Origin of the sequence: Sphingomonas sp. Leaf30, assembly GCF_001422525.1 — a bacterium.
Classification (GTDB): domain Bacteria; phylum Pseudomonadota; class Alphaproteobacteria; order Sphingomonadales; family Sphingomonadaceae; genus Sphingomonas; species Sphingomonas aerolata.
The window spans coordinates 564,624-621,584 of record NZ_LMKZ01000018.1 but is presented as its reverse complement, the minus strand read 5'-3'; the positions used below and the strand labels follow the sequence as shown (position 1 = coordinate 621,584).

54 protein-coding genes, 1 tRNA gene and 1 pseudogene (1 of these 56 cut by a window edge) are annotated in these 56,961 nt (G+C 65.6%); 27 read left to right on the top strand and 29 right to left on the bottom strand.

Features of this window, described 5'->3' with window-relative positions; translation table 11 throughout:
* The 3 genes in view from ileS to ASE89_RS16570 are tightly spaced (each overlapping or abutting the next) and all read left to right on the top strand, a layout consistent with a single transcriptional unit that may run on beyond the window.
* Positions 1-81 carry the end of an isoleucine--tRNA ligase gene (gene ileS / locus ASE89_RS16580; protein WP_056679931.1) on the top strand. It extends 2,808 nt beyond the left edge of the window, so 81 of the gene's 2,889 nt are visible here — the last part of the coding sequence; the start codon falls outside the window, past its left edge; it ends in the stop codon at positions 79-81.
* Positions 74-577 (top strand): signal peptidase II, encoded by a 504-nt coding sequence (gene lspA, locus ASE89_RS16575; protein ID WP_031395901.1) that lies wholly within the window; start codon positions 74-76, stop codon positions 575-577. Before ileS ends, lspA begins: the two co-directional genes overlap by 8 nt.
* The gene (locus ASE89_RS16570; protein WP_056679928.1) at positions 570-983 is read left to right on the top strand and encodes a DUF3035 domain-containing protein; all 414 of its coding nucleotides are present in this window, start codon (positions 570-572) and stop codon (positions 981-983) included. Before lspA ends, ASE89_RS16570 begins: the two co-directional genes overlap by 8 nt.
* Positions 984-1,200: 217 nt before the next feature.
* Here ASE89_RS16570 and ASE89_RS16565 read toward each other — a convergent pair whose 3' ends face one another.
* From ASE89_RS16565 to phaR, 6 genes are all read right to left on the bottom strand, one after another.
* A complete protein-coding gene (locus ASE89_RS16565) occupies positions 1,201-2,049 on the bottom strand; it encodes a TorF family putative porin (RefSeq protein WP_056679925.1) in 849 nt (282 codons plus the stop codon).
* Between the two features lie 222 nt (positions 2,050-2,271).
* Positions 2,272-2,925 (bottom strand): 5,6-dimethylbenzimidazole synthase, encoded by a 654-nt coding sequence (gene bluB / locus ASE89_RS16560; protein WP_056679922.1) that lies wholly within the window; start codon positions 2,923-2,925, stop codon positions 2,272-2,274.
* A gap of 42 nt (positions 2,926-2,967) precedes the next feature.
* Entirely contained in the window at positions 2,968-4,179 is a 1,212-nt protein-coding gene (metC, locus tag ASE89_RS16555) for a cystathionine beta-lyase (RefSeq protein ID WP_056679919.1), read from the bottom strand.
* On the bottom strand, positions 4,176-5,036 hold the full coding sequence (locus ASE89_RS16550) for a sulfurtransferase (protein WP_056679916.1): 861 nt from the start codon (positions 5,034-5,036) through the stop codon (positions 4,176-4,178). Before ASE89_RS16550 ends, metC begins: the two co-directional genes overlap by 4 nt.
* Positions 5,037-5,120: 84 nt before the next feature.
* Positions 5,121-5,306 (bottom strand): hypothetical protein, encoded by a 186-nt coding sequence (locus ASE89_RS16545; protein ID WP_056405247.1) that lies wholly within the window; start codon positions 5,304-5,306, stop codon positions 5,121-5,123.
* Between the two features lies 1 nt (position 5,307).
* Complete coding sequence (gene phaR / locus ASE89_RS16540; RefSeq protein ID WP_056679913.1) at positions 5,308-5,877, bottom strand: polyhydroxyalkanoate synthesis repressor PhaR; 570 nt, start codon at positions 5,875-5,877, stop codon at positions 5,308-5,310.
* Between the two features lie 90 nt (positions 5,878-5,967).
* Here phaR and ASE89_RS16535 point away from each other — a divergent pair, with 90 nt between their 5' ends.
* The 3 genes from ASE89_RS16535 to ASE89_RS16525 all read left to right on the top strand — a co-directional run bounded on the left by ASE89_RS16535 (position 5,968) and on the right by ASE89_RS16525 (position 11,632).
* Complete coding sequence (locus tag ASE89_RS16535) at positions 5,968-6,963, top strand: alpha/beta fold hydrolase (RefSeq protein ID WP_056680809.1); 996 nt, start codon at positions 5,968-5,970, stop codon at positions 6,961-6,963.
* A gap of 32 nt (positions 6,964-6,995) precedes the next feature.
* Positions 6,996-8,207 (top strand): acetyl-CoA C-acetyltransferase, encoded by a 1,212-nt coding sequence (locus tag ASE89_RS16530; RefSeq protein ID WP_056679910.1) that lies wholly within the window; start codon positions 6,996-6,998, stop codon positions 8,205-8,207.
* Positions 8,208-8,386: 179 nt separating this feature from the next.
* Positions 8,387-11,632: a TonB-dependent receptor domain-containing protein gene (locus ASE89_RS16525; RefSeq protein ID WP_236701838.1), complete on the top strand. Its 3,246-nt coding sequence runs from the start codon at positions 8,387-8,389 to the stop codon at positions 11,630-11,632.
* A gap of 98 nt (positions 11,633-11,730) precedes the next feature.
* Here ASE89_RS16525 and alr read toward each other — a convergent pair whose 3' ends face one another.
* The 3 genes from alr to ASE89_RS16510 all read right to left on the bottom strand — a co-directional run bounded on the left by alr (position 11,731) and on the right by ASE89_RS16510 (position 16,214).
* Positions 11,731-12,759 (bottom strand): alanine racemase, encoded by a 1,029-nt coding sequence (gene alr, locus ASE89_RS16520; RefSeq protein WP_236701864.1) that lies wholly within the window; start codon positions 12,757-12,759, stop codon positions 11,731-11,733.
* 88 nt (positions 12,760-12,847) lie between these two features.
* On the bottom strand, positions 12,848-14,917 hold the full coding sequence (locus tag ASE89_RS16515; RefSeq protein ID WP_082451647.1) for a TonB-dependent receptor: 2,070 nt from the start codon (positions 14,915-14,917) through the stop codon (positions 12,848-12,850).
* A 112-nt stretch (positions 14,918-15,029) separates the two neighbouring features.
* Positions 15,030-16,214: an acetyl-CoA C-acyltransferase gene (locus tag ASE89_RS16510; protein ID WP_056679902.1), complete on the bottom strand. Its 1,185-nt coding sequence runs from the start codon at positions 16,212-16,214 to the stop codon at positions 15,030-15,032.
* A gap of 336 nt (positions 16,215-16,550) precedes the next feature.
* Between ASE89_RS16510 and ASE89_RS16505 the strand changes: the two genes are divergently transcribed.
* Complete coding sequence (locus tag ASE89_RS16505; protein ID WP_234387580.1) at positions 16,551-17,000, top strand: hypothetical protein; 450 nt, start codon at positions 16,551-16,553, stop codon at positions 16,998-17,000.
* Positions 16,997-17,746, top strand: coding sequence for a TorF family putative porin (locus ASE89_RS16500; protein WP_056679899.1), 750 nt, complete (start codon positions 16,997-16,999; stop codon positions 17,744-17,746). Before ASE89_RS16505 ends, ASE89_RS16500 begins: the two co-directional genes overlap by 4 nt.
* A 189-nt stretch (positions 17,747-17,935) precedes the next feature.
* Here the strand turns inward: ASE89_RS16500 and ASE89_RS16495 are convergent.
* Positions 17,936-18,010 (bottom strand) — tRNA-Val (locus ASE89_RS16495).
* A gap of 44 nt (positions 18,011-18,054) precedes the next feature.
* Entirely contained in the window at positions 18,055-18,432 is a 378-nt protein-coding gene (gene cpdR / locus ASE89_RS16490) for a cell cycle two-component system response regulator CpdR (protein WP_056679896.1), read from the bottom strand.
* Between the two features lie 97 nt (positions 18,433-18,529).
* Here cpdR and ASE89_RS16485 point away from each other — a divergent pair, with 97 nt between their 5' ends.
* The gene (locus ASE89_RS16485) at positions 18,530-19,408 is read left to right on the top strand and encodes an N-formylglutamate amidohydrolase (protein WP_082451719.1); all 879 of its coding nucleotides are present in this window, start codon (positions 18,530-18,532) and stop codon (positions 19,406-19,408) included.
* Positions 19,409-19,713: 305 nt separating this feature from the next.
* Here ASE89_RS16485 and ASE89_RS16480 read toward each other — a convergent pair whose 3' ends face one another.
* Both ASE89_RS16480 and ASE89_RS16475 read right to left on the bottom strand, forming a co-directional pair.
* On the bottom strand, positions 19,714-20,481 hold the full coding sequence (locus ASE89_RS16480) for a SapC family protein (RefSeq protein WP_031394972.1): 768 nt from the start codon (positions 20,479-20,481) through the stop codon (positions 19,714-19,716).
* A 64-nt stretch (positions 20,482-20,545) separates the two neighbouring features.
* Entirely contained in the window at positions 20,546-21,994 is a 1,449-nt protein-coding gene (locus ASE89_RS16475; RefSeq protein WP_056679889.1) for an FAD-binding oxidoreductase, read from the bottom strand.
* On the opposite strand from ASE89_RS16475, the gene ASE89_RS21310 reads away from it, so the two are divergent.
* Positions 21,875-22,534 (top strand): hypothetical protein, encoded by a 660-nt coding sequence (locus ASE89_RS21310; RefSeq protein ID WP_236701867.1) that lies wholly within the window; start codon positions 21,875-21,877, stop codon positions 22,532-22,534. The genes ASE89_RS16475 and ASE89_RS21310 overlap by 120 nt on opposite strands.
* 130 nt (positions 22,535-22,664) lie before the next feature.
* Entirely contained in the window at positions 22,665-24,254 is a 1,590-nt protein-coding gene (locus ASE89_RS16465; protein ID WP_056679886.1) for a DEAD/DEAH box helicase, read from the top strand.
* A gap of 210 nt (positions 24,255-24,464) precedes the next feature.
* Here the strand turns inward: ASE89_RS16465 and ASE89_RS16460 are convergent, their stop codons facing one another.
* From ASE89_RS16460 to ASE89_RS16430, 7 genes are all read right to left on the bottom strand, one after another.
* The gene (locus tag ASE89_RS16460; RefSeq protein ID WP_056679883.1) at positions 24,465-25,082 is read right to left on the bottom strand and encodes a glutathione S-transferase family protein; all 618 of its coding nucleotides are present in this window, start codon (positions 25,080-25,082) and stop codon (positions 24,465-24,467) included.
* Positions 25,083-25,199: 117 nt separating this feature from the next.
* Positions 25,200-26,069, bottom strand: coding sequence for a dienelactone hydrolase family protein (locus ASE89_RS16455; RefSeq protein ID WP_056679879.1), 870 nt, complete (start codon positions 26,067-26,069; stop codon positions 25,200-25,202).
* Positions 26,070-26,104: 35 nt separating this feature from the next.
* On the bottom strand, positions 26,105-27,226 hold the full coding sequence (locus tag ASE89_RS16450) for an MBL fold metallo-hydrolase (protein WP_082451645.1): 1,122 nt from the start codon (positions 27,224-27,226) through the stop codon (positions 26,105-26,107).
* Positions 27,227-27,346: 120 nt separating this feature from the next.
* Positions 27,347-28,024, bottom strand: coding sequence for a DUF1013 domain-containing protein (locus tag ASE89_RS16445; RefSeq protein ID WP_081874195.1), 678 nt, complete (start codon positions 28,022-28,024; stop codon positions 27,347-27,349).
* Positions 28,025-28,135: 111 nt separating this feature from the next.
* Positions 28,136-29,170 carry a glycosyltransferase family 4 protein gene (locus tag ASE89_RS16440; RefSeq protein WP_056679873.1) on the bottom strand — a complete coding sequence of 345 codons (1,035 nt, stop codon included), beginning with the start codon at positions 29,168-29,170 and terminating at the stop codon, positions 28,136-28,138.
* Positions 29,171-29,215: 45 nt separating this feature from the next.
* A complete protein-coding gene (locus ASE89_RS16435; protein ID WP_056679870.1) occupies positions 29,216-30,097 on the bottom strand; it encodes a UDP-2,3-diacylglucosamine diphosphatase in 882 nt (293 codons plus the stop codon).
* Between the two features lie 159 nt (positions 30,098-30,256).
* Positions 30,257-31,237, bottom strand: coding sequence for an NAD(P)H-quinone oxidoreductase (locus ASE89_RS16430; protein WP_056680804.1), 981 nt, complete (start codon positions 31,235-31,237; stop codon positions 30,257-30,259).
* Between the two features lie 118 nt (positions 31,238-31,355).
* Here ASE89_RS16430 and ASE89_RS16425 point away from each other — a divergent pair, with 118 nt between their 5' ends.
* From ASE89_RS16425 to ASE89_RS16365, 14 genes are all read left to right on the top strand, one after another.
* Positions 31,356-31,550: a DUF1192 domain-containing protein gene (locus tag ASE89_RS16425; RefSeq protein ID WP_031394982.1), complete on the top strand. Its 195-nt coding sequence runs from the start codon at positions 31,356-31,358 to the stop codon at positions 31,548-31,550.
* 143 nt (positions 31,551-31,693) lie between these two features.
* Positions 31,694-34,012 carry an ATP-dependent Clp protease ATP-binding subunit ClpA gene (gene clpA / locus ASE89_RS16420; protein ID WP_056679866.1) on the top strand — a complete coding sequence of 773 codons (2,319 nt, stop codon included), beginning with the start codon at positions 31,694-31,696 and terminating at the stop codon, positions 34,010-34,012.
* 151 nt (positions 34,013-34,163) lie between these two features.
* Complete coding sequence (locus ASE89_RS16415) at positions 34,164-35,810, top strand: GGDEF domain-containing protein (RefSeq protein ID WP_236701837.1); 1,647 nt, start codon at positions 34,164-34,166, stop codon at positions 35,808-35,810.
* 75 nt (positions 35,811-35,885) lie between these two features.
* A complete protein-coding gene (locus ASE89_RS21475) occupies positions 35,886-36,014 on the top strand; it encodes a hypothetical protein (protein ID WP_269082968.1) in 129 nt (42 codons plus the stop codon).
* Positions 36,015-36,179: 165 nt separating this feature from the next.
* Positions 36,180-36,419 carry an exodeoxyribonuclease VII small subunit gene (locus ASE89_RS16410; RefSeq protein WP_056679860.1) on the top strand — a complete coding sequence of 80 codons (240 nt, stop codon included), beginning with the start codon at positions 36,180-36,182 and terminating at the stop codon, positions 36,417-36,419.
* A gap of 7 nt (positions 36,420-36,426) precedes the next feature.
* Entirely contained in the window at positions 36,427-37,326 is a 900-nt protein-coding gene (locus ASE89_RS16405) for a polyprenyl synthetase family protein (protein ID WP_056679858.1), read from the top strand.
* A gap of 21 nt (positions 37,327-37,347) precedes the next feature.
* The gene (gene coaD, locus ASE89_RS16400) at positions 37,348-37,869 is read left to right on the top strand and encodes a pantetheine-phosphate adenylyltransferase (RefSeq protein ID WP_031394988.1); all 522 of its coding nucleotides are present in this window, start codon (positions 37,348-37,350) and stop codon (positions 37,867-37,869) included.
* A gap of 116 nt (positions 37,870-37,985) precedes the next feature.
* Positions 37,986-38,708 (top strand): peptidylprolyl isomerase, encoded by a 723-nt coding sequence (locus ASE89_RS16395; protein ID WP_056679856.1) that lies wholly within the window; start codon positions 37,986-37,988, stop codon positions 38,706-38,708.
* A gap of 7 nt (positions 38,709-38,715) precedes the next feature.
* Positions 38,716-39,771 carry a tRNA preQ1(34) S-adenosylmethionine ribosyltransferase-isomerase QueA gene (gene queA, locus ASE89_RS16390; protein WP_056679853.1) on the top strand — a complete coding sequence of 352 codons (1,056 nt, stop codon included), beginning with the start codon at positions 38,716-38,718 and terminating at the stop codon, positions 39,769-39,771.
* Between the two features lie 7 nt (positions 39,772-39,778).
* Entirely contained in the window at positions 39,779-40,222 is a 444-nt protein-coding gene (locus tag ASE89_RS16385; RefSeq protein ID WP_056679850.1) for a calcium-binding protein, read from the top strand.
* Positions 40,222-41,367, top strand: coding sequence for a tRNA guanosine(34) transglycosylase Tgt (gene tgt / locus ASE89_RS16380; RefSeq protein WP_056679847.1), 1,146 nt, complete (start codon positions 40,222-40,224; stop codon positions 41,365-41,367). Before ASE89_RS16385 ends, tgt begins: the two co-directional genes overlap by 1 nt.
* A gap of 9 nt (positions 41,368-41,376) precedes the next feature.
* The gene (locus ASE89_RS16375) at positions 41,377-41,592 is read left to right on the top strand and encodes a hypothetical protein (protein ID WP_197979514.1); all 216 of its coding nucleotides are present in this window, start codon (positions 41,377-41,379) and stop codon (positions 41,590-41,592) included.
* An 8-nt stretch (positions 41,593-41,600) separates the two neighbouring features.
* Positions 41,601-44,438 carry a M16 family metallopeptidase gene (locus ASE89_RS16370; protein ID WP_056679844.1) on the top strand — a complete coding sequence of 946 codons (2,838 nt, stop codon included), beginning with the start codon at positions 41,601-41,603 and terminating at the stop codon, positions 44,436-44,438.
* A 101-nt stretch (positions 44,439-44,539) separates the two neighbouring features.
* A complete protein-coding gene (locus ASE89_RS16365) occupies positions 44,540-45,541 on the top strand; it encodes a cell wall hydrolase (RefSeq protein ID WP_236701835.1) in 1,002 nt (333 codons plus the stop codon).
* A gap of 76 nt (positions 45,542-45,617) precedes the next feature.
* Here ASE89_RS16365 and ASE89_RS20025 read toward each other — a convergent pair whose 3' ends face one another.
* The 6 genes from ASE89_RS20025 to ASE89_RS16335 form a co-directional block, all read right to left on the bottom strand.
* Positions 45,618-45,842, bottom strand: coding sequence for a hypothetical protein (locus ASE89_RS20025; protein ID WP_082451641.1), 225 nt, complete (start codon positions 45,840-45,842; stop codon positions 45,618-45,620).
* Positions 45,843-45,945: 103 nt separating this feature from the next.
* Positions 45,946-46,158 carry a cold-shock protein gene (locus ASE89_RS16355; protein ID WP_031394996.1) on the bottom strand — a complete coding sequence of 71 codons (213 nt, stop codon included), beginning with the start codon at positions 46,156-46,158 and terminating at the stop codon, positions 45,946-45,948.
* 249 nt (positions 46,159-46,407) lie between these two features.
* Positions 46,408-46,821 (bottom strand): glycine zipper 2TM domain-containing protein, encoded by a 414-nt coding sequence (locus ASE89_RS16350; protein ID WP_192003563.1) that lies wholly within the window; start codon positions 46,819-46,821, stop codon positions 46,408-46,410.
* Between the two features lie 74 nt (positions 46,822-46,895).
* The gene (locus ASE89_RS16345; protein ID WP_056679838.1) at positions 46,896-47,339 is read right to left on the bottom strand and encodes a DUF3597 domain-containing protein; all 444 of its coding nucleotides are present in this window, start codon (positions 47,337-47,339) and stop codon (positions 46,896-46,898) included.
* 25 nt (positions 47,340-47,364) lie between these two features.
* A complete protein-coding gene (locus ASE89_RS16340) occupies positions 47,365-47,649 on the bottom strand; it encodes a hypothetical protein (protein ID WP_156363526.1) in 285 nt (94 codons plus the stop codon).
* A 27-nt stretch (positions 47,650-47,676) separates the two neighbouring features.
* Positions 47,677-49,323: a hypothetical protein gene (locus tag ASE89_RS16335; RefSeq protein WP_056679831.1), complete on the bottom strand. Its 1,647-nt coding sequence runs from the start codon at positions 49,321-49,323 to the stop codon at positions 47,677-47,679.
* 194 nt (positions 49,324-49,517) lie between these two features.
* Here ASE89_RS16335 and ASE89_RS20020 point away from each other — a divergent pair.
* Positions 49,518-49,631, top strand: a pseudogene (locus tag ASE89_RS20020) (BrnA antitoxin family protein); the annotation flags it as partial.
* Positions 49,632-49,820: 189 nt separating this feature from the next.
* Here the strand turns inward: ASE89_RS20020 and ASE89_RS20600 are convergent.
* Positions 49,821-51,281 (bottom strand): hypothetical protein, encoded by a 1,461-nt coding sequence (locus ASE89_RS20600; protein WP_156363525.1) that lies wholly within the window; start codon positions 51,279-51,281, stop codon positions 49,821-49,823.
* 519 nt (positions 51,282-51,800) lie between these two features.
* Positions 51,801-54,695: an excinuclease ABC subunit UvrA gene (gene uvrA, locus ASE89_RS16325; protein ID WP_056679825.1), complete on the bottom strand. Its 2,895-nt coding sequence runs from the start codon at positions 54,693-54,695 to the stop codon at positions 51,801-51,803.
* A 137-nt stretch (positions 54,696-54,832) separates the two neighbouring features.
* Between uvrA and ASE89_RS16320 the strand changes: the two genes are divergently transcribed.
* Positions 54,833-55,339 (top strand): hypothetical protein, encoded by a 507-nt coding sequence (locus ASE89_RS16320; RefSeq protein WP_056679822.1) that lies wholly within the window; start codon positions 54,833-54,835, stop codon positions 55,337-55,339.
* Positions 55,340-55,378: 39 nt separating this feature from the next.
* Here the strand turns inward: ASE89_RS16320 and ASE89_RS16315 are convergent, their stop codons facing one another.
* Positions 55,379-56,041: a DUF4893 domain-containing protein gene (locus ASE89_RS16315; protein ID WP_236701834.1), complete on the bottom strand. Its 663-nt coding sequence runs from the start codon at positions 56,039-56,041 to the stop codon at positions 55,379-55,381.
* Positions 56,042-56,961 lie beyond the last annotated feature (920 nt).

Below are 56,961 nucleotides of genomic sequence, written 5' to 3'. Positions count from 1 at the left end.
CGCTGCTGGCGCCACCTTCCCGAGGTGACCACCGACGGCGAGCTTTGCGACCGGTGCGAAGAGGTGGTGGCGCATGCGTAACCTGCCAAAGGCCGGCTTCGGGGCGGCGATCGCGCTGTTCCTCGCCGACCAGCTCAGCAAATGGGCCGTAACGCGCCCGCTCGGGATCGATTCGCTCGGCGATGCGCAGACGATCACGTCGTTCTTCGACCTGCGCTTCGTGCCAAATATCGGCATTTCGCTCGGGTTGCTGCCCGCCGATGGCCATCTGACGCGCTGGGCGCTGGTGCTGCTGACGGGGGCGATCTCGGTCGGGGTCGCAATCTGGATGACGCGCGAAAAGAACCGGGCAGATCAGATCGCGCTGGGCTTCGTGCTCGGCGGTGCGGTCGGCAATATCCTCGACCGGATCCGGCTCGGCTATGTCGTCGATTTTGCCGACCTGCATATCGGCGAGTGGCGCCCGTTTTTGGTCTTCAATGTCGCGGATGCAGCGATTACTGTCGGCGTGCTCGTCCTGCTTGTCCGGGCGCTGCTCGTGCGCGAGAAGCCCCCTGTGGAGAATTCCCATGCGTAAGTTTGTGCCCCTGGCTGCCGGTCTGGCGAGCGTCACGTTGCTGTCCGGCTGTGGCGCCGGCAAGAGCCTCGATCGTGCGCGGCCGGACGAGTTCGCCGTCGCCCGCCAGGCTCCGCTGGTCATCCCGCCCGATTTCGCGCTGGTCCCGCCGCAGCCGGGTGCCGCACGGCCGCAGGATACCGCCGCGAACGCCCAGACGCTCGACGCGCTGTTCGGCGGCACCGCTGCGCGCAGCCCCGCCGAAGCCGGCGTGCTGAGCGAAGCTGGCCCCAGCGCCGCCGATCCCGGCATCCGGTCGAGCGCGGGCGATCCCGGCACGACCGTGATCGACAAGGGTTCGACCACGCGCGACATCGTTGCCGCCCCCGAAGGCGACGGCCAGGATGCGCGCGCAACCGCCAACTGAGCGGCTGCCGCAAGACGCGAAAAAGGGCGGCTCCCGCAGGGGGGCCGCCCTTTTTCGTGTTCGGTCGATGGCCACCCCGCCCGCCCCTGTCCCGTGGATACCCCAGCTTCCGCTGGGGTGACGAGAGGTAGGCAGGAAGCGGCGGTGCAAAGTGCCGCAACCGCGCGCTCCCGCCGTCCCAGCCGAACGCCAGGACGACGACAGCACCCGCGCTACGTCAGAACGCGGCGGTCAGCGACGCCAGCACCTTCCCGTTGGCGATCGAACCGACGCCGTCCTGCCCACGGCTGAAGCTCGGCTGGAGATACGCCGACTCCGCCTTGCTGATGTCGGTATCGACATAGGCGACGCCCAAGGTCAGCGGCATGCCCGGAATCACGTAATCCGCACCCACCAGCCAGTCGAAATATTCGCCGGTCGGCGACACGCTGGTGGCGAATGGCCCGAGCCCCTTGTTGCCGTTCGAATAGCCGACATGCGCCTTCACGGTCAGCCCGGTATCGGGAATGCCGCTGCTGACATCGCCCCACAGGTACAGGTTCGAATCCTTCGCGTTGACGCGGTCATAGACCCCGTTGGCGGCCGAGGTGCCGTTCGAATACCAAGGCCCCAGCGCCTGCTGCTTGGGCGCATAGGCGACGCCCGCGGTCAGCGCGACCGGGCCGGCGGTGCCCGAGAGCTTGGCATAGGGCTCGATGAAGTCGGTATTGTCGAAGCCCGACGGGTACATGTACCACGTCGCGCCGACGTCGAGCGTGCCGCCACCGACGGGAAGCTTGTACCCGGCGATCAGGTCGAGCTCCATGTTGGCGCCGCCGAAAGTACCCCAGCCGGCGAGGTTCGACCCCCAGGTGCCGATATAGACGCCGCTCTTGTGCGCGATCGTGATGCCGCCCTGGACCGCGAGATTTTCGTCCGACTGCGACACGCCGCGAAAGCGATAGTCACTGACAAGTCCGACCGATCCGCTGACCGTGACGTCCTTGGGTGGCGCCGTATCCTGCGCGAACGCAGGGGGTGCGGCAGCCAGCGCGAGGCCGCCGAAGAGGATAGTGGAGAAGCGCATCGTTTCCCTTTCGAAACTGGAAATTCGATGTCCCCGCCTGCACCCGCGGACGCCGCATCTATCGAGGCATGGCCTCCGAGCGCGGTCTTTCCTGCGGTGACAAATGAATGACAGTCGTTGATGCACTGCACAAGCGATTATTGCGCCAAGCGCGGTGTTGACGCCATGGATGTTGCGCACCGGCCACACCGTCTCGGTTGCAACGCTCTGGTGCGCGCCGGCCTATCGACGCAGGATCGGCGTGCGACGCGGCGCTTCCCAGCCCTCGCGCGCCAATTCGGGCATGTCCGCCTCGCGTTCTGGATAACCGAGGCAGAGATAGCCGACGAACCGCCATCCCTCCGGCACGCCCGCAATGTGCGCGATCCGCGCGGGGTCGAGGATCGAGACCCAGCCGAGCCCGATCCCCTGCGCGCGCGCCGCCAGCCACAATGTGTGGATTGCGATCACGGCGGAATAGGCGACGCTTTCCGGCATGGTCTGACGCCCCAGACCATGACCCTGGCTAGGATCGGGTTCGACGAACACCGCGATGTGAACGGGCGCCTGCTCGAGCCCGGCGAGCTTCAACCGGGCGTAGAGCGCGGCACGCGCCTCGTCTTGCCCAGCCAGCGCGGCGGCGTTGCAGGCGGCAAAGTCCGCGCGGATCGCGTCGCGCCGCGCGGGGTCGTCGATCGTGACGAACCGCCAGGGCTGGCTGAGCCCGACCGACGGCGCGGCGTCGGCGATCGCGAGCAGCGCGTCGACCGCGCCCGCGGGCAGCGCATCGCGCCGGAACCGGCGGACGTCACGGCGCCAGCGGAACAGCAGATCGAGCCTGGCCTGAAACGCCGTATCGAAGACCGGGCCTTCAGCGTCGGGCGGTTCTGTCTGCATGACCGGCACGCTGTACCCGCTCACGTCCGGCGAGCAAGGTCGCTAGCCGCGCACCACCCGAAAGGCAGCAAGCCCCGCGTCGAGATCGGCGATCAGGTCCGCCGGGTCCTCGAGCCCGATCTGAAGGCGGATCATCGGCCCGGCGACCTCGCGGCGGGTGACGCTGCGATAGCGGTGCGGATCGACCGGCAGCGCCAGGCTTTCGAACCCGCCCCAGCTATAGCCGATCCCGAACAGCTCGAGCGTGTCGATCAGCGCGGCCCGCGACGCCTCGTCACCGCCGTCCAGCACGAACGAGAACAGCCCGCTCGATCCCTTGAAATCGCGCACGAACAGGTCGTGCCCCGGGCAGCCAGGCAGGGCCGGATGCAGCACCTGCGCCACCTCCGGACGCGCCTCCAGCCACTGCGCGATCGCCAGCGCGCTCGATTGATGCTGGGCCAGCCGGACCGCCATCGTTCGCAGCCCGCGACTGCCGAGCCAGCAGTCGTCGGGACTGGCGATCTGCCCCAGCTGAAAGCTCGTCTCGCGCAGCGCCTTGAAATGGCCGGGCCCTGCCGTCACCGATCCGAGCATCGCGTCCGAATGGCCGACGACATATTTGGTGCACGCCAGGATCGTCAGATCGACGCCGTGGCCGATCGCCGGAAAGAACAGCGGCGTGGCCCAGGTATTGTCGAGCAGGGTCGTCACGCCGCGCGCGCGCGCGGCCGCGACAATGGCGGGGATGTCCTGCACCTCGAAGCTGAGCGAGCCGGGACTTTCCATGAAGATCGCACGGGTCTTCTCGCCGATCAGGTCGGCGATCCCCGCACCGATCAGCGGGTCGTAGAAGCGGGTCGTGATGCCGAACCGCTTGAGCAGGCCGTTCGCCATCCCGCGCGTCGGGTCATAGGCGCTGTCGACCAGCAGCAGTTCGTCGCCCGGCGACAGCACCGAGAGCAAAGCCGCGGCGATCGCCGCGACGCCCGATCCATAGAGAAACGTGCCCTCCGCCCCGGGCTCGAGCGTGGTCAGCGCATCCGCAAGACTCCACTGCGTCGGCGTGCCCTTGCGACCGTAGAACAGCCGGTGATGCGTATCGCGGGTCGCGCTTGCGCGAAGATGGCCAACGGAATCATACAGGATCGTCGACGCCCGCCAGACCGGCGGACTGACGATCGCCCCTTCCCCGACGCCACGAGTCCATTCCGCGCGACGACCGGCGAGCACCACCTTGGTGCCGTCGCCGACCGGCCTTGTCGTTTCGGTCATTGCGTTCCTGTCGCCTTCGCGCTCATTGCCTTCGGAGTCGACGGATCGCCGCCCCATTCCGACCAGCTGCCGTCGTACAGCGCGGCTTCGTTGCCAAGGAGGTGCGCGCCGAACGCCAGCACCGCCGCGGTGATTCCCGATCCACAGGTCGTCACGATCGGCCTGGCGAGATCGATGCCCGCGCCTTCGAATGCCGATCGCAGCGCGTCGCCGGTCTTCCACGTGCCGTCCGCGTTGAACAGCGTGGCATAGGGCAGCGATTTGGATCCGGGGATATGCCCCGATGCGGTGCCAGGTCGCGGGTCCGCCTCGGCACCGGTGAACCGGGGGGCGGAGCGTGCATCGACGACCTGTTCGGCGCCGCTCGACAGGTTCGCGGTCATCTGGTCCTTCGTGCGAACAGCCTTGTCGTCGGCCCAGATGGTGAAGTGGCGATGCCGCACCGCCTGTTTGCCCGACTCCGTCTCGCGCCCTTCGGCCTGCCATTTGGCCAGACCGCCGTCGAGGATCGCGACATTGTGCGCACCAAAGGTCCGCAGCATCCACCAGGCGCGCGCCGCCGTGCGCCAGGGCGAGCTGTCGTACAGCACGATGCGGCTGCCGTCGCCGAGCCCGAGCGACTGCATCCGGCTGGCGAACTTGGCAGGCGACGGCAGCATGTTGGGCAGGTCGCTGTCGGTGTCGCGAAGCTCGGCGAGGTTCATGAATACAGCGCCGGGAATATGCGCCGCCGCATAGTCCGCCGCGGCGTCGCGACCTTCGGCATAGGTTGCGTCGACGACCCTGAGATCGCCAGCGCCCGCGACGCTGGTCTCGAGCGCGTTCGCCAACCATTCGGTGCTCACCAGCGTGTCCATGCCCTGCCCTCCTGACGGTTGGCGCGGATAGTAACCGGCGCACGGCCGAACGTCGAGGCCGCGGCTCGGCCGCCGTTCCGCCAGCTAGGTCTTGAACGCCAGCCCGATCGTTACCGCCAGCCCGATGAGCGAGAACATCTGGACGGTCGGCCAGTCGACCCAGCCGACCGCGTCGGGATCGCGCCGCCGATGGCGACGGCGGGCGCCCAGACCCGATGCGATCGCGAGCGCCGCAAAGCCGCCGCTCGCCGTCCACAGCAGCGGTGCCATGTCAGCTCCCGAGCTTTTCCACCTTGTCCTGAAGACTGGCGAGTTCGGTGCGCAGGGCAGCGATCTCCTCGTCCTTCGTCGCCACCGGCCTGGCTGCTGGTGGCGGGGATGCTGCACCCGCAGCATTGCCGGGGGCAAAGGCCTGCGCGGCAACATCGAACATCGCCAGATTACGCTTGGCAATGTCAGCGAAGGGCGAATGGGCAAACGCCCCCTCGACCGCGGTCTTGAACTGTTCCTGATTGCGGCGGAAGCTGTCCATCGATGCCTCGAGATAGCCGGGCACCATCTTCTGCATCGAATCGCCATACATCGAGATCAGCTGGCGCAGGAAATTGACCGGCAGCATTGTCTCGCCGCGGCTTTCCTCCTCCATGATGATCTGGGTGAGGACGTTGTGCGTGATATCCTCTTCGGTCTTCGCATCGACGACCTTGAAGTCACGGCCCTCGCGAGTCATCGTCGCGAGATGATCGAGCGTGATGTAGGATGATGTTTCGGTATTATAAAGCCGCCTGTTGGCGTACTTCTTGATGATGACAAGCCCGTCGACCGTGCTTTGCTTCTTCATATGCAGCCCCTCCACGTGACCGGGGCAAACGCTACGCGCTTTGACATTGCGCCGCAACATGGTCCACGGCCGTTGCCGCTGTTCCTGGCCATGTTGCGCAACGAAACCGCAGCATCGCCCGACCGCCGCGCGCGGGCGCTGGCCGGGCTTGACCGCTATCAGGCCGCGCCCCGGGACCTGCCCCTGCCACCCCGCCCCATCCGCGCGTCGGCCGGCCGGGCGATCCTGCGCGACTATGGCGGTGGCACAGCGGGCAAGCCGGCGGTCATCGTCATACCCTCGCTGATCAACCCGGCGACGATCCTAGACCTTTCCGCGGACACGTCGCTGATGCGGTGGCTGGCCACGCGGGGATACCATGCCTACCTGCTCGATTGGGGATCGCCGGGACCCGAGGACAGGGACCTCGACCTCGACGCGCATGTCGCGCGCATCCTCCTGCCCCTGCTGCACGGATTTGCCGAACCGCCGATCCTGGTGGGCTATTGTCTGGGCGGCACCCTCGCCGTCGCCGCTGCCGCCTTGACGCGGGTGGCGGGGCTGGCGACGATCGCCGCACCCTGGCATTTCGCCGGCTATGGCGAGACCGCGCGTGCCGAGATGGCGCAACTGTGGCGCGCCGCTGCGCCGTTTGCGCGCCAAACGGGGCTGTTGCCGATGGAAGTGCTGCAAAGTGGATTCTGGCAGCTCGCGCCCGCGCAGACGATCGCGAAATACGAGACGTTCGCCGATCGCGATCCGACCAGCCCCGGCGCGCGCGCGTTCGTCAGGCTGGAGGACTGGGCGAATGCGGGTGCGCCGCTCCCAGCCGCTGCCGCCGCCGCGCTGTTCGGGGACATGATCGCCCGGGACCTCCCCGGACGCGGTCTTTGGCGGATTGCCGGTCGCGCGATCGCCCCGCGGGCGCTGTCCTGCCCCGCGGTCGAGTTCGTCGCGCGCAACGACCGGATCGTGCCCGCCGCGACTGCGATCGGACTGGCGGACCGGCGCGACGTCGATGCCGGCCATGTCGGCATGATCGTCGGCCGCCGTGCCCGCGCCCAGCTCTGGGAGCCGCTCGCGAACTGGATAGATTCGCTCGGCTAGCGTATTGCATCCTCGAAACGAGAGGACCCGTCATGACCGCCACCCACCCCAGCGACATTGTGATCACCGCCGCCAAGCGTACGCCGGTCGGCAGCTTCCTCGGGGCCTTCGCCACCGTCCCCGCGCATGAGCTCGGCCGCACCGCGATCGAGGCGGCGCTCGCGCAGGCGGGTGTCGACGGCGCCGATGTCTCCGAAGTGATCCTCGGCCAGGTCCTGACCGCGGCGCAGGGGCAGAACCCCGCGCGTCAGGCGTCGATGGCGGCGGGCGTTCCCAAGGAAGTCCCCGCCTGGGGCGTGAACCAGGTCTGCGGCTCGGGGCTGCGCGCGGTCGCGCTGGCGTGTCAGGCGATCCAGACCGGTGACGCGACGATCGTCGTCGCGGGCGGACAGGAATCCATGTCGCTGTCCGCGCACGCCCAGTCGATCCGCGGCGGGCAGAAGATGGGCACTCTCAGCCTCGTCGACACGATGGTCAGCGATGGCCTGACCGACGTGTTCAACGGCTATCACATGGGCATCACCGCCGAAAATCTCGCCGAGCAATATCAGGTGACGCGCAGCGAACAGGACGCCTTCTCGGTTGGTTCGCAGAACAAGGCGGAGGCCGCCCGCGGGTCTGGCCGGTTCAAGGACGAGATCGCGCCGGTGACGATTGCGGGCCGCAAGGGTGACACGATCGTCAGCGACGACGAATATATCCGCGCGGGCGCAACGATCGAGAGCGTGTCGGGCGTCCGGCCGGCGTTCAAGAAGGACGGCACCGTCACCGCGGCGAATGCGAGCGGCCTCAACGACGGCGCCGCCGCGCTGGTGCTGATGCGCCGCGACGAGGCAGAGCGCCGCGGCAGTCCGGTGCTCGCGACCATCCGCAGCTGGGCCTCGGCCGGCGTCGATCCGTCGATCATGGGCATCGGCCCCGTCCCCGCCACGCGCCGCGCGCTGGAGAAGGCCGGCTGGACGATCGCCGATCTCGACCTGATCGAGGCGAACGAGGCGTTTGCCGCCCAGGCGTTGTCGGTCGGCAAGGAGCTCGGCTGGGATGCCGACAAGGTCAACGTCAATGGCGGCGCGATCGCGATCGGCCACCCCATCGGCGCCAGCGGCGCGCGTGTGCTGACGACGCTGATCTACGAGATGGAGAAGCGTGACGCCCGCAAGGGTCTCGCGACGCTCTGCATCGGCGGCGGCATGGGAATCGCTATGTGCCTAGAAAGGCAACGTTTCGTACCAGTTGTTGCATGAATGTGACAGCCAATGTACAAAAGTGACATCGAGCCCTCTGGATTGTAACAAACTTATTGATTGGCTCCGTCCGCACCGTCAGCTTGCCCCAATAACAAGGCGAATGCGCCGAACATTGGGGGTTTTTAATGAAGCTATCGGGACTTTTGGGTGCGACGGCGCTAGCGAGTGCGTTTGCGATGATCCCGGGCGTTGTGGCCGCGCAGACTGCCGCCTCGACGCCTGCCGCCCCTTCGGACGAGACCGTGCAGACCGATACTCCGGCCCCGGTCGCCCAGGGGGAAGAGATCACGATCACCGGCTCGCGCATCCGGTCGCCGAATGCCACGTCGGTCGTTCCGGTCACGACCATTTCGGCCGCGGACCTGACCCAGACCGCGCGCACCTCGATCGGTGACGTCCTTAACGACCTGCCGCAGCTGGTCAGCACGTTCAGCCAGTCGAACTCGACCCGCTTTCTCGGCACCGCCGGCCTCAATCTGCTCGATCTGCGCGGTCTCGGGGCGCAGCGGACGCTGGTGCTGGTCAATGGCCGCCGCCATGTCGGTTCGGACATCCTGAGCAACGCCGTCTCGGTCGACGTGAACACGATTCCGACCGACCTGATCGAAGCCGTCGACATCGTGACGGGCGGCAATTCCGCCGTTTACGGCTCAGACGCACTCGCAGGCGTCGTGAACTTTCGCCTGAAGTCCAACTTCGACGGCCTGCAGATCCGCGGCCAGGGCGGCGTCAGCGACGAGAAGGATGCCGGTTCGTATTTCGTCAGCGTGACGGGCGGCAAGAATTTCGCCGATGATCGCGGCAACATCGCGGTCAACCTCGAATATGTCCGGACTGAGGCGTTCTTCGCCTCGCAGCGCAAGGAATATCGCCAGAACGATGCGTTCATCACGACCAACATCGATGCCGCCGGCGCCGGGTTGAACGGCAATCTGAACTTCGACGGCGTCCCGGACGCTAGCTTCTTCCGCGACGTCCGCGTCGGGACCTTCTCGGATGGCGGCCTGTTCGCCTTTGCCGGCGCTGGCGCAGGCGCCGCCGCTGGTGCCGGTTGCGGCCGCGACCCGCTCGGCCGCGCCTATACCTGCAACTATCTGGTCCAGCCCGGCGGCGGTCTTGCCCTGCAGACCGGCACGCGCGTCGGCATCGCAGGGGGTACCGCCGCGAACCCGTCGACGACCCCGGCCGGCGCGTTCCTCGGCGGCAACGGCAACACGCGCCGCGAGGGCGTCCTGTTGCAGCTGCTGCCGCAGCTCGACCGCTATTCGGCCAACCTCATCGCGCATTTCGAGGTGTCGCCGGCTTTCGTGCCGTTCGTCGAGGCGAAATATGTCCGCGTCGACTCGGTCGGCCTCGGTGGGTCGGGTCCGGCATTTTACACGGGCTCGACGATCGACGGCTTGTATGAGCGTCCGCGTCTGGACAACCCGTACCTCAACGCCGGTACGCGGGCCGCGCTGACCACCCAGGCACTGGCGTCAGCGAACAACTTCATCAACCCGACATCGGGGGCGGTGATCGGGCAGACGCTGAACACCGACGGTTCGGTCCTGCGTACGCGCGAGCAGAACCGTGACATCCTGATCAACCAGATCAATGCCGGTACGACCCGTTTGATCATGCGTAAGAACCTGACCGATCTCGGATCGCGTCGTGAGGATGCACGGCGCGAGACCTATCGCTTTGTCGCCGGTGTTCGCGGGGACTTCAACGACACCTGGAACTACGAGGTCTCGGCGAATTACGGCGAATTCACGGAGCGGACCCGGGTCCTCGGCAACGTCGATACACAGCGTCTGGCGCTGGCGCTCGATGCCGTGCGCAACCCGGCCGGCCAGATCGTTTGCGGTGCGCAACTTGATGCAAACCGTGCAAATGCCGGCCTTGGCATTCCTGGCCAGGACGTCAATGGCAATGCCGCCAACCTCGCCGCGGATATTGCCGCATGTCAGCCGCTGAATCCGTTCGGCACGGGCAGCATCTCGGACGCCGCACGCAGTTATGTGCTGCGGAACACCGAGTCGGCGGGCAAGATCACCCAGCTCGACCTGATTGCGACGATGTCCGGCGACACGTCGAAGTTCTTCAACCTTCCCGGCGGGCCGATCGGCTTCTCGGTGGGCGGCGAATATCGCCGGGAAACTAACTTCTTCGAGGCCGATCCGTTCGTGTCGGGCGGCTATACCTTCTACAATGCGCTGGCGACATTCGACCCGCCCTCGTTCGAGGTGAAGGAAGCTTTCGGCGAAGTCCGCGTGCCGCTGCTCAAGGATCTTCCGCTGATCCAGAACCTGACGCTCGGCGCCGCCGGTCGCGTATCGGACTATAAGGGGTCCGCAGGAACGGTGTACACGTACAACCTGAACGCCGAATATTCGCCCGTTCAGGATATCCGCTTCCGTGCCAATTACGGCCGCGCCGTGCGCGCACCGAACCTGTCCGAGCTCTACTCGGCAGCGGGGCAGAACTTTGCGTCCGTGACCGATCCCTGCTCGTCGGACAATCTGGGTCGCGGCACGCAGTTCCGTGCGGCGAACTGCGCAGCCGCGGGCATTCCGACCAGCTACAACTTCATCTACGGCCAGACGCTCGAAATCATGACGGGCGGCAACCAGAACCTGAACGTCGAGAAGTCGGATTCCTACACCTATGGTGGTGTCATCACGCCGCGGTTCATCCCCGGCCTGACGCTGTCGGTCGATTACTATAACATCAAGGTCAACGATGTTATCACGGCCGTCAGCGCACAGGGCATCATCAACAACTGCTACGACTCGCCCTCGATCACCGACAACCAGTTCTGCGCGCAGTTCCAGCGCGTTGCCGCCGGTGGTACGGGACCAAACGGTGAGCAGGCCTATCGCATCATCGAAGGCAGCCTGCTCCAGTCCTCGCTCAACTTTGCGAGCCTGAAGCGTCGCGGTATCGATGCCGATGTCAGCTACCTGCGGACGGTCGGTAACACCCGCCTGTCGGCCCAGGTGATCTACACGCACATCCTCGAGAGCAGCAGCTTCCTGAACCCGCTTCAGCCGAGCTTTGCAGACACGACGGTTGGCGAGCTGGGCTATCCGAAGGATCAGGTCTCGGTGAACCTGGGCGCCGACTTCGGTCAGGTGACCTTCAACACGCAGTTCCGTTATTTGTCGAAGCAGTCCGTCGGGGCGATCGAGAACCGGATCGCCTTCCAGGATCGCGCACCGCAGAATCTCGACGACTTCAGCATCCCCTACTATCCCGATGTGCTCTACATCGGTGCCAAGCTGGGCGTGGACATCGGCGAACGTTCGAACTTCTACGTCGGCATCGACAATCTGACCGACCGCCTGCCGCCGCTCGGCGCGACGGGCACCGGCTTCGGCAGCGGCATCTTCGACAATGTCGGCCGCCGCTTCTACGCCGGCATGACCGCCAAGTTCTGATCGGACCTGGTATGACTAGCGAGGGCCGGTGTTTCACCGGCCCTCTTTTTTTTGCCTATGGCAGCAGCGGTGCCGGTGACCGCATGTGAAACCCGACGCTAGGACCAGCAGCGGCTGAAACGCGTACCCAGGCTGGTCAGAAGCTCATATTGCGACATGCCCGACCGTGCCGCCGCGCCGCGCAGATCGGTATCGAACGACAGCCAGTCTGCTTCGGCCAAAGGCATTCCGTCGAGCAACGCCACCGCTACGAGATCCATCGAAACGCGGCCGATGACCGGAAGCGAAAGCGCGTTGGACGAGGCGATCCCACGGTCGGAGAAGCCCCGGAAATAACCGTCTGCATAACCGAGATTGACGATCGCGATCTCAGTGTCGGCCTTCGCCGTCCAGGTCGCGTTATAACCCACGCTCTCCCCAGCCCGAACGAGGCGACGCTGAAGGACCTGCGCTTCCATCGTCACGACGGGCACGACCGCATCGCCCAATTCCCCTCGCGGCACCCCGCCATACACCGCCAATCCCGGCCGGGTCAGATCGAACGCATAGTCGTACCCCAGCGCGATGCCGGCGGAATTGGCGAGACTCATCCGCCGCGCCCCCGTCGTGCCCTGCAACGCCGCGAACCGATCGCGCTGCACCACGTTCATCGCCGCGTCCTCATCGGCGCAGGCGAGATGGCTCATCAGCGTCTCGATTTCGAGGCCGTCGAGCAGCCCGTCGGCAATATCCTTCGCGGACACGCCTAGGCGGTTCATCCCCGTGTCGACCATGACGTCGCACGCGCCGCCACCCGCCGCCTTCCAGCGCGCGACCTGTGCCGGCGTGTTGAGCACCGGGCGCGCGATGCCGGCGCGAGCCGCCGCCATGTCCTCGTCGCGGACGCCGTGCAGGACCGATACCGCGAGGCCAAGCGGCGCCAGCTCGACCGCCTCACGCCAGTTGGAGACAAAGAAGTCGCGACACCCCGCCCCCGCGAGACGCTGCGCGACCTCGACCGCGCCCAGACCATAGCCGTTCGCCTTGACCGCCGCACCGCACGCGGCGCGGCCGCTCATCCGGTCGAGCGTCTGCCAGTTGCGGACGAGAGCGTCGCCGTCGAGGCGCAGGCGGAGCGGGGCGGGGATATCGGTCACCCGCGCGGGATAGAGCGCTCGCGCGGCATCGTCGATGACCTTCCCGCCTGCCCGCCCTCGCCCGGCCCCGATCCGTCTGTTACCGCATGGCGTAGCGCAGCCCGATCCAGAGCGTGCGCGGCGTCGCACGCTCGACGATCGTGCCGCTGCTGATCCCCGCCTCGACAGTTTCATCGAACAGGTTTTCCGCGCGCGCCTCGACGACCAGCGCGCGGGTGATCGGATAGGCCGCATAGGCGTCGAGCGTGGTTGCGGGATCGAGGCTGCGGCTGTTCTGATCGTCGTCGAACTGGCGCGCGACATGGCGCACGGTCAGCGACGCGGCGGCGGCATCGCGGCGCCAGTCGACCGTCGCCGATACCTGGTCGCGCGGCGTCTGGGCCGGACGCAGTCCGTCGAGCGCGATCGCGGCGGCCGAGGCATACACGGTCGAATTGACGTGCGACCACGAAGCCTGGACGCCGACCGGGCCGGGGCGATACGCGGCATCGATCTCGAACCCGTGCGCGCGGATCGCGTCGAGGTTGCGGCGGACGCGCGACGCGCTCGTCGCGGTCGACGAGAGGGTGACGTTGGCGATCGCGTCCTTCAGCCTGTTGTAGAAATAGGTTGCGGCGATGCTGACCCCCGGCGCGGGCGCCAGCGTGACCCCACCCTCGACCCCGGTCAGCCGCTCTGGCGACAGCAGCGCATTGGCCGCGGTCGTGTCGTTGCCGACGCGGAACGGGCGATAGAGTTCGTTGAGCGTCGGCAGCCGCCAGCCGCGATAGCCCGCAACACGCAGCGTAACCGCGTCGACGGGACGATAGGCGATCCCCGCGCGGCCCGTCGTTTCGGTGCCCTCACGATCGGCATAGCGCAGGTCGGTGACCGGCAGCCCGCCGGCAAGCGGTCGTTCCAACAGATAACCCTGGTCGATCGTCCAGCGGTCGATCCGCCCGCCAAGGCTGAACGTCACATCGCCCGCGACGAGACTGCCGTCCGCGAACAGCCCCGACGTGGTCGAACTGCCCCCCGCCTCGCGTCGCCGCGTCGGATTGCCGCCGGCAAAAAAGAACAGCTCCTGCGTCTTGCCGCTGACGTCGCGAATGTCCGCGCCGAGCCGCAGCGTTATCGCCTCACCGAGCGGCGGCAGGAGTTCGAACCGCGCACCGAGCCCGGTCGCGGGCGTATTATACTGGTCGAGCGACTGGGTCGTCGCACTGCGTGCCGCATTGATGCTGCCAAAGCTCGAGGCAAAGGCGCGGGTCTGAAGATAACCGAGCAGCGAATAGCCCCAGCGCCCCCGCCCGACCAGGCGCAGGCTGGCATCCGCGCCCTCGCTGCGATTGTCCGTGAAATCGCTGCCGCGGTCGCGCGTGTCGGTGAAGGCGCTCGCGTTCAGCTGCAGTTCGGTGGTCGCATCGACGGCGATCACCGTGCGCAACGCGCCCGATGCCTGCTCATACGGCGCCGGGCGATCGACCGCGCCGCGCGACCCAGCGACCGTCGGCGTGAAGCCGTCGCCGCGCGCATAGGCCCCCGATACGACCGCGAAACCGCCGTCGCGGACGAGCGCCGCAGAGGCCTGCGCGTCGACCGAATCGCGACTGCCATAGGTGATACCCGCCTGAAACGGGGTAAGCTGGTCGGGACTGGCGCTTTCGAGCTCGACGGTGCCGGCAAGCGCGCCCGGCCCCTGATAGCCGCTGCCGCCGCCACGCGTGACGCGGATCCGGCCGAGCCGGCCCGTCGCATAGGCGGGAAACGCGACCCAGCCGCCGAACGGGTCGGCCTGCGGGACGCCGTCGAACAGCAGCAGCGCGCGGCTCGACGCATTGCCACCGATGCCGCGCAGCGAAATGCCCTGGCTGGTCGGATTGGCGCTGCGCGAATCCGAGCGGCGGAACTGCTGCAGCCCCGCGACATCGGCGAGCACGGTTTCCAGCCGGTTGCTCGCGCTCGACTGGATGCGGTCGCGCTCGATCGTGACGATATCATAGGCCCGGTCACCGGGTGCATCCGCCAAGCCGCGGCCGGTGACGACGATCACCGGCGGCGTCTCGGTGACGGGCGATGGGGCGACGCTCTGCGCGATGCCCGGCGTCGGGAGCGCGAGCGGAAGGAGAAGGACGGCGGACAGGCGACGCGATCGCGCGATAATGGTCATCGCGGGCTCATGCCAGCATTGCACCGCCGGCGAAAAGCCTCTTTCGCCAAAGACCTGACACCAGGGCGGAGGCGGGCGCGCGCACGCGCTCCCCCGCCCCAGCCGGGCTGCGTCAGACCAGTTCGACCGCGACCGCCGTCGCCTCGCCGCCACCGATGCACAACGCCGCCACGCCCTTGCGCAGACCCCGCGCCTTCAGTGCGGCGACCAGCGTGGCGATGATCCGCGCCCCGCTTGCACCAATCGGATGGCCGAGCGCCGTGGCGCCGCCATTGACGTTCAACCGGTCGCGCGGGATTGCGAGGTCACGCATCGCGATCATCGCCACCGTCGCGAACGCCTCGTTCACCTCGAACAGGTCGACGTCCCCGACCGTCCAGCCCGCACGGTCGAGCACCTTGCGGATCGCCGAGACGGGTGCGGTCGTGAACTGCGCGGGGGCGTGGGCATGCGCGGCGGTCGCGACGATCCGCGCCTCCTGCGCCAGACCCAGCCGCGCGGCGACGCTCGCCCGCGTCAGGACCAGCGCCGCGGCCCCGTCCGAGATGGACGCCGATGTCGCCGCGGTGATCGTCCCGTCCTTGCCAAAGGCGGGGCGCAGGCCCGGGATCTTCTCGGGCTTCGCCTTGCCGGGCTGTTCGTCCTCGACGACCGCGACGTCACCGCCGCGCGTCTTGACCGTCACAGGCACGACCTCGTCGCGGAAATGCCCCCCAGTGACCGCCGCACTCGCCCGCGCCAGGCTTTCAAGCGCGAACGCATCCTGGTCCGCCCGTGTGAACTGATAGGCCCCCGCCGTGTCCTCGGCGAAGGCGCCCATCGGCTTGCCCTTCTCATAGGCATCCTCGAGACCGTCCAGCATCATTGAATCGGATACGACGTCATGGCCGATCCGCGCGCCGCCGCGATGCTTGGCGAGCAGGAAGGGCGCATTCGTCATGCTTTCCATTCCGCCCGCGACGACCACGTCGACGGTCCCGGCGGCAAGCGCCTCGAACCCCATGATCGCGGCCTGCATTCCGGATCCGCACATCTTGTTGATCGTCGTGGCCTCGACCGAATCGGGAAGCCCCGCACCGAGTGCCGCCTGGCGCGCGGGCGCCTGACCGAGTCCGGCGGGCAGGACGCAGCCCATATAGATGCGGTCGATCACCGCCGGATCGACCCGCGCCCGCTCGACCGCCGCCTTGACCGCGGTCGCGCCGAGTTCGGTCGCGGTGACCCCCGACAAGGCGCCCTGGAATCCACCCATCGGGGTGCGGGCATAGCTAGCGATGATGATCGGATCGTCGGTCATGGTGATCGTTCCTGTAAACGGCATGCGGCGTGCGCCAGTGGACCGGGGCCGGCGTCGCCGCGCACGGGCGCGGACCATACCGGATCATCCAAAGTCGCTGCAACCGACGCTCTGAGCGCCCTGCCATACCCGCCGCGAATGGTGTGTCAACACCACCGCGCCACCGTGGCGCGCTGCCCCGAATTGCCGCACGCAGGACGTCGCACCCCCGGCCCGACGCGGTACCCGCGCAACGAACCGCCAGACGCGCGCGTTTAAGAGACATGGTCAATCGACCGTGCCCAGACTTGGAAGCGTCACCGGCCAGCATAAGCCGGGACCCGAAAGGAGACGAACATGACCCATATGTTGCTCGCTGGCCTCGCGCTCGCGACCGCCGCCACCATGGCCGCACCGACCATCGAACACACGACGCGAGTCGATCATCACAGCGGCCCCGTGGAGGTCCGTTATCGCGGCGCGGTCGTCGTCGAACACCGCCAGATCGGCGCGGTCGCACCCGCCGGACAATCCTCGACGCTGCGCTGTGCCTGGACCGCCAACATGATCGTCGACCGCCATGCCAAGGCGTCTTCTGGCACGTTGATGACGCGCAACTTCGCGCGCGATGGCGTCGCGGCGGGCCACCAGCCGGGATGGTGCAGCAGCAGCCGCGCCGCGATCGCGCGCGAGGTCGCCGCGAAGACGCGCGACCTGCATCAGGACGTGACCGCGATGGCACAGGAAGACCATGACGTACTCCGCGCCGAACTCGATCAGATCCACGGAGCGTTGGCCGCAGGATGACGCGCCCCTTCACGCATACACTCGCGCTGACCCTGTGCAGCGCAGCAGCGCTTCTACCGGCATCCGTGCACGCACAGGTCGCGCCCTCCGGCGGGGTCGAGGTCGCCACCGACGAAGCACGCCGCGGGCTCAGCTGGAGTGAGGGCCGCGCGGTGCTGTCCGCGGATGCGGCGGCGTCGCTCGGCCGGATCGACGCGACCGCGCGTGTCACGACGCTCCGCAACGCTGACCGCCAGGCGGGCGCCGAAGCGGTCGTCGACGTCATGGTGGCAACGGGGTGGGACCTAGGCGCGGTCACGCTCCGGACGTCCGCGACCGGGCATCTGTTCGCCGGCGCGCGCACCGGGATGGACTATGCGGAGATCGGCGCGTCCACGCGGTACAGCTATGGTCCGGCCCGTCTGGTCGGCGGGATCGAGTTCGCCCCGTCGCAGGATGCGCTGGGGGGCAGCAACGTCTATCTTTATGCGAATGCCGATGCCGGGATCCCCGGGACGCCCTACACGCTGCTCGCAGGTATCGGGCACTCCTCGGGCACCACGACGGATCCGCTGCGCATACAGCGGCTGCGTCCCGGTGGCAGCTATACCGATTGGCGATTGGGCGTCGAACGCCAGCAGGGGCCGCTGACGCTCGGGGTCGATTATATCGGCACCGACATCGCACGCGCCGATGCGACCGGCCCGTTTGCGGATGCGCGACACAGCGGCGACCGGATCGTCGCCCGCGCGCGGCTGGGCTTCTGATCCCGCGGGAGCGCACTGATCCGCGCTCCCGAGACCGGCCCCCTTGGAGGGCCGTGCTCACGAAGATCCAGAAATGACATGATGGGGTTTGGGAAGCCCGGAAGTCCCTGAGGACATCCTCTGCTTCGAATTATCCCTACCCGGCCTTCTGTCTGCAAAGACGCGAAAGACCGGGTAGGGTCAATTCCATGGTGGGCGTGGCAAGGATTGAACTTGCGACCCCTGCGATGTCAACACAGTGCTCTACCACTGAGCTACACGCCCGCCGGAGCGCTCCACTAGCCGCGCTTATCGCGGGGCGCAAGCGCTCAATTGAAGCTTGTTGCATTATCCATCTCGAACAGCCGATCGACCTCGGCCACCAGGTCGCGGAGATGGAAGGGTTTGGACAGCACGCGCGCCTGCGGCATCGTCTTGCCCGCCTTCAGCGTGACCGCCGCAAAGCCGGTGATGAACATGACGCGGAGGTTCTTGCAGAGCTCGCCGGCACGCTGCGCCAGCTCGATGCCGTCCATCTCCGGCATCACGATATCGGTCAGCAGCAGGTCGAACGTCTCGGTCTCGAGCAGCGGAATCGCCGCGGTGCCACGGTCGACCGCGGTCACCGCATACCCCGATCGCCGCAGGGCGCGGGTAAGATATTCGCGCATGACCTGATCATCCTCGGCCAGCAGGATTCGCAACATCGATATATTCCCGTGATTTAGCGGTCCGTTACTCCATAAGCAGTTAAGATTTCCAGATCGTTTGCCCGTTCATGCAATGCGCCCTACGCTTTTCCGCATGCAGTCTCCTTCGTTCACGCGCTTCGGCGACCTGCCGCCTGCCAGCCCGGTGGTGATGTCGGTACCGCATGCCGGGCGCGATTATCCGCCCGCATTGCGCGAGGCGTTGCGCGTCCCGTTCGACACCGTGGTGGCGCTCGAGGACCGTCATATCGACATCGTTGCCACCCGGGCACAGACGGTCGAGACGATGATCGTGCAGACCCGGGCACGCGCCTGGATCGACCTGAACCGCAGCGAGGCCGAGCGCGATCCCCGCGTGGACGAGGGGGCGAACCCGATAGCGCAGCCTCAACCTTCCGCGAAGCTGCGAAGCGGCCTCGGCCTGGTGCCGCGTCGGGCAGCCGCCGCGCCCGACCTCTGGCGGCGCCGGTTTACAGACGCGGACATCTCCAGCCGCATCGCCAACGACCACCGCCCCTATCATGACGCGGTGCACGACGCGCTGGCCGCAGCGCAGGCGCGGTTCGGGATCGCGATCCTCCTCGACGTCCATTCGATGCCGCCGCTGTCGGCGGCGGGCGTACCGGGCGGCAGCCCGCCCCGGATCGTCCTGGGAGACCGCTTCGGCCGCAGCGCCGATCCGCGCTTCCTAGCCTGCCTCGAGGCCGAGATCGCAGATACAGGCCTGCCCTCTGCCCGCAACGCGCCTTATGCCGGAGGGCATATCCTCGAACGGCACGCGCGCCCCACTGCGGGGATCCACGCGATCCAGCTCGAATTCGATCGGTCACTCTACTTGGATCGCCAGTTCGACGGGCTGGGCACGGGTGTGGATGCGACGGTGCGGCTGCTCAAGGCCCTTCTCACGACCTTGACGAACGAGGCGCTGGCCATGGGCGCATCGGCCACCACCCGGGCCGCAGCGGCCGAATAAGGGCCAGCGCTAGCGACACCGATCACCCGCAGCGGGACCCCAGCTTGGCACATAAAAAAACCACCCCGTGCGCGAAGCACGAGGTGGCCAAGGTTCAGGGAGGAGGCACGCTAGAAGCGTGCCGTACGACGCCGCGAAAGGGGGGGACACGGTGCCGTACAGGTCTAAAATGGGCGAGCGGGATTTTGGTTCAACCCCGACGCGAAAAATTCTACGCCGCAACGATCGCAGCTCGGGATCCCGGCGCGAGCGCGCGGTATCTGGTGCGCCGACCGACCGCGCTGCGATCGGTCGGCGCGGACGGATCAGCCGCCGAGCTGCGGCAGCGGCGTCTTGCCGAGCTGAACCTGGCGCGCAAAGATGTCGCGCATCAGCGCGAGCGAGAACAGGTGTGCGTACAGCAGCGGCAGCATGCCCGACTTGCTGATCTTGCGCAGCGCATCGCCGCGCAGGTCGATCAGCTTTTCCTCGTTGACCATCTGGAACCCGCGATAGACGAAGGGCTGCTCGGCACCGTCGGGCTGGATCGAGACTTCGCCGTCCATCAGCAGGCCGAGTTCGCGCAGCTCCTTCATGAAGTTCTGCGTGCGCGCGCCGGCCTGTTCGAACGATTCGTTGAACGCCAGGATCGACTTGGTGACCTCGGTCGGCGCGCCATCCGCGAACAGCGCGTCGCCCTCGTCGAACGCACCGAGCGCATCGGAGGTCGGATCGAAGCAGAGCGAAAGCTCCTGCGCATCGGGATGCAGCCGCGCGAGCATGTACGGATAGCGGCGGATATAGGCGGGAACGTAGAAGGTGTTCTCTGTCAGCTTGCCGTCGTCGCCGATGAAGACGTTGACGCCCTCGTTGAGGCCCATCAGCGCCAGCGGGATGGCATCGTCGCCGACCGAGAAGACGATCGGCATGTGACGCTGCACCAGCGGGAATTCGTCGACGGTGATCGGGATCGCATGCTGGCCGACGAGGAACGGCGCGCTCTCCTGCGGGCGAACCTTGTAATCGGCATGCGTGTCGCTCGAAAGCGGCTCCAGGCCGTTGTAGAAGAGCGGAAGCTGCGGTGCGCTGGCCATCATGTATCTCCAGTGTTTCGTCAGAGGATCTGGGCGGCAGGACGCCGGCGATTGGCGCGAGGCTCTATGGCGTGACGCCTGCCCGTGCAAGCGTGACGAGCTTGCCGGGGTTCAGCAGCCCGTGCGGATCGAATGCGGCCTTTACCGCGCGCAGGATCGTCAGCCGTGCCGGCGACGACAACCTCTCCAGCTCGCCGATCTTCATCTGGCCGATCCCGTGCTCTGCGGAGATCGATCCTCCGGCCGCGACGACCAGATCGTCGACGAAGCGCGTCACGACCGGCGCATCCTCGGCATACCAGCGCGCGGGATCGGTGCCCTGCGGGGCGCGGACGTGAAAATGGACATTGCCGTCGCCCAGATGACCGAATCCACTGGCGTGCGTCCCAGGAAACCGCACTTCGCAGGCCCGCGCTGCATCGATCATGAAGCGCGGCATCGTCTCGACCGGGACCGAGATGTCATGCTGGGTGGCGGGGCCGAGCGCACGTTCGGCCGCGGACAGGGAATCACGGATCCGCCAGAATGCCGCGGCCTGCGCCTCGCTGGCGGCGATCACGGCATCCTCGGCCTGCCCTGCCTCAAGCGCAGTGCCCAGCAGCCGTTCGAGCAGCGCCGCGGGGGTCTCGCCGTCCATGGACGGTGCGGTTGCCTCGATCAGGACATGCCAGGCATGGTCGCCGTCGAGCGGCGCACGCGTTCCGGGGAGATGCGCGACCGCTGCCGCCAGCGTTTCGCGCGGCAGGATCTCGAAGCTTTCGACACGGTCGGTCGCCGCCTGCAAGCGGCGCAGCAGCCGAAGCGCGCTGTCGGGTCCGGAGACCCCGACCCAGGCGACCGCGCGTGCGGCCACGGCTGGCACCAGCCGCAACGTGGCTGCGGTGACGATCGCCAGCGTTCCCTCGGATCCGACCAGCAGCTGATCGATGTCGTAGCCGCGATTGTCCTTCTTCAGCGCGGACAGGCCGTCATGGACGCTGCCGTCAAGCAGCACCGCCTCGACCCCTGCGACCAGCCCGCGCATCGTCCCGAACCGCAGCACCTGCGTGCCGCCGGCATTGGTCGAGACCAGGCCGCCGATCGTCGCGCTGCCGCGGGCGCCGAGCGTCAGCGGGAACCGTTGACCGACCGCCTGTGCGGCGTCGTCGAGATCAGCGAGGATCGCGCCCGCTTCCACTACCGCAAGACCGGCTTCGGCATCGATCGACCGGATGCGGTTGAGACGGCGCAGCGACAGCAGGGCGGCACGGCCATCGGCGGGCGGCGTCGCCCCGCCGACCATCGACGTGTTGCCGCCCTGCGGTACCAGCGGGACGCGGAACGCCAGCGCGGCCTGGGCGATCGCCGATACCTCGGCGACCGACGACGGAGCGAACATCAGCGGAGCTGCACCATGGAACCGGCCGCGCCAGTCGTTCAGCCAGGGGGCGATATCTGCGGCATCGGTGACGATGGACTTGCGCTCGAGTTGCGGGGCAAGCGCATCGAGCATCTGTGTCTGTTCGGGCGTCATGACAGCGCCGCTAAGCGCAATTCACCTCCCGTTCAACGATCGCGGTTAACGCTGCTTAGCGACATCATGATTCACCCTGCGCTTCCCGCCTCCCTCCTCGCCCTCACCGCCCCCCTCGCGGCCGTGGCGAACCCCGCCGTGCCGACGCGCGCGCGCGTCGAGATCACGCAGGTCTCGATCCACGAGCGGATCATCATCCGCGTCCCCCGCATGTTCAGGCGATCGGCCCAACCCGTCGGTAGCGCGCCCTTGTCGAAGCCGCGCGAGTGGAAGGAGCGCAAGGGGCCCAAGTGCGTCGCCGTCGCGGAGATAGCGGGCGCCTTTCTCGGCCAGCCGGGCTCGGTCGATCTCGTCATGCAGGACGGCACGCGATTGCGCGCGAAGCTGGATGGCGACTGCAAACCACTCGACTATTATCCGGGCTTTTACCTGCGGCCGAGCGGTGACGGTCTGATATGTCGCGATCGCGACGCGATTCGCATGCGGTCCGGGGCACGCTGCGAAATCGATGACTTCAAGACGCTGAAGCTCAAGCAATAGACAAGACGGCAGGGGTGATGTGCGACTTTCGTCGTGCCGCCACCCGCTTTCCTTGACATTTTGCTGGAAATCCGCGAGCGGCGGGGCGCTTGAGGGAATAATGCGCGCCCTCCTTTTCCCGGACATATAAATGAGCTTTGCCGATCTCGGCCTTTCCGAAGAACTCCTGAAGGCGGTCACTGACGCCGGCTATACCGAGCCGACGCCGATCCAGGCCGGCGCGATCCCTTCGGTTCTGATGATGCGCGACATCATCGGCATCGCCCAGACGGGCACCGGCAAGACCGCGTCGTTCGTGCTGCCGATGATCGACATTCTTGCTCATGGCCGCAGCCGCGCCAGGATGCCGCGCTCGCTGATCCTCGAGCCGACCCGCGAACTCGCTGCGCAGGTTGCCGAGAACTTCGAGAAATACGGCGTCAATTCGCATCTCTCGATGGCGCTGCTTATCGGCGGCGTGTCGATGGGCGACCAGCTCGCCGCGCTCGAAAAGGGCGTCGACGTCCTGATCGCGACGCCGGGCCGGCTGATGGACCTGTTCGGCCGCGGCAAGATCATGCTCAACGGCTGTTCGCTGCTCGTCATCGACGAGGCGGACCGGATGCTCGACATGGGGTTCATCCCCGACATCGAGGAAATCTGCACCAAGCTGCCCAAGTCGCGCCAGACGCTGCTATTCTCGGCAACGATGCCGCCGCCGATCAAGAAGTTGGCGGACAAGTTTCTCTCGAACCCCAAGACGATCGAGGTCTCGCGCCCTGCATCGACCAACCTCAACATCAAGCAGTATCTGGTCCCGGTCGCCAGCCAGACCGCGAAACGCGAGACACTGCGCCGAATCCTGGCGCAGGACGAGGTCACCAACGCGATCATCTTCTGCAATCGCAAGACGACCGTGCGCGACCTCAACAAGGTGTTGAAGCAGGCGGGTTACAAATCCGGCGAAATCCATGGCGACATGGAGCAGCCCCAGCGCCTCGCCGAACTGGACCTGTTCAAGAACGGTGCGGTGACGATCTTGGTCGCCTCGGACGTCGCCGCACGTGGTCTGGACATCAAGGGCGTGTCGACCGTCTTCAACTATGACGCGCCATGGCATCCCGACGATTATGTCCACCGGATCGGCCGAACGGGCCGCGCGGGCGCGACGGGCACAGCCTATACCTTCGTCGCACCCGACGATTCCGAGAATATCCAGAATATTGAAAAGCTGACGGGCCAGACGATCGAGCGGTTGAAGCTGTCCGAGCCGAGAGCGCTGACTCCGGCGGCTACCGTCCCGTCCGATAGCAATGAAGAGCTGCCACCGCGGCGCGAGCGGTCGCGGACGCGGCGGGTGCCGCGTGCTGATGTCGTTGCCCATGCCGTCGAGGACGAAGTGATGGCCGCCGCCGAAATCGCAGCGCCCATGGCCGCTGCCACGCCGAAACCATCGCGCTGGGCTCGGACGCCGATCGACGAACCGGTCCCTGCCGCACAGCCTGCGCTTCCCCGTGTTGCTCCGGCAATGCCCATCGCGCCGGTCGCGGAACGTTCTGCCGTGGCTCCGGTGTCGACCGCGCAACCAGTATCGTCGACCGCCATGCCCGAGCGGGTAAGCGAGCCTAAGGTCGATCCGCTGCGTGCGGCCCGCCGCAGTACCGTGCCCGACGCACCGGTTGACGGGTGGAACGGCCCCTTCCCCAGCTTCCTGAATGCCGTGATTGGCGGATACGAGTGATGCCGAGAGATTAGCTTCAGGCTTGCCCACTATAGGAGCGATAGCGACACAAGCGCGCTTGCCGTTTTGATCGTTGATCCACGGAGCGATCGCCTTGGGAGTGTGGAGGTACGTGGCCGAGTCGACGAATGCCCGCGCTATGGGGTCACAGGCGCTGGCGGGGGTTGCGTTTGGGCCGCCTGATCGGTCATTCGACCTCCTAGCGCAACTTCATGACGCCATCTTGGCCATAGCGTCATCATCCAGTGTTGCTGCCCGCCGATAGGCCGCGCGTTCGGTCAGGCGGGCGGCATAGGCCTCGAATGCTGCAAGCTTCGGCATCGTGCCGAACTGTAATCCCCATATGACCTGTGCACCCACATAGACATCGGCTGCCGTGAAGCGTTCGCCCGCGATATAGCTATGAGACGCAACGGCATGCTCAAGTCCGGCGATCGCGGCCTCGAAACTTCCATAACCGACCATCCGCTGCTGCGTCTCGGTCGGGACCACGCCGAGCGATCGGTTGGTGATTGCCGCCTCCAGAGGCCCGGCCGCGTAAAATAGCCATCGATAATAGTCGGCCCGCTCGTCGGCCGTCGGCGCCAATTGCGCCTCGGGTACGGCGTCGGCGAGATAGGCGCAGATCGCGGCACACTCGGTGACGACGTTGCCGTTGTGGACGATGGCCGGCACCTTGCCCATCGGATTGACCGACAGATAGGGCGCCTCCTTCATCGTTGTCGCATAATCGAGCATCACCGTATCGTAAGCCGCCCCGGTCTCCTCGAGCATCCAGCGAGCAATACGCCCCCGCGACATCGGATTCGAATACAGCGTCAACGTCATGGCTCGCCCCTCAAGAACATAGAGTGAACGATGGTCTAATGGCGATGCCATGCCGTCAAGATGCGATCGCGGATCGCACCCAGCGGGTTGTGCCGTCGAACGAAGCGGCGATGGATCTTACGCCAGCGCGGTGGCGAACAGCGCGAGCATACGGCCCCACGCACGGTCCGCCTGCACCGGATTATAGACCTTGCTGTCGGGCGGGCACCATCCGTGCATCGTTTCCGGATAGACCTCAATTTCGGCCGGACGCTTCGCTGTCACGAAGGCCGCCCGCAGGACATCCTTCTCGGTCGGTGCGCGCGCATCGTCGTTCGCCGCTATCGCGATCAGATAGCTACCTTTCAATGCAGGGATCAGCCGATGCGGGCTGTCGGGTGTGTCGGTCACGAACCCCCCGCCGTGGAACGTCGCCCCCGCGCGGATGCGTCCCGATACCGCAGCAGCGGTGCGGATCACCATCGGCCCGCCCATGCAATAGCCGGTGGTCGCCAGCCCGCGCTTGCGATCCACCTGCGGTTGCGCATCCAGGAACGCGGTGAAGGATTTGGCGTCACGGACCGTACCCTCGGGTGTAAGCGCGTCACGAAAGGGTGCGATTCGCGCGCGGACGGCCGGCTGGTCGTATGATTCGCCGGGGCCGAGAAACGGTGCCTTGGTCGACCGATAGAATTGATTGACGACGAGGACGGCATAACCCGACTGCGCGAGTCGATCTGCCATTTGACGGAACGCCGGGCGCAGACCCATGATGTCTGGCCAGACAAGCACGCCCGGATGAGTCCCGGTGGCCGGCGCGACGAAATAGGCGTCAGCCTGACCATCGGGCGTCTTGATCGACACGTCGCGTCCGCTGATCGGCTTCGCATCGGCCGGCACGGGCAACAGCATCGCAAGGCCTGCGGCCCCGGTCATCACGCCGAACTGGCGCCGCGACATGGCGGCGAGATAGTGTTCGTTATCGTCTGCGGTATGCTCGTCGCACATTGGGCCTCTCCTGCCGGCTTTGATCCGATGCTAGCTCACGTTGCGCGCCACCACCACACGCCATCGACACTGTCCCGAACGGCGCGACCCTCGACCTCGAGCCGACGCAGATGCGCGAGCGCTTCACCCGTCGCCATGCCGAGCAGATCGGGGCCGATTGCGCGCCGGAACAGCCGTCCGAAACACTCGACCGCACGACGCGGCTCGGCGAGAAAGGCAGCGAGTTCGTCGAGCCGTTCGCGGTGCTCACGATCCATCGCGCCAAGCCTGGTATGAAGACCAGTAAACGGATCGCCATGCCCCGGCAGGACCAGCAAATCTGCGGGCAATGCCTTGAGCCGGGCGATCGCGGCAAACCATTCGCCCAGCGGATCCGCATGCGGCTCGGTGATGCCCAAAGAGATATTGGGGCTGATACGGGGCAGAACCTGATCCCCGGCAATCAGGATGCCCGATGCTTCGTTGAGAAGGCATGCATGCTCTGGGCTGTGGCCCGACCCGATCACGACCCGCCAGTCATCGCGCCCTACCGTCAACACGTCACCGTCGCTGATCCGCGTGTAACCCAACGGAAGCGGCGTGATGATCTTGCGAAATCCCGCCCACCCCTTCGCGCTGGCATGCGCGATCTGCGTACTGTCCCAGCCCGCACCGCGCCAGAATGCCCGCATTTCGGCAGGAACGGCATCCCGGGCATCAGCGGCCAGCATTCGTGCGGTCAGCCATTCGCCCCGGGTCATGACGAGGGCCGCGTCGTGCGCCTCGCACAGCCAACCAGCAAGGCCGATATGATCGGGATGAAAATGCGTGCCGATCACGCGGGTGATGCGGACGCCCGACTTCGGCCCTGCCAGGATTGCGGTCCACGCGTCGCGAGCTTCCGGCGTATTCATGCCCGTATCGACGAGCGCGTCGCCGTCGCCGTCGGCGAGCATCCAGCAGTTCACGTGGCGCAGCGGACCGGGAATTTTGAGGCGTACCCAGTCAACGCCGGGAGCGATGCGAAATACGTTACCGGGTTCGGGCTCGCGGTGGCCTAAGGGGTAGACCAGCCCCTTGTGTGTTAGCGGTTCATCCTGTGGAGCCGGCGGCGAAGTCATGTGCCGCAGGTAGCAACCACCAGGCGCCAGCGATAGTCCCCGGGCCGACACGCGCATCAGCCATGCCGCATGCCCTCAACGCCCTGTGCCGCCGGCCATCCCCGCGCCGTCAGGACCGCAAACCTATCCGATAGCCCGTACCGCCCCCGGACCGCGCCACGCGGGGACCGGGAACGTTCAGCGCTTGAAGGGGTCGTCGAACAGCGGCTTGACCGGCAGGACACCGCCCTCTGCGACGAACTGCGCGTCCGCCGCTGCCTGCGTACGCTCGTTACGAAGCTGCTCGAGCAGCGCCTCACGATCACCTTCGAGACGCGTGTCGGTCGGTGCTTCCATACCCGCCGCCTTGGCGGCCTTGGCAACCGCGGCGTCGAGCTCGCGCTGCGACGTCAGGCCGAGCGTGACCGGATCCTTTGGCGTGATGTTGGCGATGTTCCAGTGGCTGCGGTCACGGATCGCAGCGATCGTCGTGCGCGTCGTGCCGATCAGCAGCGAGATTGCGCCATCGGTGATCTCGGGATGATTACGGATAATCCAGGCAATGCCATCGGGCTTGTCCTGGCGCTTGGACACCGGCGTGTAACGCGGGCCCTTGGTCCGGCGGACCTGCTCGGGACCCTTGATCATCTTGAGCTGATAATCGGGATCGGCCGCGCCCTTGTCGATCTCGTCCTGCGTGACCTCATGCGCGCGGACGGGATCGCGCCCCGTCAGCTTGGTCGACGTGGTGTCGTCGGCGATCGCCTGGATCTCGAGAATGTGCAGACCGCAAAAATCTGCGATCTGCTCGAAACTGAGCGCAGTGTTGTCGACCATCCAGGCGGCGGTCGCATGGGGCATGAGCGGCTGGGCCACGGCGGAAACTCCGTAAAAATAGAAAGGGCCGCCCCTTTCGGAGCGGCCTGACATGACACACGACTTAGTGCGCCCATGACTAACAGGCAAGCGCGCGATCGTCGCGTCGCATCATGCCGCCATGCGCGGTCGATCGAGTGGACGGGCAAGCGGAACAAGGGCACGCAGAAACTGGCGCGCACTTGCGGGCCAGCTGTACCGGGCAGCATAGGCGGCGCAGGCGATGGGATCGCGGGTCAGTGCCGCCGCGATCGCTTCGTCGAGATCCTCATGCATCACGCCAACGCGCGGGTCGAGTACGTCGATCGGGCCGGCGATGGGATAGGCCGCAACCGGCGTCCCGCACGCGAGCGCCTCGATCATGACCAGCCCGAAGGTGTCGGTCCGGCTGGGAAAGACGAGGACGTCCGCGGTACGATAGGCCGCCGCCAGCCCTTGTCCGTCACGCTGGCCAAGAAACACGGCATCGGGGAAGCGACGTGCAAGCGTGGCGCGCGCGGGTCCGTCGCCGACGACGACCTTCGTTCCCCTATGCGCGGACGACAGGAAGGCCTCGACATTCTTCTCAACGGCGACGCGCCCGACATAGAGCAGGATCGGGCCGGGCAGCGCCGCCATCTCCGGATCGCGGGCGCCGTCCAGCCCGAATTGTGCAAAATCGACGCCTCGCCCCCATTCGCGAACCTGATGCAGGCCTTGTGCAGTAAGTGTTGCCGCGACGGAGGGGGTGGAGACCAGGATCGACTCGGCGGGACGATGGAACCAACGAATATAGCGCCATATCCAGGCGGGGTTCGCACCCGTCCGTGCCGCGATGTAATCGGGAAACTGGGTATGATAGGCAGTTGTGAACGGCAAATCTCGAGCCAGGCACCAGGTTCGTGCGGCGAGGCAGACCGGACCTTCCGTCGCGAGGTGTATCGCATCGGCGCCAAAGCTTTCGAGCAATCGTCCGACTGCACCCGACCGTGCAAAGGCCAGCCGAATCTCGGGATAGGTCGGACACGGCATCGAGGCGAACTGCGCGGGGGATATGATCAGCACTTGATGACCCGTCACTTCGAGTTCCCGCCGGACGGACTGCAGGGTGCGAACCACGCCGTTGACTTGCGGGCTCCAGGCATCGGTGACGATCGCGATACGCATCGGGGTCTCCTTGGGTAACCGCGGCATGAGCCGAATTGACGTGGGTCAGGCGGCCAGCGTGACGATGTTATCGACCTCACGCGCGGCGATTTCGTCTGCCCAGTGAAGCAGTTCCATCCGCCCGTCGAAATGCTCGACAAGCGCCGTGCAGCCTTCGACCCAGTCGCCGTCATTATAATAGGCAACGCCGGCGATATCGCGCATTTCCGCCGTATGGATGTGTCCGCACACGACGCCGTCGACCCCCCGCACGCCGGCCGCGTGCGCGACGACTTCTTCGAAATGCGATATGAAGGCGACCGCGTTCTTGACCTTGGCCTTGGCGTGTTTCGAGAGCGACCAATAGGGCATGCCGAGGCGTCGGCGCGCGCCATTCACCCACCGGTTGAGCCCCATGAGCAATGTGTACGCCGCATCCCCAATATGCGCGACCCAGCGATGCGCCAGCGTGATAGCGTCGAACTCGTCACCGTGCAGAACCAGCAGGCGGCGGCCGTCGGCGGTCTCGTGGATCGCCTTGCGCCGGATCGAGATCCCACCGAAGTCGAGCCCCGAATATTGCCGGAACACCTCGTCATGGTTGCCCGGAATATAGACGACCCGCGTACCGCGCTTCGCGCGCTTGAGCAGCCGCCACAGCACGTCGTTATGCGCCGCCGGCCAGTAGAATTTCTTCTTCAATCGCCAGCCATCGATCATGTCGCCGACCAGGAACATCGTCTCGCTGTCGACATGGTCGAGAAAGTCGTTGAGCATCGCCGCGTTGCAGCCACGCGTGCCGAGATGGACGTCGGAAATCCAGATCGTGCGATATTGCCGCCGGTCGACCACGCGTTCGGGCACAACGGGTCGCGAATGGATGAAGTCCGCGATGTCCGCCACATCGGCTATCGGCAACGCGTCGGTTGGAAACGTGACGGTGTCCATCGGCCTGCCCCGCAATTCTGTTCGTTGCAGTCCTGTCTAGCGGCGCAATATGACATGGCAGTCGCAGTCCGGTGACTGTTCTAAGTCATCGGACGACGCACAGCCTCCGTCACGAATTGCAGAGACGGCTCGGGGACAGCCTGGTCAGGCATGCCCGCGTCACGTCATGGACAGCACGATCTTCCCGACGTGATCGCCCGCCTCCATCCGCGCATGCGCAGCCGGGGCGTCGGCAAAGGCAAAGACGCGATCGATCACTGGCTTGAGCTTGCCGGCCTCGACATGCGGCCAGACCGTCCGCGCCAGTTCATCGGCCACGAGCGACTTGAATGCGGTATCACGCGGGCGCAGCGTCGATCCCGTCAAGGTCAGACGACGGCGCATGATCTCGAACAGCGGCACCGTCGCATTCGCCCCACCCTGAACCGCGATCGACACGTGCCGCCCGTCTTCGGCCAGACATTGCAGATTACGCGCGACATAGTCGCCACCCACCATATCGAGTACGGCCGCAACACCCTTGCCGCCGGTAATCTGCTTGACCCGTTCGACGAAGTCCTCGGTCTTGTAGTCGATCGCGTGCGTCGCGCCGAGGCTGAGCGCGGCTTCGCATTTCGCCTTCGAGCCCGCGGTGACGATGATGTCGATCCCGAAGATGGCACACAAGCCGATCGCCATCGTGCCGATCCCGCTCGTACCGCCATGGACGAGCACCGTATCGCCTTCAGTCGCATAGGCACGCTCGAACAGGTTGGTCCACACCGTGAACAGCGTCTCGGGCATCGCCGCGGCTTCGACCATCGTTAGCGCTTCGGGCACGGAGAGGCATTGGCCGAACGGGGCAACCGCATACTCGGCATAGGCACCGCCGGTGATCAGCGCACAGATCCGCTGCCCGATCTGTTCCTCGCCGACCCCGTCGCCGACCGCTACGATCGTCCCGGCAATTTCCATGCCCAAGATCGACGGGGCACCGGGCGGCGGCGGATATTTACCCTGCCGTTGCATCACCTCGGGACGATTGACGCCCGCCGCCGCGACCTTGACGAGGACCTCGCCGGCTCCGGGATGCGGCACGGCGCGCTCCACAAGGACGAGCACTTCAGGGCCTCCCGGGGCTTCGGGATCGATTGCCTTCATGACGTCAGGGACGATGTAACGCGGAGTCGCGGTTTTTGCAGTCATGTGATCGAGACGCCCCATTGGATTTCCGTGCCTTATTGACATCACTCCGGTGCGGGTCAACGTTACAGGCGCAATGGATCCGGATGACGCCCCCTCTCGTCCCGACGATTTCCTCGATGCGCTCGTGCGTCAGGACATCGACTCGCTCTCGGTCGCCGAGCTCGATGCGCGGATCACCGTGCTGCAAGGCGAGATTGCGCGCTGCCAGTTGAAAAAAGATCGAGCGATCAGCCACCGCGCCAGCGCCGACGACCTATTTAGACGGTGATGTCCTCGACCTCGTCTCGGCGGTCCGCATTTGGACGGTGCAGGAACGCAGGCCGGCGGGGTCAAGTGCTTGATGCGATCGATTACCGTTCCGACATAGTGGCAAAGGGCCTGCGTCTGCGTGGCCCGACAGGAGTAATGTAAATGCCGTCATTTGCACCCGCCCTCGAGACCACCCTGCACAAGGCACTCGAGGCTGCATCGTCCCGACGCCACGAATATGCGACGCTAGAGCATCTCTTGCTGGCGTTGATTGACGACGAGCACGGATCGAAGGTCATGGGAGCCTGCAACGTTGATCTGGGCGAGCTGAAAACCACGGTCGCGCATTATCTCGACACCGAGCTTGATGCGCTCAAGGTCGATGCCGCAAGCGATCCGTCGCCGACGAGCGGCTTTCAGCGCGTCGTCCAGCGCGCCATCCTTCACGTCCAGTCTTCGGGCCGCGACGAAGTAACGGGTGCCAACGTGCTCGTTGCCTTGTTTAGCGAGCGCGAAAGCTATGCCGTCTATTTCCTGCAACAGCAGGACATGAGCCGCCTCGATGCGGTCAGCTTCATCAGCCACGGCGTCGGCAAGGGCGGACAGCAGCCGACTGAAGCTTCGACACCCAAGGGTGCCGACGACGAGAAGCCGACCAAGGGACAGGAGAAGGGCAAGACGGAAAGCGCGCTCAAGCAATTCACGGTCGACCTGAACGAGAAAGCCAAGAACGGGAAGGTCGATCCCCTGATCGGACGCGGACCTGAGGTGGATCGGACGATCCAGATCCTCTGCCGCCGGTCGAAGAACAATCCGCTTTATGTCGGCGATCCCGGCGTCGGCAAGACCGCGATCGCGGAAGGTCTCGCGCGAAAGATCGTCGAGGGCGAGGTCCCCGACGTGCTCAAGCCGGCGGTAATCTATTCGCTCGACATGGGCGCATTGCTGGCAGGCACCCGGTATCGTGGTGATTTCGAGGAGCGCCTGAAGGCAGTCGTCAATGAGTTGGAGAAGATGCCGGACGCGGTATTGTTCATCGACGAGATCCACACAGTTATCGGTGCCGGCGCGACGAGCGGCGGTGCGATGGATGCGTCAAACCTGCTCAAGCCCGCGCTGTCGGGCGGCACGATCCGCTGCATCGGCTCGACGACGTACAAGGAATTCCGCAATCATTTCGAGAAGGATCGCGCCCTGCTGCGGCGATTCCAGAAGATCGATGTGAACGAGCCGACGATCGAGGATACGATCAAGATTCTGGCGGGCCTGCGCTCGGCGTTCGAGGATCACCACAACGTCAAATACACCCCCGACGCGATCAAGTCGGCGGTGGAGCTAAGCGCGCGCTACATCAATGACCGCAAACTGCCCGACAAGGCGATCGACGTGATCGACGAGGTCGGTGCGATGCAGATGCTGGTGCCGCCGAACAAGCGCAAGAAGACGATCACCCCCAAGGAGATCGAACAGGTCATCGCGACGATGGCGCGCATCCCGCCGAAATCGGTTTCGACCGACGACAAGCTCGCGCTTGCCACGCTCGAAACAGATCTGAAGCGCGTGGTATTCGGGCAGAATGCGGCGATCGAGAAGCTCAGTTCGGCGATCAAGCTGGCGCGAGCGGGTCTACGCGAGCCAGAGAAGCCGATCGGCAACTATCTGTTCACCGGCCCCACCGGCGTCGGCAAGACGGAGGTGGCCAAGCAGCTGTCTTCGATCCTGGGTATCCCGCTCCAGCGGTTCGACATGTCCGAATATATGGAGCGGCACTCGGTCAGCCGTCTGATCGGTGCGCCCCCGGGCTATGTCGGGTTCGACCAAGGTGGGTTGCTGACCGATGCGGTCGACCAGAATCCGCATTGCGTGCTGCTGCTTGACGAGATCGAGAAGGCGCATCCAGACCTGTTCAACATCCTGTTGCAGGTAATGGACAACGGACGCCTTACCGACCAGCACGGCAAGTCGGTCGATTTCCGCAACGTCATTCTTATCATGACGACCAATGCGGGGGCCAGCGACATGGCGCGCGAGACGGTGGGCTTCGGCAACCTTACGCGTGAAGGCGAGGACGAACAGGCGGTGCAAAAGATGTTCACGCCGGAGTTCCGCAATCGCCTCGATGCGATCGTGCCGTTCGGCTATCTGCCTACGACCGTGGTCGCCCGGGTCGTGGACAAGTTCATTCTTCAGCTCGAGCTTCAGCTGGCGGACCGCGGCGTCCATATCCAGCTTGATGACGAGTCGAAGGCGTGGCTCACCGAGAAGGGCTATGACAAGCTCTACGGAGCGCGTCCGATGGGCCGCCTGATCCAGGAAAAGATCAAGCAGCCACTTGCCGAGGAGCTACTGTTCGGGAAACTGGTCCATGGCGGCGAGGTGACGGTGAAAATGAAGGATGGTGCGCTTTCGTTCGCGATTGAAAGTGCGGCGCCGAAAAAGCCCAAGAAGAAGGGGAAGGCTGAACCCGTCTCTGCCAAGTAGCAGCGAGACGGCGGCAAGCCGCGTTTATGAGACCCGGCGGCAGCGCTTGCCGCCGGGTTTTTTTGTGCCATAGCCAGCCACGTTTACCGTTCTTTGCCGAACGCGCTTTACGAGGCATGTCATGGGGATACGGGCATATATGCGGTGGGTCATGGTCTTGCTGCTGTGGACGCTCGGCTTGATGACTGCACAGCCCGCCGCCGCGACCGCCTTCCCCCTGGCGACCTGTCTCGTCCGCGCAGCACCCGGCATGACGGCGCCGGCCCTGTTCAAAACGCCGGAACGATTCGACTGCACCACCCCACAGCGCCGATTTGGCCCGGGTGATTTCTGGGTCCTGTCACAGCCGCTTCCCGCGGCTCAGCTACGCGGCACCAGCGCGCGTATCGGCAGCATCTGGATGACGCGGATCACGCTCTACGTCCGCTATGCCGATGGTGCGATTCGCCATGTCGGCGTCACGCCAAAAACCGCCCATGAGATCCTGAACCTCGGCGCCGTCCTCTCGCAACCGCTGCCGCGCCATGACGCGCCACCGGTGCGCCTCCTGTGGCATGTCGAAGGCGCCACGAACCTTCGCGGCGTCATCCTGCAGCCGGTACTGGCGGATCATGGCGAGGCGGCGACGACCGAGATCGTGCGCGGCGCACTTTACGGCGCGTTTGCCGGCATGGCGATCGCGCTGATCGTTTACAATCTGGCGCTATGGGGTGCGCTTCGCCAGGCTTTCCAGCCAGTCTACTGCCTCCTCGTCCTGTGCCTGCTGGCCTATGTATCGACGTCGTCAGGTGCTGCGGGCCAAGTCTTTACGGGCCTCGACAATAACGACCGCCAGCGGCTCAACATACTGTTTCTGGCCGCATCCGCCAGCGCAGCGCTCCTTTTCGCCCGCAGCTTCTTCGAACGTGCCGTGTTCTCGAGTTGGGTACGGTCGCTCAGCAGTGCGGTGATGGTCGGGCTGGTCGGCATGGCGGGGCTTTGGGTCATGCTCGCCCCACGCGCGATCCATGTGCTCGATACCGGCATGTCGATCGCCTATCTCGGGTTCATCGGGGTCGTGGCGATCATCCTTTGGCGCGCGTGGCGCGTACGAAGCAATTATCTTTGGTTGTTTGCGCTTGCGTGGGGTGCACCGATCGTCATGTCGGGGCTTCGCATCGCCAGCAGCTTCGGGATGGTCGAGCCGAGCCTGCTGGTCGACAATTCGACGGTCATCGCGATGGCGATCGAGGCGCTTCTGTCGAGCACGGCGATTGCTTATCGCATCCTGTTGCTGAGCCGCGAACGCGACGCTGCGCGGGAACAGGAGATCGCGGCGCGCCTGCTTGCCGATACCGACCCGCTGACCGGCCTGCTCAATCGTCGCGCCTTCCTGGCACGCGCGATTGGCCGCCCCGGCGAGCAGACGCTGCTGATCGCCGACATCGACCATTTCAAGCGGGTCAACGAAACGATCGGTCATGATGGCGGCGACGAGGTGTTGCGGGCCTTCGCCCGTGCGCTCCGCAGCGCACTGCCAACCGATACGCTCATCGCCCGAATTGGTGGCGAGGAGTTTGCTATCCTCGTCGATGCCTCGACATCGGTTTCGCCCTGCGCAATCCGCGACCGTGTCCGCGGCCAGTCGATGCCGTATGATATCACCGTCACCGCCAGCATCGGTACGTGTACCGGCCCCCTGTTGCACGACGCCGACTGGAAGACGCTCTACCGCGACGCGGACCGCGCCTTGTTCGAGGCCAAGGCGGCGGGCCGCGATCGATCGCGAAGCGCGGTCAGCCTCGTCTCGGCCGCCTGAGTGCGGTGCCTGGTGCCGCGGCTTGTCAAAGCGGATTGACAACGTCAGGATGGAGCTTCCCCCGGGAGAATGACGATGCGCAATCGTAAGGCTGCCCTCGCTGTCGCTGCGCTGGTGCTGACGCTCGCAGTAATGCCGCGACCGACGGCGGATATCCGCCTCATCACGCATGACCCGTCCGACCCCGCGCCGCACAGGATGTAGGCCGCAGTCGACCTGGGGCTGATCGGCATATCGGTGCTTTACACCTGGACCGTCGACCGGCTGCGCTAGAATTCGCGGCAAACTCGGCGCGTGCCGGTCGCGGCATAGCCTCCGCCGTCGACGCGTCCTTGACCCCCGTCGCGCGCCTGCTCCATAGCAGCACCCATGGAAACGCCGACCGAAGACCTCTCATTCGAAGAGGCATTGAAAGAGCTGGAGACGATCGTGGGGCAGCTCGAGCGTGGTGATACGCCGCTGCAGCAGGCGATCGAGCTGTACGAACGCGGCAACAAGCTGCGCCAGCGTTGTGCCGATCGGCTCGACGCTGCGCAGGCGCGGATCGAAGCGATCCGGCTCGATGCCGAGGGTAAGCCGGCTGGGGTTCGCCCCTTCGCGGCAAGTTGAGCCGCGCATGACGGCCTTCCCGCAATCGCTGGCGGACGCGCTCGCCGAGGTTTCCGCGGAAATCGATGCACAGTTCGATGTCCTGCTGGCGATCCCCGACGATCCGCGTGCGGATCTGTATCGCGCGATGCGTCATGCCGCGATCGGCGGCGGCAAGCGGCTACGCCCGTTGCTCGTTTTCGCGACCGCCAGCCTGTTCGGGGTCGACCGTGCTTGTGCGGCGCGGGTGGCCACGGCCATCGAGGCGATCCATGTCTATTCGCTGATCCATGACGATCTCCCGGCCATGGACGATGACGACATGCGTCGTGGCAAGCCGACCGTGCACAAGATGTTCAGCGAAGCATGCGCGATCCTCGCAGGTGACTGCCTCCACGCGCTGGCGTTCGAGATCCTCGCCGACCCGGCAACGCACCCCGATCCGTTCGTGCGCGCTGATCTGGTGCTCGACCTTGCCAAGGCGTCCGGCCCGACTGGGATGGCCGGCGGCCAGATGATGGATCTCGAGGCGGAGAATGCCCGGTTCGATCTGAACACTGTCACCCGGCTTCAGCAGATGAAGACCGGTGCGCTGATTTTGGCGTCTGTCGAAGCAGGCGCCATTCTTGGCAGGATTGCGCCCGAGGGCCGGGTTGGCCTGCGCGGCTATGCGCACGACCTGGGGCTCGCCTTTCAGATCGCCGACGATCTGCTCGACGCCGAAGGCGATGAGGCGGCGGCGGGTAAACGCCTCCGCAAGGATGCCGGTGCGGGCAAGGAGACGTTCCTGTCGCTGCTCGGCGCGGATCGCGCGCGTGAACAGGCCCGCATGCTTGTCGACCAGGCGATCGCACATCTGCACAGCTATGGCCGCGAGGCCGATCTGCTCCGCGAGATCGCACGCTTCGTGCTTGACCGCGACCGCTGACCTCTTCCGGAGACACCGACCATGACGGCAAGCCACGAGACCGTAAGGGTCGGTGTTTACCCGGGTACGTTCGACCCGATCACGCTGGGCCATATGGACATCATCCGGCGTGGCGCGAAGCTGGTCGACCGGCTGGTCGTCGGCGTCACGACGAATGCCTCCAAATCGCCGATGTTTACGATCGAGGAACGCATGGCGATGGTGAGGCGTGAGGTAGACGGCGTGGCCGGCGAGATCCACGTGGTCGCGTTCGATTCTCTGTTGATGGATTTTGCCGAGCGCGAAGGCGCAAAGGTCATCGTCCGCGGTCTACGTGCCGTCGCCGACTTCGAATATGAATATCAGATGGCGGGGATGAACCAGCAGATCAATCCGCGGGTCGAGACGGTGTTCCTGATGGCGGATGTCGCGCTGCAGCCGATTGCGAGCAAGCTGGTCAAGGAAATCGCGCTCTTCGGCGGGGACATAGCCAAATTCGTGCCGCCTGCCGTCAGTGAAGAGGTCATTGCCCGCGTCAATCAGATCGGCCGCAAGGGAAGTTGACGCGCGCGGGACGCCAGTCGGCAGACGATGTTCAGTTTGGCGCAAGCACGGATTTGTTCTAAGCGGCGGGCTTCAAGGTCGGCCCCGGCCTCATGGCCAATGCGAGTAGGGATTTGATGCGCTTTTTCGCCGGTATGTTTGCGATCCTCGGGTGCCTCGTCGCGGCGCCTGCGTCCGCCCAGATCATCGATCCCGCCGTTGCCGGACGCGCTACCCCGCCGTTGACGACGGACACGCAGAACCTGCTGCTGCTTGACCTGTCGACGGGGGGCCGGGTCACGATCTGGCTTCGTCCCGACGTCGCCCCTTTGATGGTCGAGCGCATCAAAACCCTGACCCGGCAGCATTTCTACGACGGCCTGGCGTTTCACCGGGTGATCGACGGTTTCATGGCACAGGGCGGCGATCCAAAGGGTGACGGTACCGGTGGCTCACCCCTGCCCGACGTGAAGGCCGAGTTCAATTATCTGCCGCACGTTCGCGGCGCGGTGTCCGCGGCGCGTTCGGAAAAGGAAGACAGCGCGAACAGCCAGTTCTTCATCGTCTTTCAGCCGCGCCTCAGCCTCGACAAGAAATATACCGTGTTCGGCCGGGTGATCGACGGCATGCAATATGTCGACGCCATTGAGCGCGGCGAGCCGCCGGCAAACCCCTCGCGGATCCTGCACGCCTATATCGCTGCGGACAGCCCACCGGCCTATGTCGCCGCGCCCGTTACCCCGCCACCGGCACTGGGCGCGCCTGTAACCCTGCCGGGGACCGGCAGCAGCAAGTCGAGGCCAGCACCGGCGGTCGTTGCAAAGCCCAAGCTCGCCAAGAAGGCCCCCGCGAAGAAGTGAGAGTCCGTTGAACGTCGACCTTTTCGACTTCGACCTGCCGACCGATCGTATCGCACTCCGGCCCGAAACGCCGCGCGATGCCGCACGGCTGTTGGTCTTAGAAGGGGATGCAACACGCGACCTACGCGTCACGGATCTGGCTGGACAGCTGCGTCGCGGCGACCTGCTGGTGTTCAACGACACGCGGGTCATTCCGGCGCAGCTCGAGGGGCGTCGTGCTGGGATCGAGCAGGACGGGCAGCTATCGTCCGGGGCGAAGATCGGGGCGACGCTGCACAAGCGCGAAGGGCCGCGACGTTGGCGCGCCTTCATTCGAAATGCGCGCCGTCTGCGCGATGGGGATCCGATCGATTTTGGCAACGGCGTCGTCGCCCGGGCGGTCGACCGGGCAGACGACGGCAGCTACGCGCTCGAATTCGCAGGCGACGAACCGATCGAACTGCTGCTTGATCGCGCGGGGCGAATGCCCTTGCCTCCCTATATCGCGGCGAAGCGCCCGACGGACGCGCGCGACGCCGAGGATTACCAGACAATGTTCGCCGCCGAGCCCGGCGCGGTCGCGGCGCCGACTGCGGCGCTGCACTTCACCCCATCGGTGATGGCGGCGCTCGAGGCTGCGGGCATCGGGAAGGCAACGCTGACGCTGCACGTCGGTGCGGGCACGTTCCTGCCGATGAAGGTGGACGATACCGACGATCACCAGATGCATGCCGAATGGGGCCGGATCGATGCGACCACGGCGGACCAGCTGAATGCGGTGCGCGCCGCCGGCGGCCGGGTGATCGCGGTCGGCACGACATCGCTGCGACTGATCGAGAGCGCGACCGGTGACGACGGCGTCATCCGCCCGTTTGAGGGCGACACGGCGATCTTCATCACGCCGGGCTACCGCTTCAAGGGGATTGATGGCCTGATGACCAATTTCCACCTTCCGCGATCGACGTTGTTCATGCTGGTATCGGCGCTGATGGGACGCGAGCGGATGCAGGCCGGCTATGCGCATGCAATTGCGGCCAAGTATCGCTTTTACAGCTATGGCGATGCCAGCCTGCTGCTGCCATGACCGGCCCATGTTGATCCCATTGATTCTGGCCTTGCAGGTCGTGCCTTCCGCTGGGATCGCGCAACCGCCCGCAACGATCTTTGCCGAACCGGCCGCAATGCTGATCGCCGCCTGCGATGCGGATCGCGACGCGCGCGTGACCAGGCCTGAACTCGACACTTGCCTCGCGCGGAGCTTTGCGGGCGCCGAGGGCAGCACGACGGGCAAGATCGGCTATATCGCCTATGCCGACTGGTCGCTGAAATGGCTTGGCGATCGCAACGCCCTGCCCAGCCCCTTCGAAGTCGATCGCGACGGCGACAACGCGATCACCCTCGCCGAGCTTCAGGCCCGATTTGCGCAATTCTTTCTCCGCTTCGATCGCAACCGCGACGGGGTGCTCGTGCGCGAGGAGCTGCTGACGATCAGGAGCTTTGCCCCCAACGCCCCACCGCGCGGCAAGCGCCGTTAATGGATCATCCCGTGCCCCCTCGTTTCGACTTCACCATTTCTGCCACCGATGGCGCAGCACGCACGGGCCAGATCGCGATGCAGCGCGGCGTGATCCGTACCCCCGCCTTCATGCCGGTCGGCACCGCCGCGACGGTCAAGGCGATGAAGCCCGACGACGTGGCGGCCGCGGGGGCCGACATCATCCTTGGCAACACCTATCATCTCATGCTGCGTCCCGGCGCGGAACGTGTCGCGCGACTGGGCGGGCTTCACGGCTTCATGGGCTGGTCGAAGCCCATCCTGACCGACTCGGGTGGGTATCAGGTGATGAGCCTCGCGGATCTTACCAAGCGGTCCGAGGAAGGGGTGTCGTTCAAATCGCATCTCGATGGTACTCGGCACCTGCTCAGCCCCGAACGGTCGATCGAGATCCAGCGTTTATTGGGGTCGAACATCGTCATGGCGTTCGACGAGCTTGTCCCGACGACCTCGACGCGGGAGGTTCAGGCCGCCGCCATGGAACGATCGATGCGTTGGGCGAAGCGATCACGCGATGCCTTCGATGCAGGCGGTGCCCATGCGGATAACAACGCGATCTTCGGAATCCAGCAAGGCGCGCTGAACGAGTCGTTCCGCAAATCCTCGGCGGACGCGCTGATCGATATCGGCTTTGATGGCTATGCGGTCGGCGGATTGGCGGTCGGCGAAGGACAGGAGGCGATGTTCGGATGCCTGGATTTCGCGCCGGGACAATTGCCCGCCGACAAACCCCGCTACCTGATGGGCGTCGGCAAGCCTGACGATATCGTGGGCGCTGTCGAGCGCGGAATCGACATGTTCGATTGCGTCATGCCGACCCGGTCAGGGCGAACCGGCCAGGCGTTCACGCGCAACGGGCCGATCAACATCCGAAACGCCCGGTTTGCCGAGGACCAGTCGCCGCTGGCGGCCGACTGTGCCTGCCCGGTCTGCGCCACCTGGAGCCGGGCCTATCTGCATCATCTCGTCCGCGCGGGCGAGATGCTTGGCGCGATGTTGATGACCGAACACAATATCTGGTTCTACGAAACGCTGATGGCAGATCTGCGCGCTGCGATCGCCGCCGGCACATTGACGAAGTTCGCAAATGATTTCCGAGCGGAGTATGGTCGGAAATCGAGTTAGGAGAGTGACGTGACCGCCCCCATCACAACGGCTGCCGACGACGATACCCCCAACGAAATTCTCGCCGCAGCCAAGGAAGCAAAGCTTCACGCCGAAGCCGCGGCAAAGGCGACCGTCGAGAAGGCGAAGACCTGGCCGCTTGCGAAGATCGGGCTTGGCGTCGGCATAGGATCTGCCGCCATCGCCGGCGCGGTGCTTTTCAACCGCTCGCGTACCCAGAAGTAAGGACACAGATGCGCCACCTCCGCTACGCATTGCTGCTCGGTGCAGCCTGTTGTCCTTCAGCGGTGGTGGCGCAGTCCGCCCCCCCAAAGCATACGTCGAACGTGTCGGTAAAAGCGCTCGCCTTCACCGAACGCGTGCTGGCCAACGGTTTGCGTGTCTACGCCATCCGGGACACGGCGACACCCAACGTGTCGGTCCAGGTCTGGTATGACGTCGGGTCCAAGGACGATCCAAAGGGCCGGTCCGGCTTTGCCCATATGTTCGAACATCTGATGTTCAAATCGACCCGCAATCTGGTGTCGGAGCAGATGGACCGGCTAACCGAGGACGTCGGCGGCTATAACAACGCATCGACCAACGACGACTATACGAATTATTACGAGGTGGTTCCGGCCAATCACCTGCAGCGTCTGCTGTTTGCAGAGGCCGACCGGATGGCGAGCCTTGTCGTCGAACCTAAAAGCTTCGCGTCTGAACGCGACGTCGTGAAGGAGGAGCTTCGCCAGAGCACCCTGGCCCGGCCCTATGGCAAGCTGTTCTCCCTCTATTATCCAGCGCTTGCCTATGCACGACATCCCTATGCACGTGGTACGATCGGCAGCCTGGAAAATCTCGAAGCCGCCGGCATCGACGACGTCCGCGCTTTTCATGCAACCTATTACCGACCCGACAATGCGGTCCTAGTCGTCTCGGGCAATTTCGAGCCTGCACAGCTCGACCGCTGGATCGACACCTACTTCGCCCCCATCAAGAAGCCGGTCGGGGCAATTCCCCGGGTAACGGTCGCCGAGCCGGCCCGTACCCAAGCCGTGACGCGTACCGTTTACGAGCCCAACACGCCGCTCCCCGCGGTGCTGATCAGCTATCATATCCCGGCGGATCGCGCTGCCGACATCCCCGCGCTCAGTCTCCTGAAAGCGATATTGTCGGAGGGCGAAAGCTCGCGGCTCTACGAAAGCGTCGTCTACCGCGATCAACTTGCGCAGTCCGCCGACGCCATGATCGACAGCAAGCAGTCGACCGGCAATCTGGTCGTCTACGCCATCATGGCCGGGGGCAAGAGCGTTGACGCTGGCGAGGCCGCGCTCAAACGAGAGATCGCACGGCTGCGCGACGCCCCCGTCACCCCTGCCGAACTGGCCGAGGCGAAGAACGAAATCCTGACTGCATCGATCATTGCCCGGGAAACCGCCGAAGGAAAGGCGAGCACCCTTGCGTCATCGGTGATCGTGGATGGTGATCCGCGCGCCGCAGACCGCCAGCTCGCGGCCATTGCGCAGGTCACGGCCGCAGATATCCAGCGCGTCGCACGGACCTATCTGGCTGACGCGCAGTCCGCGACGATCCGTTATCTCCCGCTCGATGCCAAGCCTGCTGCGACGCCGGTCGCGACGATCGATGTGGCTCCCAGCGTCCGCGTTGCCGATCTTAAGGCGCCCGCCAACGTCGAGATCGTTACCCCCGCCGCGGAAGGACAGCGCGTCCTTCCCCCCGCCCCCGGCATACCGATATCGCCGACCCTACCCCAGCCGATCACAACGCAGCTCGCCAACGGCATGCGGCTTATCACCGTGGAACGGCACGATCTGCCGATCGTCACCGCCTATCTTGTTACCGGTGGCGGCGCGGCAACCGATCCTGCCAATCGGGCAGGCGTCAGCAGCCTGGCGGCCGAGTTGCTGACCAAAGGCACGCGCACGCGGACAGCCACGCAGATAGCACGGCAGATCGAAGGCCTCGGCGGATCGATCGGCAGCGATGCAGGCAGCGACGGTGCCTCCGTCGACGTCACGGTGAAGGCTGATCAGCTTGCCCCCGCGCTGTCGATCCTCGCCGACGTGGCGATGCACCCTGCATTCGCGCCCGACGAAATCGAACGGGCACGGACGCAGCAGGTCGACGCAGTATCACTCGCGCTTAAGACTCCGGCGCAGCTGGCCGCACTGGTCGCCGATCGGGCGGTTCTAGGCACGTCTGCCTATGGCGCGCCGATCGGCGGAACGCCGATCTCGTTGAAGGCGATCACCCGGGCCGACATCACCGCGGCCTATGCGCGCAGCTTCAGCCCCGATCAGGCTACGCTCATCATGGTCGGCGACGTCACCGCAGCGCAGGCGAAGACGCTGGCCGACGCCCAATTCGGCCCCTGGAAGAAGACCGGCGCGGCGACGACACCCGCCATGGCGATCGATTACCCGGCGCCTCGCGTGATCGTCGTCGACATGCCCGATGCGGGCCAGGCTGGCGTCGTCGTCGCCCGGCCGGCGATCGCACGTACCGACCCCCGCTATTATTCGCTGGCGGTAGCGAACACCGTGCTTGGCGGAGGCTTCTCTTCACGATTGAACCAGGAAATCCGGATCAAGCGCGGTCTGGCCTATGGCGCAGGCAGCACGCTGGACGCGGGGAAGACACAGGGAACGGTTGCCGCGCGGACACAGACCAAGAACCCTACCGCAACGGAAGTCGTCTCGCTGATCGCAGCGGAGCTGGCGGGCATGGGCAAGGCGCCCGTATCCCCGGGCGAACTGGAGACACGCAAGGCGGTACTTGTCGGGAATTTCGGGCGCGGGATCGAGACGACGTCCGGCGTGGCGGGAATTCTGGGATCCTATGTCCAGAACGGCGTCAGCGTCGATGAACTGCAGCAGTTTACGGCAAAGGTTGGCGCAGTTGATTCCGCGTCGGTCCAAACCGCAGCCGCGGCGCTGCTCGATCCCAAAAAGGCCAGTATTGTGGTTGTCGGCGATGCCAGGCAGTTCGCCCCCTCGCTCCGTCAAGCCTACCCGCAGACCGAGCTGATCCCCGAGGCTGCGTTAAAGCTCGATACCGCCGCACTTAAATGACTCTCGTCGGGAGGACCGCGGGCATTCGGTAGCGGAACGGTAGGGTTTCCTGCGATATGGCTGGCCGTCTTTGATGACGGTGGCGCAAGGATAGCGGGATTTTGAACACGACGCGCTGGGCCTCCCGGTCATCGAGACGACGATGGTTGCCGGTGGCCATATCCGGCGTGATCGCGTCGACCGCGCTGTTTGCGCACGCGGCGTTCCGCTACGCGCCAAGGGATGCCGGGACACCTCTGCGCGGCGGTGATGGCGAGGGGCCCCATAGCAATGCCCTCAAGAGCATTCCCGGGGACTTTGGGGCTCCCGTCCCCGGGGTGACGGGAACGACCGCCCTCCCCAAGGTGCCCAGTTCCGTTGATATTCGTACAGGGGATCCCGGCGTCGTGGCAGCGCGTCCCTTTTCAATGACGGGGACCAGCGCGGCGGACCGGGCCCGGGCGTTGTTCTGCCTGACGACTGCGATCTATTACGAGGCCGCATCCGAACCCGATGCCGGGCAACGCGCGGTTGCTCAGGTCATTCTCAATCGTGTCCGCCATCCCGCCTTCCCGGCAAGCGTCTGCGGCGTGGTCTATCAGGGGCCCCATTCGGGCGGGGCACCGACTGCATGTCAATTCAGCTTTGCCTGTGACGGCGCGACCGCGCACGCGCCGGCCAGCTTTGCGTGGGTCCGGGCCGAGCGGAATGCGGCGATGGTTTTGGCAGGCTATGTGTATTCGCCGGTCGGGCTGGCAACGCATTATCATACCTATGCCGTCACGCCGCCTTGGAGCCGCAGTCTGGTGATGACGGCGGTGGTCGGCGCACATTTCTTCCACCGGTGGAAAGGCTATTGGGGCACCGCTGCGGCCTTTAAGCAGCACTATCTCGGCCGTGAGCCGCTGTCAGGTAGGGCCACCGGCGCGGCATTTGCAGCACTTCCGACCACAGCGCGGCCAGACATCGCGGATGGCGCCAGAGGCGCCTCGGGTTCGGGTGTCGTGATGTCGGCTACGGTGCAAACCAATGCGGGGATCGGATCGACGCCTGCCGAGGCGGATCGATTACCACCCGCGCCGGAAATACTCGACCGGTGGAAGGATACCGGCGGGTTGCGCTGACGTTGCGGCATGTCGCCATGCCCAAACGCTGGATATGGAAACGGCCGCCGATAGCGGCGGCCGTCCAGAGCCGATCTTATTCGGCGGGAATCATGGTAGAGTTCGCCATGCGCTCGCCACCGGGAGGGGCAGCTTCGCGGGCGGCGCGCAATGTCTGCGTACGCTCGGCGCGGCTGGCCATGTCATCCCAGGCCTTTTCGGCGCGGCGGCAGCGGTCGCGGACGTTGTCGAGCGAGGCGGCATCGCCGTTGCGACGCTCTTCTTCAGCGCGGGCCCGGTAGAATTCTGGATTATCGGCCATGCTGCTGCGCTCCTGAGGAACTAGAGGAAGTAGGCGCGGCGACCAGATGGGTCGCCGCGCCGCAACCGAAATCAGTCATCGGCGGACAAGTCCGCCGACAGCCTCAGTCGGCCGGCTGGAGGTTCACAGCCGACTGCTTGCCGCGCTTGTCGGGCTCGAGCTCGTAGGTGACGCGCTGGTTCTGGTTCAGCGTGGGCATGCCGGCGCGCTCAACCGCGGTGATGTGCACGAATGCATCGTTGCCACCGCCATCGGGAGCGATGAAGCCATAGCCCTTGTCGGCGTTGAAGAACTTTACGGTGCCAGTGATAGCCATGCGATGGCTCCTTCTTTGTTATGGGGCAATCCGAGGTTCGGACCGCCCGATGCCGCGGAGCAGGGAAAGAAGGAGAAAGGTGCCGCAAAGCGCCAAGAACCGTCGATATGCGACTGTAGCAAATCTCCATATGGGCCAGACGACCCGAAATTGCAAATCTGGCGGTGTTTTTAGACGACCATTACCATAAGAAAGATCCCCCGCAGCACCAAGGCCGGCGGCGTAACAGAACGCCGCCAGCCCCGGTCATTAGCGGCAGCGTGCCGGGGTGTTGCTGCGATCGACCGCCCGTCCGGCGAGCGCGCCGCCGGCGGCGCCGAGCACGGTGCCGAGCAGACCCGAACCGCCGGGTGCGATCACGTTGCCGAGCACGCCGCCGGCCACGCCGCCGACGATCAGACCAGTCGTCCCGTCGTTGCGGCGGCAATAATAGCGGCCGTCATTGCCGCGATAGATGCGGTCGTTGTTCGACAGGCGGCGTTCGCGGTAGCGGCGGTCGTCACGGTAGTAGCGGCCGGCGTCGTAGCTGCCATAGGCAGGGTCGGGCCGGTTATAGTCGTAGGACCGATAGCGCGGGTCGACGCCGTAGCGGTCGCCGCCACCGCCGACGCAGCCGGCGATCAGGGTGGAGGCGGCCATAAGGCCCAGCGTCATAGCGCGCATTTCGTGTCCTTTCAGGGGTTTGTCGGTATCACCTCAATGCTCGGCGCCGGCCTTTGTTGCCGGCGCCGGTGCACTCAGTCTTGCAGACCTGCGGGAACGGTGCCGCCATTCTTGGCCAGTTCGCGCATCACGGCCTTGTGCAGCCAGATGTTCATCTCCGCGCTGCCGTCCTTGGCACCGGTATAGCCGAGTTCGGTGGCGAGTTCCTTGCGGTTGTCGAGGCTGGAGTCGAGGTCGAGCAGCTTCATCAGGTCGACGATCGAGCTGCGCCAGTTGAGGTCCGAATTCTTGCGCGACGCCATGCCCGAGAGCACCGCCTCGACATCGACCGGCTGAGTGGCGGCGGGGGCGGTCTGCGTAGTGGGTGCCGCCGGGGCAGCGGGGGCGGGCTTCGGGGCGATGGCGGCGGGGGCCGGCGCGGGTGCGGGGGCGGCGGGCTTGGGGGTGCCGAAATGGCCGCTGCCGAGCGGGCCCTTTTCGCCGAAGATGGCGGATTTGATCTTGCTGAAAATGCTCATGAAATTCTCCGTGAAAAAACTGAAATCAGGTGACCGGCAGCGTCGCGGGACGCAGCGAGTCATATTCCGCCTTGGTCGGGACCGCGGTGGGATCGGGGCGGAAGGCGTCGGGCGCGCGGTCGGCGGGGCCGGGATGCGGGCGGGCGGGGGCGAGATCGGGGGCGGCATGCTCGGCCGGATTGGCGGGCGCGCGGCGCAGCCAGGCCGCGAGCAGCGCGCCGCCCAGGCCGAGCGCGGCGACCCCCGCGGCGATCGCGGTGCGACCGAAGGTCTTGGGCTTGCGGTGCGGGTGACGCACGGGGGTTGGCATGACGAATGTCCTGGTTGTTGCGCAGCCTCAACGGCTTGCGTGCAACCCTGTTCCCGGATCGAGGCCGGGTTCGGCACCGGAACCGTCGCCGGGATCCGCCGACGCGGCGAGCTGAACCGTCAGGGCGGCGATCCGCGTCGTGACGCGCGCGAACCAGCGGTCGCGATCCTGCCGCTCCGACGCCGCGAGCGACGCGCGCGACAGATCCTGCGCCGCGTCCATCAGCTCCGCCTCGGCCGGCGTGAGCGCACGGGCATAGTCGTCGTCGCCATAGTCGCCGACCACCGCGCCGGCGAACCCCGCAGGCGGCGGGAAGCGGGTGCGCCATGCGCCGGTCGCCGCGCAGCGCCAGACGGGCGGGTCGAAACCGGGCAGCGCGCCCCCGACGTCCCCCGCCTCCGCATAGTCATCGTCGTCGTCATAATCATAGTCGTCGTCGTCCTCCTCCGCGGCCGAATGTTGCGAATGTTGAGACGATAGCGCGGTTTCGTCGTCCCCGGCGGGAGGGGGCGCGGGGGGCGGCGGGGCGAGCGCGACCATCCCGGCGGCCTCGGCGCGCGCCCATTGCTCGCCGCTCCAGCCGGCGCGCGCGGCGGGATCGAGATCGGCGATATCGACCTCGGCCGCGGTCGCGACGCCGGTGCGGACGAGCCGGTCGGCGGCGGCGAGCGCGTAGATCGGCCCGAGGTCATGCGCATCGCCGCCCGCGGGATCATCGGCGCCCCCCGCCCCGGCCCATGCCCCGGCCCCTGCCCCGCCGGTCCGCCGCGCGAGGAACAGCCCCGCGCGCGCCGCGCCCTGATCGCGCCCGACGAGATCGAGATAGGCGTCGAATTCCTGCGCGACGAGCCGCGCGGCCTTGGCATCCGCATCGGGCGCGCTCTCGGCCTGGCGATCGAGCCGGGCGAGCAGCGCGAGGCCGAGCCGGTTGTCATATTTGTGCCGGGTGATGACCGTCTCGCCGCGGACGATCGTGTCGACCGTCCCCTCGAGCGCGCGGACGAGCAATGTCTCGGCGATCGAATCGCGCGCGACGAGCGCGGCGGCGCGCCAGCCGAGCGCGAACACCGCGCCCTTGGCGGTGCGGCGGAACGCATAGGCCGAGGTGGCGGACACGCCGACGCGGCGCGCGGCGACATCGACCCCGTGCCCCTCGGCGAGCGCCTCGAGAAAGCGGCGCTGGTTGGCGGCGGACCAGCCGTCCTGGCGGCGCGAGCCGCAGGCGGCGTCCGGTGGCATGAGGTCGAGCGCGTCGCGCGCGGGCCGGTGCGGATCGGGGTGGTGGCCGGGCGTGTCCGGGTCGCCGGGCGCGCGGGGCGGCGGCGCGGCGGCGGGCGTTTCGAGGGGGTCGTCGTCGTCCTCCTCCGCGCCGCCGGTGACGAAGGTGGTGGGCGGCGAGGCCGTCACGGCCGTGTAGCGATCGTCGGTGCGGGGACCGCTCGCGGGGGCGCCGCCTTCGGAGATGATGGCGCGGGGGACCGCCAGCCCCGCGCCCGGGACGGCGGGGCCGGGCTGCACGCGCAGCCGCGCAGGCGTGCCGCCCCATCTGGGGGTGTCGGCGGTCGAGGTGATGCGGGGCTTTATGGGCTCGGGCGCGTAGAGCGCGGCATAGTCGGTGCCGGGGACCGTCGCGAAGGCCGGTGCGCGGGGCGGCGTGTCGGAACGTTTGTTCACGGTTTGATCCTATCCCGAGGGGAGAGGACTGATCAGATATGCTGAAACGGGGGTAGTAGGACAGCCCCCCGGGGCGGTCATTCCGTACCTTTCGCCGAGGTGTTTCGTGCAATTCGGCGGTCGGGCGGCGGTGGGGGGCCGGATCGGGCGGCAGAGACGGCGCGACTCGGCAGAGGGGTTGCGGGGTCGGGCAGCAGGTGACGTTGCGGCTCAATCCCGACGTGCTGGCGACATTTCGCGAGGGCGGGCCGGGCTGGCAGGGGTGGATCGTTACGGCGTTGCGCGCGGCGGCGGGGCTTCAGGGATAACGCTGGCGGGCGTGGAGGACAGCTAGGATCTTAACCGTTTTGGTGACGCGGTAGACGAGCAGTTGGGATGAACCACCGCCTCGCGGGTGCCGACCGTCCTGCCAGTCCGTTGGCTTTACGCAGGATTGGCGACACGATGCTTCATTTGTGAACGATCAGTCAGTCCATCGCCGGCCATTCATAACCGCCCTACTTCCGCAGATCTCGCATTTGACTTGACATGATACGCTCTATCGTTCGGGCCCTGTCGAATACACCTGCGTCCAACGCCTCGATAACATCCTCGTCGGTCAAAACGATAATCGCCCCTTGAGCAGACCGGTAGGCATCGGCACACCGGTCGGCCAACCTGCCCTTGTTCGTTACCTCGCGGCAGAAAAGCATTCCGAAGCGGCCACGACGAGGATCAAATCTGCCAATAAGCTGGTCAAGTTCGGGGTTAGCGATGTCGTGAGAGTAGTTTTTGCATTCAATCATCACTTCGCTAGACATCAGAAACGGGTGCGTCCTCACCAGACTAAAAAATCCGGCAGTAGAACTATTATCGAAAGCAATGTCTATTCTTTTACGGTCACCATTAAGTGGCCGCTCCAGCACTGGATTTGTAAGCTCAGGATAGAACATGAAATGCGCTATTCCAACAATCAGAGACTGATAATCCGCAGAATGCTTTGCACCCGACGGAAGCTTACGAAGAGCATCTATAATATGATTGGTAAACTCAATCTCTCGAAAGTCGTCACCATGAAAACCCATAAGGGAGTTTATGCTTAAAGGGTTATGTCTAAAGAATGATGACTTAAATTTATCGTAAATATCAGGATGATTGGTTGAGAATTCTTCAAGTGTTCCCTTCGTATTTGGAAATTTTCTTTCTATATCAGTTTTGAATACCTTTTTTTCTGCCGGGCCAAACTTTTTTGGTATCAGGCTAACCAAAGGTCCGTTTTTATTTAGCTGATCTTGCCTTATGTAGTTTATAAAGAATTTATTATAATATTGAGTCCCGGCTTTCGAAAAATCATAGCGCCACTTAACGAATCTTTTTGGCACAAGAAGAATTCTCCGGTCTTTAACGACAGGTATTTCGTCGAAGTCCTCCTCCCACTTGGCATCAACGGGGTCCCATAATAGTCCAGTTGGTATATTGTTATTTATTTCTAGGCCCATAAGATCGAACTGATCCTGTGTATACTTTATCAGATGCCGCCTGATAATATTTGTCGTTATATCCGATACAATATCAGGGCCCACGCCGCGGACGAACATCAGGACATCGTTCAAGTCCTGAACTAGCCCCGTCTTGAGAGCCTTACTTGTCTTAATTCGCTCGAAAATGATGCTTGCTTGGAGATGGCCCAGCCCTCGGCCTTTGGGCAGACCCTTGGATAATCCAAGGTGAATTTCGTCTGGCTCACGAAGTGCAGCGAGCAACCTTTCGCCCATTTCATCGTCGCCCTCGCCTGCCGCATGAAGCACGGCATCAAAAAAGCTAGTGATATCAGCAGCACATTTTTGCGCAAAATACCCGGGGCAATCGTGAAATGCGGCAGGGTCTATAAAAAGCGGTGTGTCCGTATCTAAGTCGATATCAACAAAGTCGAGCTGCGGTTGACTTTTTCTTAAGCCAAGAGCTTCCGAAAACAGCATATCGATCCGATCTATGACATATTACATAGTACCATTGGATCCTAAAACTAGGAACATGTAAAGCCGAGCGGGCAGACTCAATTGACCGCCTACCACCACCCTCTTTTCCAGCACCGGCGCCAGATATTTCCCGTGAAGCTCCCCTTGGCCTTCTCCAACTTATCCGACTTGCAACGCAGCTAATGCGGGAACTCGCGCGGTTGTCGTTCCGCGATCCCGATCTGTCGGTTGGCAGGCGTGGCATGCATTTCCTTGCACCCCTCTCCCCAACCCTCTCCCCAGAGGGGAGAGGGAGTTTGGGTTAGGCCGCCACCACGCGCTTCTCCAGCAACGTCGCCAGATAATGCCCCGTGAAGCTGCCCTTGGCCTTCGCCACCTTCTTCGGTTTGTAACGCCGCTAATGCAGGAACCCACGCGGTTGTCGTTCCGCGATCCTGATCGGTCGGTTGGCAGGCGTGGCAGACCTTCCCTTACGCCCCTCTCCCCAGCCCTCTCCCCTGAGGGGAGAGGGCGTTTGGGTCAGGCCGCCACCACCTTCTTCTCCAGCAGCGGCGCCAGATACTTGCCCGTGAAGCTGCCCTTGGCCTTGGCGACCTTTTCCGGCGTGCCTTCGGCGACGATCTCGCCGCCCTTGACGCCGCCCTCCGGCCCCAGGTCGAGGACCCAGTCGGCGGTCTTGATGACGTCGAGATTATGCTCGATCACGACGACGGTGTTGCCCTGCTCGACGAGCGCGTGGAGGACTTCGAGGAGTTTGCGGACGTCCTCGAAATGCAGGCCGGTGGTGGGCTCGTCGAGGATGTACAGCGTGTTGCCGGTCGCGCGGCGCGAGAGTTCCTTGGCGAGCTTGACGCGCTGCGCCTCGCCGCCCGAGAGCGTCGTCGCCTGCTGGCCGACCTTGACGTAGCCGAGGCCGACCTCGACGAGCATCGCCATCTTGTCGCGGATCGGGGGGACCGCCTTGAAGAACTCGGCGGCATCCTCGACGGTCATGTCGAGCACGTCGGCGATGCTGTGGCCCTTGAACTTCACCTCGAGCGTCTCGCGATTGTAGCGCGCGCCGTGGCAGACGTCGCACTGCACATAGACGTCGGGGAGGAAGTGCATCTCGATCTTGAGCACGCCGTCGCCCTGGCACGCCTCGCAGCGGCCGCCCTTGACGTTGAAGCTGAACCGGCCGGGCTTGTAGCCGCGCGCCTGGGCTTCGGGGAGGCCGGCGAACCAGTCGCGGATCTGCGTGAAGCTGCCGGTGTAGGTGGCGGGGTTGCTGCGCGGGGTGCGGCCGATCGGCGACTGGTCGATGTCGATGACCTTGTCGAGATATTGCAGGCCGGTGATCTTGTCGTGCTTGCCCTGGACGATGCGCGCGCCGTTCAGCTCGCGCGCGGCGGCGGCGTAGAGCGTGTCGATCGTGAAGCTCGACTTGCCCGACCCCGAGACGCCGGTGACGCAGGTGAAGGTGCCGAGCGGGATGCTCGCGGTGACGCCCGTCAGGTTGTTCGCGGTGGCGTTGTGGACGGTGAGCTTCTTGCCGTTGCCCTTGCGCCGCGTGGCGGGGACAGGGACTTCGCGCGTGCCGTTGAGATAATCCGCGGTTATGCTGCCCTTCGACTTCAGGATCTGTTTCAGCGTGCCCTGCGCGACGACCTGGCCGCCGCGGACGCCCGCGCCGGGGCCCATGTCGATGATATAGTCGGCGGTGCGGATCGCGTCCTCGTCATGCTCGACGACGAGCACGGTGTTGCCGAGATCGCGCAGGCGGCGCAGCGTCTTGAGGAGCATGTCGTTGTCGCGCTGGTGCAGGCCGATGCTGGGCTCGTCAAGGACGTAGAGCACGCCCGACAGGCCGCTGCCGATCTGCGACGCGAGGCGGATGCGCTGGCTCTCGCCGCCGCTTAGGGTTCCCGAGGTGCGGTCGAGGTTGAGATAGTCCAGGCCGACATTGTTGAGGAAGCCGAGGCGCTCGACGATTTCCTTCAGGATGCGCTCGGCGATCGCGTTCTGCTGGTCGCCGAGATGCTGCGGCATGTCGGTGAAGAACTGGAGCGCGTCGACGACCGAGAGGTGCGTGGCGTAGCTGATGTCCTTCATCGCGATCTTGACCGCGAGCGCCTCGGGTTTCAGGCGCGCGCCGGCGCAGACCTCGCACGGGGCGGCGGACTGGTATTTGTTCAGCTCCTCGCGCATCCACGCGCTCTCGGTCTGGAGCAGGCGGCGGTTGAGGTTGCCGATGACGCCCTCGAACGGCTTGGAGACGTCGTATTTCTTCTTGCCGTCGATGAAGGTGAGCGTGACGGGCTTGCCCTTCGAGCCGTGCAGGATGACGCGCTGGACCTCCTCGGGGAGCTCGCCCCAGGGGGTCTCGATGTCGAACTTGTATTCGCGCGCGAGGCTGCCGAGGACCTGCATGTAATAGGGCGAGGGCGGGTTGGATTTCGCCCAGGGGACGACCGCGCCCTTCTTGATGCTGAGCATGTGGTTGGGGACGACGAGGTCTTCGTCGAACAGCAGCTTCTCGCCGAGGCCGTCGCAGGCCGGGCACGCGCCTTGCGGGGCGTTGAACGAGAACAGGCGCGGCTCGATCTCGGAGATGGTGAAGCCGCTGACCGGGCAGGCGAACTTCTCGCTGAAGACGATGCGGCCGTCGGGGGCGTTGCTGCCGAGGATTTCGGACTTCGGCGTGTGCGGCTCGACCGGGTCGGCGGGGTCGACATAGGCGAGGCCCTCGGCGAGTTTCAGCGCGGTTTCGAACGATTCCGCGAGACGCGTCGATATCTCGCCGCCGACGACGAGGCGGTCGACGACGACCTCGATGTCGTGCTTGTACTTCTTGTCGAGCGCGGGCGCCTCGTCGATGTCGTGGATCGTGCCGTCGATGCGGACGCGGGTGAAGCCCGCCTTCTGCCACTCGGCGAGCTCCTTGCGATACTCGCCCTTGCGGCCGCGGACGACGGGGGCGAGCAGGTACAGCCGCGTGCCCTCGGGGAGCGCCATGACGCGGTCGACCATCTGGCTGACGGTCTGCGCGGCGATCGGCTCACCGGTCGCGGGGGAATAGGGGATGCCGACGCGCGCCCAGAGCAGGCGCATGTAATCGTAGATCTCGGTGACGGTCGCGACGGTCGAGCGCGGATTGCGGCTCGTCGTCTTCTGCTCGATCGAGATGGCGGGCGAGAGGCCCTCGATATGGTCGACATCGGGCTTCTGCATCAGTTCAAGGAACTGGCGGGCATAGGCGGACAGGCTCTCGACGTAGCGGCGCTGACCCTCGGCATAGATGGTGTCGAAGGCGAGGCTCGACTTGCCCGAGCCGGACAGCCCGGTGATCACCGTCAGCGTGTCGCGGGGGATGTCGATATCGACGTCCTTGAGATTGTGTTCACGCGCGCCGCGTACGGAAATCTTGGTCAGCATAGGAGAGTCTGTTCCACATTTGTTCGGACGCGACAAGCCCGGGAGGGTGCCGGGCGGGTGCTCGCAAAGATGGGTAACGCCGAACCATTGTCCAAGGTGCCGACGATAGTTACATAGTGTATTGTTAGTACAATACAGTGCTGGAGACCGAGATGGGCAAGAAGAAGGAGCGTCGCGAACGCGAGGCGCGCGAGCGCGAGGCCGAGATGGGCGCGACGAAAGGCGAGGGTTTCGAGGCGCGCTGGTCCGCCAAGGCGGGCAAGCATGGCGGCGCGGCGCCGTTCGCGGGGATCGCGGCGGCGCTGACGCGGCAGATGGGGACGCCCGCGGGACGCCAGGTGATCGCGGCCGGGCTGATGATGGCGGCGACCGCGATCACGGCGAAGGATATGCGAGGCGCGACGCCGCCGCCTGCACCGCCCGAGCCACCGAAGCCGCCCAAGCCGCCAGAACCCTCGGCCGAGGCTTCGACGGAGGCTCCGGGTGCGGCGGCGGCGGGCAGCGGGCCGTTCGCGGGCGAGACGCCGGAACCGCCCAAGAGCGACGCTGCTGCGCTGCCGCCTGAATTCGCCAAGGTGATCGACTCGTTCGCATCGGGCCTGGAGCGGTTCGCGGCGAACTTCGCCAAGCCGCCAAAGGGCTGACCCGCTTGATCCTCCCCCGCAAGGGGGAGGATGCTACGCTCAGCGCGGCGTCGCGGGCGTCGCAGGCGGCACCGGGACCAGTTCGTAGAGATCGAGGATCGCGCCCTGCCCCGCGCGCGTCATCACGAGGCGCCAGCGCAGCGGGCCGACGCGTTCGACGACGCCCGCGACGTCGCGCGAGGGGTTGGTGCCATAGGGCGGCGCGACCTGCGCGGGCGTGGTGCGGACGGTGCCGAGGAACACCTGCCGCCGGTCGGTGTCGGGGTGCAGCCAGCCACCGGGCAGCGTCGTGCCGGTCTGCTTGGTGAAGGAGAGCCCCGCGCCGTCGCCGTCGACATAGCAGAAATCGGGTGCGAAGCTCGCATAGCCCGCTCGCCCGCCGAGCCGGACCAGCCGGCAGCGATAGGAGCCGGGCGACAGCGCGGGCAGATCGAGCGCAGCGGCGGGATCGAGCAGCGCACCCTCGGCCGCGATCCGGCCCGCGAGGCGTCTGGGCACCGCAGCGCGTGCGCGCGTCCAGCTGTCGCCGAGTGCCGCGAGCCGGGCGCGGTCGTCGGGCGTCGCGATCGTCGTCCAGTTTGGGGCGGCCGGTGCGGGGTCCGCCGCCACGGCCGGGGCCTTGCCCGCGCTGCCACCCCGGGGTTGCGTCGCGCAGCCGGCGAGACAGGCCGTTCCTACCGCCAGGATCATCAACGCACGCACGGGCAGGCTCCTTGCACGGCCGGTCGCGACGATGGCGTCGCCGCGGCGTGGAGACGAGTGGCTATGCCGGGCTGGTAAACGGATTGCTAACAACTGCACTAATCTGGCTCAGTTTCGACCCGAGGTGAGGGCTGGATGCGGTGAGGTGCGGGTGAGCGGTTGGTGGAGGTTGGCAGGGTACGAGGCAACCCCCTGCCTGTCGTCATTTCGGCCCGAACCGGGACTCAGGGCAGCGGGCGGGCGCGCTTGGGGCTCTGGGTCCCGGCTTTCGCCGGGATGACGGATGGGGTGCGGGTCGTTGCGGGTTTGCCTGCCGCTACGGCCCGGCGATCGATGGCGAGAGACATGTTGCGCCCACCCCCTGCCGTCATCCCGGGCTCGACCCAGGACCCAGTGCCGCGGGCGGGTGCGCTTGGGGCTCTGGGTCCCGGCTTTCGCCGGGATGACGGGGGGGTGTGGGTCGTTGCGGGTGAGCCTGTAGCTACGGCCCGGCGGTCGACGGCGAGAGAGACATACTGCGCCCACCTCTTCCGTCATCCTGGGCTCGACCCAGGATCCAGAGCCGTGGGGGGTTACACTTGCGGCTCTGGATCCTGGCTTTCGCCAGGATGACGGGGGGGGCGGGTTGTGGCGGGTGCGGGAGCGATTTTGTGGCCCCCCTTCCCGTCATCCCGGCGGACGCCGGGCCCCATGGTCGCGGACCGGGTTATGACGGCACGGGATCGCCGGGTCCGCCGTAACCATGGGTCCCGGCGTTCGCCGGGATGACGGATGGGGTTGAAGGTCGTTGCGGGTTTGCCTGCCGCTACGGCCCGGCGATCGATGGCGAGAGACATGATGCGTTCACCTCTTCCGTCATCCTGGGCTCGACCCAGGATCCAGAGCCGCAGGGGGTTACGCTTGCGGCTCTGGATCCTGGC

Coding starts and splice junctions, on each gene's coding strand:
- lspA (WP_031395901.1), top strand. CDS start 74: ATGCGTAACCTGCCAAAGGCCGGCTTCGGGGCGGCGATCGCGCTGTTC.
- ASE89_RS16570 (WP_056679928.1), top strand. CDS start 570: ATGCGTAAGTTTGTGCCCCTGGCTGCCGGTCTGGCGAGCGTCACGTTG.
- ASE89_RS16565 (WP_056679925.1), bottom strand. CDS start 2,049: ATGCGCTTCTCCACTATCCTCTTCGGCGGCCTCGCGCTGGCTGCCGCA.
- bluB (WP_056679922.1), bottom strand. CDS start 2,925: ATGCAGACAGAACCGCCCGACGCTGAAGGCCCGGTCTTCGATACGGCG.
- metC (WP_056679919.1), bottom strand. CDS start 4,179: ATGACCGAAACGACAAGGCCGGTCGGCGACGGCACCAAGGTGGTGCTC.
- ASE89_RS16550 (WP_056679916.1), bottom strand. CDS start 5,036: ATGGACACGCTGGTGAGCACCGAATGGTTGGCGAACGCGCTCGAGACC.
- ASE89_RS16545 (WP_056405247.1), bottom strand. CDS start 5,306: ATGGCACCGCTGCTGTGGACGGCGAGCGGCGGCTTTGCGGCGCTCGCG.
- phaR (WP_056679913.1), bottom strand. CDS start 5,877: ATGAAGAAGCAAAGCACGGTCGACGGGCTTGTCATCATCAAGAAGTAC.
- ASE89_RS16535 (WP_056680809.1), top strand. CDS start 5,968: ATGTTGCGCAACGAAACCGCAGCATCGCCCGACCGCCGCGCGCGGGCG.
- ASE89_RS16530 (WP_056679910.1), top strand. CDS start 6,996: ATGACCGCCACCCACCCCAGCGACATTGTGATCACCGCCGCCAAGCGT.
- ASE89_RS16525 (WP_236701838.1), top strand. CDS start 8,387: ATGATCCCGGGCGTTGTGGCCGCGCAGACTGCCGCCTCGACGCCTGCC.
- ASE89_RS16515 (WP_082451647.1), bottom strand. CDS start 14,917: ATGACCATTATCGCGCGATCGCGTCGCCTGTCCGCCGTCCTTCTCCTT.
- ASE89_RS16510 (WP_056679902.1), bottom strand. CDS start 16,214: ATGACCGACGATCCGATCATCATCGCTAGCTATGCCCGCACCCCGATG.
- ASE89_RS16505 (WP_234387580.1), top strand. CDS start 16,551: ATGACCCATATGTTGCTCGCTGGCCTCGCGCTCGCGACCGCCGCCACC.
- ASE89_RS16500 (WP_056679899.1), top strand. CDS start 16,997: ATGACGCGCCCCTTCACGCATACACTCGCGCTGACCCTGTGCAGCGCA.
- cpdR (WP_056679896.1), bottom strand. CDS start 18,432: ATGTTGCGAATCCTGCTGGCCGAGGATGATCAGGTCATGCGCGAATAT.
- ASE89_RS16485 (WP_082451719.1), top strand. CDS start 18,530: ATGCAGTCTCCTTCGTTCACGCGCTTCGGCGACCTGCCGCCTGCCAGC.
- ASE89_RS16480 (WP_031394972.1), bottom strand. CDS start 20,481: ATGGCCAGCGCACCGCAGCTTCCGCTCTTCTACAACGGCCTGGAGCCG.
- ASE89_RS21310 (WP_236701867.1), top strand. CDS start 21,875: ATGGAACCGGCCGCGCCAGTCGTTCAGCCAGGGGGCGATATCTGCGGC.
- ASE89_RS16475 (WP_056679889.1), bottom strand. CDS start 21,994: ATGACGCCCGAACAGACACAGATGCTCGATGCGCTTGCCCCGCAACTC.
- ASE89_RS16465 (WP_056679886.1), top strand. CDS start 22,665: ATGAGCTTTGCCGATCTCGGCCTTTCCGAAGAACTCCTGAAGGCGGTC.
- ASE89_RS16460 (WP_056679883.1), bottom strand. CDS start 25,082: ATGACGTTGACGCTGTATTCGAATCCGATGTCGCGGGGGCGTATTGCT.
- ASE89_RS16455 (WP_056679879.1), bottom strand. CDS start 26,069: ATGTGCGACGAGCATACCGCAGACGATAACGAACACTATCTCGCCGCC.
- ASE89_RS16450 (WP_082451645.1), bottom strand. CDS start 27,226: ATGCGCGTGTCGGCCCGGGGACTATCGCTGGCGCCTGGTGGTTGCTAC.
- ASE89_RS16440 (WP_056679873.1), bottom strand. CDS start 29,170: ATGCGTATCGCGATCGTCACCGATGCCTGGAGCCCGCAAGTCAACGGC.
- ASE89_RS16435 (WP_056679870.1), bottom strand. CDS start 30,097: ATGGACACCGTCACGTTTCCAACCGACGCGTTGCCGATAGCCGATGTG.
- ASE89_RS16430 (WP_056680804.1), bottom strand. CDS start 31,237: ATGAAGGCAATCGATCCCGAAGCCCCGGGAGGCCCTGAAGTGCTCGTC.
- ASE89_RS16425 (WP_031394982.1), top strand. CDS start 31,356: ATGGATCCGGATGACGCCCCCTCTCGTCCCGACGATTTCCTCGATGCG.
- clpA (WP_056679866.1), top strand. CDS start 31,694: ATGCCGTCATTTGCACCCGCCCTCGAGACCACCCTGCACAAGGCACTC.
- ASE89_RS16415 (WP_236701837.1), top strand. CDS start 34,164: ATGGTCTTGCTGCTGTGGACGCTCGGCTTGATGACTGCACAGCCCGCC.
- ASE89_RS21475 (WP_269082968.1), top strand. CDS start 35,886: ATGCGCAATCGTAAGGCTGCCCTCGCTGTCGCTGCGCTGGTGCTGACG.
- ASE89_RS16410 (WP_056679860.1), top strand. CDS start 36,180: ATGGAAACGCCGACCGAAGACCTCTCATTCGAAGAGGCATTGAAAGAG.
- ASE89_RS16405 (WP_056679858.1), top strand. CDS start 36,427: ATGACGGCCTTCCCGCAATCGCTGGCGGACGCGCTCGCCGAGGTTTCC.
- coaD (WP_031394988.1), top strand. CDS start 37,348: ATGACGGCAAGCCACGAGACCGTAAGGGTCGGTGTTTACCCGGGTACG.
- ASE89_RS16395 (WP_056679856.1), top strand. CDS start 37,986: ATGCGCTTTTTCGCCGGTATGTTTGCGATCCTCGGGTGCCTCGTCGCG.
- ASE89_RS16385 (WP_056679850.1), top strand. CDS start 39,779: ATGTTGATCCCATTGATTCTGGCCTTGCAGGTCGTGCCTTCCGCTGGG.
- tgt (WP_056679847.1), top strand. CDS start 40,222: ATGGATCATCCCGTGCCCCCTCGTTTCGACTTCACCATTTCTGCCACC.
- ASE89_RS16370 (WP_056679844.1), top strand. CDS start 41,601: ATGCGCCACCTCCGCTACGCATTGCTGCTCGGTGCAGCCTGTTGTCCT.
- ASE89_RS20025 (WP_082451641.1), bottom strand. CDS start 45,842: ATGGCCGATAATCCAGAATTCTACCGGGCCCGCGCTGAAGAAGAGCGT.
- ASE89_RS16355 (WP_031394996.1), bottom strand. CDS start 46,158: ATGGCTATCACTGGCACCGTAAAGTTCTTCAACGCCGACAAGGGCTAT.
- ASE89_RS16350 (WP_192003563.1), bottom strand. CDS start 46,821: ATGCGCGCTATGACGCTGGGCCTTATGGCCGCCTCCACCCTGATCGCC.
- ASE89_RS16345 (WP_056679838.1), bottom strand. CDS start 47,339: ATGAGCATTTTCAGCAAGATCAAATCCGCCATCTTCGGCGAAAAGGGC.
- ASE89_RS16340 (WP_156363526.1), bottom strand. CDS start 47,649: ATGCCAACCCCCGTGCGTCACCCGCACCGCAAGCCCAAGACCTTCGGT.
- ASE89_RS20600 (WP_156363525.1), bottom strand. CDS start 51,281: ATGCTGTTTTCGGAAGCTCTTGGCTTAAGAAAAAGTCAACCGCAGCTC.
- uvrA (WP_056679825.1), bottom strand. CDS start 54,695: ATGCTGACCAAGATTTCCGTACGCGGCGCGCGTGAACACAATCTCAAG.